The sequence below is a fragment of the Paraglaciecola polaris LMG 21857 genome (assembly GCF_000315055.1).
GTDB classification, from domain to species: Bacteria; Pseudomonadota; Gammaproteobacteria; order Enterobacterales; family Alteromonadaceae; genus Paraglaciecola; species Paraglaciecola polaris.
On record NZ_BAER01000017.1, the window covers coordinates 57,672 to 115,342 of the forward strand.

44 protein-coding genes, 1 tRNA gene and 1 pseudogene (2 of these 46 cut by a window edge) are annotated in these 57,671 nt (G+C 43.1%); 25 read left to right on the forward strand and 21 right to left on the reverse strand.

Translation table 11 applies throughout. The features are described from left to right. The 6 genes from nusA to GPLA_RS02260 form a co-directional block, all read right to left on the reverse strand. Positions 1-1,492, reverse strand: partial view of a transcription termination factor NusA gene (nusA, locus tag GPLA_RS02235; RefSeq protein ID WP_007103182.1) — the 5' portion only. It extends 2 nt beyond the left edge of the window; 1,492 of the gene's 1,494 nt are visible here — the first part of the coding sequence; it begins with the start codon at positions 1,490-1,492; its stop codon straddles the left edge of the window (only 1 of its three bases is visible, at position 1). 48 nt (positions 1,493-1,540) lie between these two features. Continuing rightward, positions 1,541-1,999: a ribosome maturation factor RimP gene (gene rimP / locus GPLA_RS02240; RefSeq protein ID WP_007103183.1), complete on the reverse strand. Its 459-nt coding sequence runs from the start codon at positions 1,997-1,999 to the stop codon at positions 1,541-1,543. A 160-nt stretch (positions 2,000-2,159) separates the two neighbouring features. Then, positions 2,160-2,236 (reverse strand) — tRNA-Met (locus tag GPLA_RS02245). A 183-nt stretch (positions 2,237-2,419) separates the two neighbouring features. After that, complete coding sequence (locus GPLA_RS02250; protein ID WP_007103184.1) at positions 2,420-2,725, reverse strand: 4a-hydroxytetrahydrobiopterin dehydratase; 306 nt, start codon at positions 2,723-2,725, stop codon at positions 2,420-2,422. Between the two features lie 156 nt (positions 2,726-2,881). After that, positions 2,882-5,566, reverse strand: coding sequence for a TonB-dependent receptor plug domain-containing protein (locus GPLA_RS02255; RefSeq protein ID WP_007103185.1), 2,685 nt, complete (start codon positions 5,564-5,566; stop codon positions 2,882-2,884). Between the two features lie 281 nt (positions 5,567-5,847). After that, complete coding sequence (locus GPLA_RS02260; protein ID WP_007103186.1) at positions 5,848-6,294, reverse strand: MaoC family dehydratase; 447 nt, start codon at positions 6,292-6,294, stop codon at positions 5,848-5,850. Between the two features lie 258 nt (positions 6,295-6,552). Between GPLA_RS02260 and GPLA_RS02265 the strand changes: the two genes are divergently transcribed. Both GPLA_RS02265 and GPLA_RS02270 read left to right on the forward strand, forming a co-directional pair. Further along, positions 6,553-7,347: a M23 family metallopeptidase gene (locus tag GPLA_RS02265; RefSeq protein WP_007103187.1), complete on the forward strand. Its 795-nt coding sequence runs from the start codon at positions 6,553-6,555 to the stop codon at positions 7,345-7,347. A 303-nt stretch (positions 7,348-7,650) separates the two neighbouring features. Continuing rightward, positions 7,651-9,906, forward strand: coding sequence for an acyl-CoA dehydrogenase (locus tag GPLA_RS02270; RefSeq protein ID WP_007103189.1), 2,256 nt, complete (start codon positions 7,651-7,653; stop codon positions 9,904-9,906). A 98-nt stretch (positions 9,907-10,004) separates the two neighbouring features. On the opposite strand, the gene GPLA_RS02275 is transcribed toward GPLA_RS02270, so the two are convergent. After that, positions 10,005-11,180, reverse strand: a complete 1,176-nt coding sequence (locus GPLA_RS02275) for a mandelate racemase/muconate lactonizing enzyme family protein (protein WP_007103190.1) — start codon at positions 11,178-11,180, stop codon at positions 10,005-10,007. Between the two features lie 54 nt (positions 11,181-11,234). After that, entirely contained in the window at positions 11,235-12,005 is a 771-nt protein-coding gene (locus tag GPLA_RS02280) for a class II aldolase/adducin family protein (protein WP_040513816.1), read from the reverse strand. A gap of 408 nt (positions 12,006-12,413) precedes the next feature. Between GPLA_RS02280 and GPLA_RS02285 the strand changes: the two genes are divergently transcribed. Further along, a complete protein-coding gene (locus GPLA_RS02285) occupies positions 12,414-12,689 on the forward strand; it encodes a peptidylprolyl isomerase (RefSeq protein WP_007103192.1) in 276 nt (91 codons plus the stop codon). A gap of 24 nt (positions 12,690-12,713) precedes the next feature. On the opposite strand, the gene GPLA_RS02290 is transcribed toward GPLA_RS02285, so the two are convergent. The 3 genes from GPLA_RS02290 to GPLA_RS23830 form a co-directional block, all read right to left on the reverse strand. Then, positions 12,714-13,541, reverse strand: coding sequence for a phytanoyl-CoA dioxygenase family protein (locus tag GPLA_RS02290; protein ID WP_007103193.1), 828 nt, complete (start codon positions 13,539-13,541; stop codon positions 12,714-12,716). 69 nt (positions 13,542-13,610) lie between these two features. Continuing rightward, a complete protein-coding gene (locus GPLA_RS23825; protein WP_226993036.1) occupies positions 13,611-14,558 on the reverse strand; it encodes a GGDEF domain-containing protein in 948 nt (315 codons plus the stop codon). 11 nt (positions 14,559-14,569) lie between these two features. Beyond that, positions 14,570-15,094 (reverse strand): hypothetical protein, encoded by a 525-nt coding sequence (locus tag GPLA_RS23830; protein WP_226993037.1) that lies wholly within the window; start codon positions 15,092-15,094, stop codon positions 14,570-14,572. A gap of 383 nt (positions 15,095-15,477) precedes the next feature. On the opposite strand from GPLA_RS23830, the gene GPLA_RS02300 reads away from it, so the two are divergent. Then, positions 15,478-16,056, forward strand: coding sequence for a DUF4097 family beta strand repeat-containing protein (locus tag GPLA_RS02300; protein WP_007103194.1), 579 nt, complete (start codon positions 15,478-15,480; stop codon positions 16,054-16,056). Between the two features lie 67 nt (positions 16,057-16,123). Here the strand turns inward: GPLA_RS02300 and GPLA_RS02305 are convergent, their stop codons facing one another. Then, on the reverse strand, positions 16,124-20,707 hold the full coding sequence (locus GPLA_RS02305; RefSeq protein ID WP_040513838.1) for an EAL domain-containing protein: 4,584 nt from the start codon (positions 20,705-20,707) through the stop codon (positions 16,124-16,126). Between the two features lie 241 nt (positions 20,708-20,948). Between GPLA_RS02305 and GPLA_RS02310 the strand changes: the two genes are divergently transcribed. From GPLA_RS02310 to GPLA_RS02325, 4 genes are all read left to right on the forward strand, one after another. After that, on the forward strand, positions 20,949-22,328 hold the full coding sequence (locus GPLA_RS02310; RefSeq protein WP_007103196.1) for a M28 family metallopeptidase: 1,380 nt from the start codon (positions 20,949-20,951) through the stop codon (positions 22,326-22,328). A 282-nt stretch (positions 22,329-22,610) separates the two neighbouring features. Then, positions 22,611-23,060 carry a DoxX family protein gene (locus GPLA_RS02315; protein WP_007103197.1) on the forward strand — a complete coding sequence of 150 codons (450 nt, stop codon included), beginning with the start codon at positions 22,611-22,613 and terminating at the stop codon, positions 23,058-23,060. 25 nt (positions 23,061-23,085) lie between these two features. Further along, on the forward strand, positions 23,086-23,781 hold the full coding sequence (locus tag GPLA_RS02320) for a pirin family protein (RefSeq protein ID WP_007103198.1): 696 nt from the start codon (positions 23,086-23,088) through the stop codon (positions 23,779-23,781). A 69-nt stretch (positions 23,782-23,850) separates the two neighbouring features. Continuing rightward, positions 23,851-24,741: a LysR family transcriptional regulator gene (locus GPLA_RS02325; RefSeq protein WP_007103199.1), complete on the forward strand. Its 891-nt coding sequence runs from the start codon at positions 23,851-23,853 to the stop codon at positions 24,739-24,741. Between the two features lie 81 nt (positions 24,742-24,822). Here GPLA_RS02325 and GPLA_RS02330 read toward each other — a convergent pair whose 3' ends face one another. Beyond that, complete coding sequence (locus tag GPLA_RS02330; protein WP_007103200.1) at positions 24,823-25,821, reverse strand: NADP-dependent oxidoreductase; 999 nt, start codon at positions 25,819-25,821, stop codon at positions 24,823-24,825. Between the two features lie 153 nt (positions 25,822-25,974). Between GPLA_RS02330 and GPLA_RS02335 the strand changes: the two genes are divergently transcribed. Then, the gene (locus GPLA_RS02335; RefSeq protein ID WP_007103201.1) at positions 25,975-26,883 is read left to right on the forward strand and encodes a LysR family transcriptional regulator; all 909 of its coding nucleotides are present in this window, start codon (positions 25,975-25,977) and stop codon (positions 26,881-26,883) included. Positions 26,884-26,899: 16 nt separating this feature from the next. Here the strand turns inward: GPLA_RS02335 and GPLA_RS02340 are convergent, their stop codons facing one another. The 3 genes from GPLA_RS02340 to ffh form a co-directional block, all read right to left on the reverse strand. Further along, positions 26,900-28,096, reverse strand: coding sequence for a GAK system CofD-like protein (locus GPLA_RS02340; RefSeq protein ID WP_007103202.1), 1,197 nt, complete (start codon positions 28,094-28,096; stop codon positions 26,900-26,902). 163 nt (positions 28,097-28,259) lie between these two features. Further along, a complete protein-coding gene (locus GPLA_RS02345; RefSeq protein ID WP_007103203.1) occupies positions 28,260-28,505 on the reverse strand; it encodes a Rho-binding antiterminator in 246 nt (81 codons plus the stop codon). 142 nt (positions 28,506-28,647) lie between these two features. Continuing rightward, complete coding sequence (gene ffh / locus GPLA_RS02350; RefSeq protein ID WP_007103204.1) at positions 28,648-30,024, reverse strand: signal recognition particle protein; 1,377 nt, start codon at positions 30,022-30,024, stop codon at positions 28,648-28,650. Positions 30,025-30,255: 231 nt separating this feature from the next. Here ffh and GPLA_RS02355 point away from each other — a divergent pair, with 231 nt between their 5' ends. Beyond that, positions 30,256-31,044, forward strand: coding sequence for a cytochrome C assembly family protein (locus GPLA_RS02355; RefSeq protein WP_007103205.1), 789 nt, complete (start codon positions 30,256-30,258; stop codon positions 31,042-31,044). Positions 31,045-31,147: 103 nt separating this feature from the next. After that, on the forward strand, positions 31,148-32,437 hold the full coding sequence (locus GPLA_RS02360; RefSeq protein ID WP_007103206.1) for an HlyC/CorC family transporter: 1,290 nt from the start codon (positions 31,148-31,150) through the stop codon (positions 32,435-32,437). A gap of 51 nt (positions 32,438-32,488) precedes the next feature. On the opposite strand, the gene GPLA_RS02365 is transcribed toward GPLA_RS02360, so the two are convergent. Together GPLA_RS02365 and sixA are read right to left on the reverse strand one after the other, a co-directional pair. Beyond that, positions 32,489-32,674 carry a hypothetical protein gene (locus GPLA_RS02365; RefSeq protein ID WP_007103207.1) on the reverse strand — a complete coding sequence of 62 codons (186 nt, stop codon included), beginning with the start codon at positions 32,672-32,674 and terminating at the stop codon, positions 32,489-32,491. A gap of 70 nt (positions 32,675-32,744) precedes the next feature. After that, complete coding sequence (gene sixA / locus GPLA_RS02370; protein WP_193362931.1) at positions 32,745-33,218, reverse strand: phosphohistidine phosphatase SixA; 474 nt, start codon at positions 33,216-33,218, stop codon at positions 32,745-32,747. A gap of 130 nt (positions 33,219-33,348) precedes the next feature. Between sixA and GPLA_RS02375 the strand changes: the two genes are divergently transcribed. The 3 genes from GPLA_RS02375 (at position 33,349) to GPLA_RS23670 (ending at position 41,320) form a co-directional block, all read left to right on the forward strand. Continuing rightward, a complete protein-coding gene (locus tag GPLA_RS02375; protein ID WP_007103209.1) occupies positions 33,349-36,108 on the forward strand; it encodes an insulinase family protein in 2,760 nt (919 codons plus the stop codon). A gap of 226 nt (positions 36,109-36,334) precedes the next feature. Next, positions 36,335-40,804 carry an EAL domain-containing protein gene (locus GPLA_RS02380; RefSeq protein WP_007103210.1) on the forward strand — a complete coding sequence of 1,490 codons (4,470 nt, stop codon included), beginning with the start codon at positions 36,335-36,337 and terminating at the stop codon, positions 40,802-40,804. A gap of 363 nt (positions 40,805-41,167) precedes the next feature. Further along, positions 41,168-41,320, forward strand: a complete 153-nt coding sequence (locus GPLA_RS23670; RefSeq protein ID WP_007103211.1) for a hypothetical protein — start codon at positions 41,168-41,170, stop codon at positions 41,318-41,320. 204 nt (positions 41,321-41,524) lie between these two features. Here GPLA_RS23670 and fadJ read toward each other — a convergent pair whose 3' ends face one another. Both fadJ and fadI read right to left on the reverse strand, forming a co-directional pair. Further along, on the reverse strand, positions 41,525-43,675 hold the full coding sequence (gene fadJ, locus GPLA_RS02385) for a fatty acid oxidation complex subunit alpha FadJ (protein ID WP_007103212.1): 2,151 nt from the start codon (positions 43,673-43,675) through the stop codon (positions 41,525-41,527). An 11-nt stretch (positions 43,676-43,686) separates the two neighbouring features. After that, on the reverse strand, positions 43,687-44,997 hold the full coding sequence (fadI, locus tag GPLA_RS02390) for an acetyl-CoA C-acyltransferase FadI (RefSeq protein ID WP_007103213.1): 1,311 nt from the start codon (positions 44,995-44,997) through the stop codon (positions 43,687-43,689). 405 nt (positions 44,998-45,402) lie between these two features. On the opposite strand from fadI, the gene GPLA_RS02395 reads away from it, so the two are divergent. The 8 genes and pseudogenes from GPLA_RS02395 (at position 45,403) to GPLA_RS02430 (ending at position 53,948) form a co-directional block, all read left to right on the forward strand. Next, complete coding sequence (locus GPLA_RS02395; RefSeq protein ID WP_007103214.1) at positions 45,403-46,359, forward strand: AAA family ATPase; 957 nt, start codon at positions 45,403-45,405, stop codon at positions 46,357-46,359. An 11-nt stretch (positions 46,360-46,370) separates the two neighbouring features. Then, the gene (locus tag GPLA_RS02400) at positions 46,371-47,330 is read left to right on the forward strand and encodes a DUF58 domain-containing protein (RefSeq protein ID WP_007103215.1); all 960 of its coding nucleotides are present in this window, start codon (positions 46,371-46,373) and stop codon (positions 47,328-47,330) included. Further along, entirely contained in the window at positions 47,327-47,830 is a 504-nt protein-coding gene (locus GPLA_RS02405; protein WP_007103216.1) for a DUF4381 domain-containing protein, read from the forward strand. Before GPLA_RS02400 ends, GPLA_RS02405 begins: the two co-directional genes overlap by 4 nt. Next, positions 47,823-48,839 (forward strand): vWA domain-containing protein, encoded by a 1,017-nt coding sequence (locus tag GPLA_RS02410; protein ID WP_007103217.1) that lies wholly within the window; start codon positions 47,823-47,825, stop codon positions 48,837-48,839. Before GPLA_RS02405 ends, GPLA_RS02410 begins: the two co-directional genes overlap by 8 nt. Continuing rightward, positions 48,839-50,795: pseudogene (locus tag GPLA_RS02415) on the forward strand (vWA domain-containing protein). Before GPLA_RS02410 ends, GPLA_RS02415 begins: the two are co-directional and overlap by 1 nt. Positions 50,796-50,800: 5 nt before the next feature. Beyond that, the gene (locus tag GPLA_RS02420; protein WP_007103218.1) at positions 50,801-52,525 is read left to right on the forward strand and encodes a BatD family protein; all 1,725 of its coding nucleotides are present in this window, start codon (positions 50,801-50,803) and stop codon (positions 52,523-52,525) included. A 165-nt stretch (positions 52,526-52,690) separates the two neighbouring features. After that, complete coding sequence (locus tag GPLA_RS02425; protein ID WP_007103219.1) at positions 52,691-53,248, forward strand: sigma-70 family RNA polymerase sigma factor; 558 nt, start codon at positions 52,691-52,693, stop codon at positions 53,246-53,248. Then, positions 53,241-53,948 (forward strand): DUF3379 domain-containing protein, encoded by a 708-nt coding sequence (locus GPLA_RS02430; protein WP_007103220.1) that lies wholly within the window; start codon positions 53,241-53,243, stop codon positions 53,946-53,948. The genes GPLA_RS02425 and GPLA_RS02430 overlap by 8 nt, the downstream gene beginning before the upstream one ends. Before the next feature lie 77 nt (positions 53,949-54,025). On the opposite strand, the gene GPLA_RS02435 is transcribed toward GPLA_RS02430, so the two are convergent. Further along, positions 54,026-54,481, reverse strand: coding sequence for a GNAT family N-acetyltransferase (locus tag GPLA_RS02435; RefSeq protein ID WP_007103221.1), 456 nt, complete (start codon positions 54,479-54,481; stop codon positions 54,026-54,028). Positions 54,482-54,586: 105 nt separating this feature from the next. Between GPLA_RS02435 and putP the strand changes: the two genes are divergently transcribed. From putP to cysD, 3 genes are all read left to right on the forward strand, one after another. Then, positions 54,587-56,122, forward strand: a complete 1,536-nt coding sequence (gene putP / locus GPLA_RS02440; RefSeq protein ID WP_007103222.1) for a sodium/proline symporter PutP — start codon at positions 54,587-54,589, stop codon at positions 56,120-56,122. 20 nt (positions 56,123-56,142) lie between these two features. Next, positions 56,143-57,363, forward strand: a complete 1,221-nt coding sequence (locus tag GPLA_RS02445) for an EAL and HDOD domain-containing protein (RefSeq protein ID WP_007103223.1) — start codon at positions 56,143-56,145, stop codon at positions 57,361-57,363. A gap of 130 nt (positions 57,364-57,493) precedes the next feature. After that, positions 57,494-57,671, forward strand: the 5' portion of a protein-coding gene (cysD, locus tag GPLA_RS02450) for a sulfate adenylyltransferase subunit CysD (RefSeq protein WP_007103224.1). 737 nt of this gene lie beyond the right edge of the window; 178 of the gene's 915 nt are visible here — the first part of the coding sequence; its start codon is at positions 57,494-57,496; its stop codon lies off the right edge, out of view.

Below are 57,671 nucleotides of genomic sequence, written 5' to 3' on the forward strand. Positions count from 1 at the left end.
ATTCTTCGTTAAACCAGACAATGTTTCGTGCAGCCATAATCAGCTGGCCAGCTTTCTCTTCATCTAGTTCTTCAATATCGCTGATCTCATCTACGCCTTGCTCCGCAAGTGCTTCAAGATCGGTAATGCCGCGACTTGCCAATGTATAGGCAAGATGGCGTTCCATACCGGCTAAACTTAATAGCTCTTCTTTTGGTTCAGAGGCTTCCAGTGTCTCTTCGTTTGCAAGCGCTTGCGTAGTTAACGCTGCGCGGGCTCTGCTACGTAGATCTTCAACGATATCTTCATCAAGTCCGTCAATTTCCAGTAGCTCATTAATAGGTACGTAAGCGATTTCTTCAAGAGTAGTAAACCCTTCATCAACCAATACCGCGGCAAATTCTTCGTCAATATCCAGTCCATTAACGAAAACCGCTAACACCTTAGAATTTTCTTCATCGTGTTTATTATTCAGGTCTTCAACGGTCATTACATTTAGTTCCCAGCCAGTAAGCTGAGCGGCTAAACGCACGTTTTGACCACTACGACCGATAGCTTGCGCTAAGTTGTCTGCTTCAACGGCCACATCCATGGTGTGATTATCTTCATCCATCACAATCGATGCGACTTCCGCTGGTGCCATTGCGTTGATGACGAACTGAGCAGGATTGTCATCCCACAACACGATATCAACCCGCTCACCGCTTAATTCGCCGCTAACAGCTTGAACACGTGAACCACGCATACCAACACAAGCACCAACAGGATCAAGACGTTTGTCATTGGTTTTTACAGCGATTTTAGCCCGTGAACCAGGATCCCGTGCTGCCGCCTTAATTTCTAAGGTTTCTTCAGCAATCTCAGGCACTTCTAATCTGAATAACTCAACCAACATATCAGGATGGGTACGGCTAATAAATAACTGTGCGCCACGCGCTTCAGGACGAATAACGTAAAGTAGGCCACGTACGCGATCACCTGGACGGAATGTTTCGCGAGGTAACATATCATCACGGTAGATAACGCCTTCAGCGTTATTACCTAAATCAATAATGATATTATCGCGATTAACTTTTTTGACCGTACCGGTCACTAGTTCGCCGACACGTTCTTCGTATTCTGCCATCACTTGCGCACGTTCAGCTTCACGTACTTTTTGTACGATAACTTGCTTAGCGGTTTGTGTGGTTATACGGTCGAATTTAATCGATTCAACTTGATCTTCAACATAGTCACCTAGTTGAATATCGGGCTCATCAATTTGAGCGGCAGAAATGGTCATTTCTGCAAATGGGTTCTCTTGCTTTTGATCATCAGCGATAACCATCCAACGACGGAACGTGTCAAAATCACCTGTTACACGGTCAATGGCGACCCGTACTTCGATTTCGCCTTCAGTCTTCTTTTTAGTTGCACTTGCAATGGCAAATTCTAACGCTTCAAATATTTTTTCTCTTGGAACTTGTTTTTCATTTGAAACGGCTTCCGCCACTAACAAAATTTCTTTATTCATGATTGCCTCACTGATTATTCTTTAGCAAAAGCCTAAATGGCCATTTACTCAATCAAACGTTGGAACAACATTGCCTTTTTCAATATTGGCAAATGCCAATACGAACTCTTGATTGTCAACTTGAACAGTTAACATGCCATCAGATTCACTCAATAACTTTCCTTTGAAGTTACGTCTGTCTCCCATGGGCATTTTCAAGCGTAACGTGACAACTTCGCCAATCGAGTCGATATAATGTTGTAACTTAAATAATGGACGCTCCATGCCCGGTGAGGACACTTCTAAGTTGTATTCTGTATTAATAGGGTCTTCTACATCAAGTACAGCACTGACTTGATGACTCACTTCTGCACAATGATCAACCGAAATACCATCTGGATGATCAATGTAAACGCGCATAGTGGAATGTACTCCAGCGCGAACAAACTCAATCCCCACCATTTCAAAGCCGAGGGCTTCAACAGGTGCGGTCAACATTTCAGTTAATTTTTGCTCTAGTTGAGACAATATGCACGCTCCAAAAACGAAAAAAGGGCCATAAGCCCAGAATAAATAAAAACAGATTAAAAAGGATAACAAAAAGCCCCGTACAAGCGGGGCTTTTTGTTTCTGGACCCTAGTCCACTATTCTTGCTGAAAATTGACTGGATGCCAAATTTTCAAAAAGTGGTTGCGGGAGCAGGATTTGAACCTACGACCTTCGGGTTATGAGCCCGACGAGCTACCAGACTGCTCCATCCCGCGCTTGAAATCTTTTTCGATATGCGTTCCGTGTACTTCGTACCGCGTCTCGAGTGGGGCGTATTATACATAGCTGATGGGATGACGCAAGCCTTGTGAAGCATAAATCACAAATTAATCGGTCGACCAAATAACGCTGTACATAATTCATACAAATCAGCCGGTTGCAAAAAATACATGACTTGATTAAGACTGCAGCAGATCCATTTTGGTGGCTAATTTGAAATCCAATTCACTTAACCCACCCGCGTCGTGTGTGGTCAGCTTAACTTCGACTTTATTGTAGACATTAAACCACTCAGGGTGGTGATTGAGCTTTTCCGCCCAGATAGCGACTTGGCTCATCCAGCCGAAAGCGCGAATGAAACTTTTGAACTTGAAGTCTTTCGCTAACTTTCCTTCAGTAATTTGCCATTGTTGCTCTGTTGGCAAATTCTGATTGAGCTCATTCAATTTTACCAAGCTTTCAGCATTCGTTAATTTATCCACCATAAAATCCTCATATTCACCGTTGGGAAGCATATAACTCTATGATGCCGTCAAACAGCAAGAATGAAAGTCAAATTACGATTTATCGACAAAAAATGCGGCTACTTTTGTTTACAAAAAAACCTGCCGAAGCAGGTTTTTTTATATAAAAGGTTAAGCTTAGAACTCGACGGCGAAGCGCGCGTAAATCTGACGACCTCTAGGGTCATGCACCTTACTGTCGAAGCCACTGTTAGTGAATAACTGAGGAGGCTCTTCATCTGTAATATTGATACCACCAACTGACAACACATAGTTGTTCTGGGTATCAAACATTGCACCTAAGTTAACATTGTACTGCACATCATAAGTTACGTGACTATCAACTTCTTTAAAGCCACCAGCAGTATCACAACCCCCCGTATTGACTGTTCCATCGGAACAGTTTTGATCATCATCATAACTGCTAATATATCGAGCAAAGATATTCGCTGAGTGCGCACCAGATGACCAATTCAAGCCAAGGTTCAAACGCAATTCAGGTGATGACGTACCAATGTTCGTAAAGTTTCTACGCCCTGCCCCATCTACCTTCCCTGCTTGTGGGTCATCTAGTTCGTACTTTGTAATGTAGGTCGCATTAATTGACGGAACAAACAAACCTGCATCCGTATCCATCTTGTAACTTGCCACAAAATCTAAACCAGAGGTTTCAAGAGAGCTGGCATTGACATAAGTATTATTAACTTGTGTTAATGGTCCTGTGAGAGGGTCGCCAGCGCGCACAACGCGATCTGGATCACTTGGGTCTAAATTCAATACCGCTTGTGGGTTTTCTTGAATGATCAAGTCTTCAAACTCGAAGTTCCAATAATCAACCTCAATGGACACATCACTAATAGGCTCAAACGACACACCAATATTGTACGCAGTTGACTCTTCTGGTTTTAAATCTTCATTACCTACTGTGCGCACTGCGGCAAAAGCGTTCGCACCGATAAGAGGATCAACCAGTTGTTGCAGTGAAGTTCCCCCACCATTTCGCAAGAATACCGTAGGTGCTCTGAATGACGTAGAGATCGAACCACGGAAAGACAACTCTTCACTGGCACGATAAGAGAAAGCCACTTTAGGGTCTATGGTATCGCCAATTGAACCGCCGTAGTCTTCATAACGAACAGCCAACTGGATATCCAAATCATTAAAAACAGGCAAGGCCATTTCAGCGAAAACAGCCCAAACATCCAACGAACCGTCAAAATCTGGGTTACCGATAACAAAGGTAAAACTATCTTGGTTGGCTAATGCATCATAATCTTGACTTAACGATTCGTCACGGTACTGCATGCCGAATGCTAAGCCTGCCGCTCCGCCGTCCATATCGAACACATCGAATGACATAAAGCCTTCATATACTTGTAAATCGGATTTGGAGTCGATGGTCTCAAGTCCGGTAAACGAATCAATGACATATTGAGAGTTAGGGGCTGTGGTATATGAAGTGGCAAACGGATTAAAGTATTCGCAATCGCCTTCACCTGCGGTTCCGGTTAACGGATTACATTGCCCACCGCCTAGACCATTTAAAGCAAGATTAAATTCTGTATCTAACACGTCAGGTACGCTGAAGAAAAAGTCATTGGTGGCATTGGTATAGCTCACTTCCCAAAAACCATGTTCTAACTCGCCTTGTAACGCAGTGTTAAAACGAAAGGTATCCGATTCAGTATGCGCAAAATCAGGTGCTTTACCGTTACCCTCTGCACGGCCAAAAAAGGTTACGGCTTGACCAAACGGATTCTCAGGATGATCAGCAGGTACAACTGGGCCGGTTAATATAGGGAAACTTGGTGCGCCCCCCCGTGAAGCTCTGTTACGCGCGAAGCTGACTTCAGTAGTCCAGCTCATAGTGTCAGATACTTCGTATTCCGCTTTAACATAAGCATTTAGGCGTGATTCGTCCGGTACATATGAGTAATCTTTACCGAAGTCAAACATACACATACCCACATCTAAACCGGGTACTGTGCCTGGAGGAGCAAGTAAATTAGCGGCCCCGCCGAATTCTTCACAACCGTACGGGTCAATAAAAGGTGTTGCCCCGATGAAATAAGAACCAGGGTTACCCAAAGCACTGCTGTCATCTTGAGGTCGACTTAAACGACGATCTTTAATAAATAGTGGTGAACGATTGGTATAACTCACTGCCGCAATGATGCTACTTTTATCATTACTGGTTCCCCATAAACCTTGCAACACATATTCTTTATTGTTGCCGTGGGCACCGTCTTGATAATCTGCGCTGAGTTTGACCCCTTCATAATTACGCTTGGTGATGAAGTTAACAACACCTGCTACTGCGTCTGAGCCATAAAGTGCAGAAGCACCATCTTTAATGATCTCCACTCTATCAATGGCAATCATAGGTACCAACGAGCTGGTATCTACAAAGTTCAAACCGGCATTGGTGGGCTGCGACGTGACAACCTGACGTTTGTTATTCAACAATACCAAAGTTGAGGCAACGCCTAAACCACGTAAGTTGATGTTTGATGTGCCCGCTGTGGCATTTTGGGTAAAAGCATCCGGATTGTTTTCCGCTCCAGTATTAATCGTCAATGTCTGCGTGATATCGGCGATGTTTTTCGCACCTAATGCATCAATAGCAACACTATCAACAACAGACAGCGGTGACGGTGATTCAAAGTTTTCGCTGCGACGAACGAAACTCCCTGTCACCATAATCATTTCGATATCTTCTTTTTTCTTTACGTCGGCTTCTTGGGCCAATACTGAAGGGGTAGCAAATAGAAATTGAGCGGAAATGGCCGCAGCTAAAGCACTGACTCGTGTTTTTATCTTCATTGTGTGTTCTCGAGGTAATTATTAGATACAAATCGAGCGTGTAAACAACGGACTTACCAACCACTCAGACCGCGCGTCAATATTGTCTAATAGTTATAATTCTTATCAGTAAGTGACTGATTCTCAGGCGCTAAACTAATGCGCCATAGTGATAGTAGGGGGGGAAAGAGGATATGTAAATGCAATGTTATTTATATGTGAACATTAACTCAAGTCATGGTCAGACCAGATGGCGTGAATTAGAGCAACCTCTTAGGTAAAAAGATTGCTCATACTAAAGTCTACCCGAGCAGCATCATTAAAAATGTACCCACCAAGGCAGGCTTATCACGGCCTTTAATATCAACTTGTGTATCGAAGCTAAAAAGCGTTCCCATTGCTTTACTTTCTTTTCTCGCCAATGTGGAAATGAAACGAATTTCGTCTTCCACCCTGACCGGCTCTAAGAAACGGATTTTATCTACACCGTAATTTAAAACGGTTTGCGTACTGGAGTCGAGTTGTACCATACCGTAGAACGCTTCCGGCATAAGGGTGACACTTAGGTAACCGTGCGCAATCGTCGTTTTAAACGGGCTTTCTTTTTGACATCGCTCTACGTCTAAGTGTATCCACTGATGATCCCCCGTCGCCTCGGCAAACAAGTTAATCCGTGCTTGATCTATCTTCATCCAATCGCTTGGTTCTAATTGCTCACCTACATCAAGTTGTAATAAATCTTTGGCCATCAGTGGCTCCTCGAATATGTAATTAATCTTTACGCTAGCACCGTCACTCTAGTGGTGACAACTCACCTGAATTTATTCAGATGTATAAATTTAAAGTGAACGACAAAATACTCACCACTATTTTCTTTGTAGCCCAAAAGGTTAAGTAATTTCATCGTAATAATTGCTTGTTCTATCTGAGACGAGAAATTAATTTATCGAATGTAGGTCTGTGTCTAATGTCTGCGAATATCGCACAACAGCTTAATGAGGAAGAAAATGCAAAAAATGTGGTTGAGCCTAGGTTTATTAAGTAGTGTGCCTTTTTTGACTCACGCCTACTGTATCGATGATTGGGCATGTTTTGACAAGATTAGTAATAAGCAAAAAGTAGAATATTGGTTACGTAATAACAAGCCTTACCCCATCACGTCTACACTTGAAGTGACGACCCGAAATCTGCACAGTACTGATAAGAAGCGCGTGCATTATAGTGAAACACGGGTTCTTGGCCCATTCGAACGGGTGAAAGTGTTGTCATTAAGTGTATTCGACCCGCTGCGCTCAACACGTATTAAGGAAAACTTTTTCTGGACACCCGGCATTCAAAACGCAGCCCACGATGACAGCTACCGCTACGCCTTACCTTATTCAGCAAATCATTCATTTCGATTAGTTCAGGGGGTGAACGGGGGGTTTAGCCATCATGGAGCTTCTCGTTACGCGTATGATTATGCGATGCCTGTCGGTACGCCCGTGCACGCAGCCCGCAATGGTCAGGTCATTGATCTTCAGCAGAAACATAACAAGGGTGGAGCAAGCCGCCGCTATTCTCGATTTGCCAACTTTGTGACGATTTTACACACCGACGGCACCACGGGTGAGTATTATCATTTGCAGCAATACGGTGTCAAAGTAACGTTAGGTGAGCATGTTACCCGAGGTCAGTTGATCGGCTACTCGGGGAATACCGGCTTTTCTTCCTTACCCCACCTACACTTCGCGGTCTATCAAGCTAAAAGTCATGGTAAATACCAATCGCTCCCAATAAATTTCGTATCGTCGCAACCTTGACCTGCATCCCTGCTTGCGAAAACATAGGCCACAAAAAAATACCTGTCGACATAAGGCCATATACCTATAAACATTAGCCATATTACGTTTTGCGAATAAGACTAACTCGCAAAATGGTGACTGGTACCGCTACTGAAAGTCGATTAGTGCCCATATATATTCAGTTTCAGCACGTCGCTGTGGTTAAAGCTTTACACACACAAGCCCTATTCTCGCCACACCTAAATTAAGAAATGTTTGATCTATTTTGAGAATTGCGTAGTATCAAACCCAACTGGTCAGATGAGCGGATGAGTAATCATTATGAGTATTAGAACAAATCTTAAAAAAGTATTACCGGCAATTTCATTAACAGAGCAAGAAGCACTAGATGCAGGTGATGTATGGATTGAATCGTCAATTTATCGTGGAAGCCCTGACATGCAAGCGTTGCGTGCAATCCCGAAAGCGACATTAAGCGTTGACGAGCAAGCTTTTCTAGACGGTCCTGTTCAGCAGTTGCTGAAAATGGTTGACGACTACGAACTGCAAAACGGTAATCACTTGCCGCAAAAGGTTTTGGACTTTTTATCGGTAAACAAATTTTTTGCTCTCATCATTCCTAAAAAATTTGGCGGATTAGAGTTTTCTCCCTATGCCAACTCCACTATTGTTGCCACTATTGCTGTTAAAAGTAGTGCCGTAGCAGTAACCGTTATGGTGCCAAATTCTTTGGGCCCAGGTGAGTTACTCATGCATTATGGTACGACTGCTCAACAAGACCATTGGCTACCTAGCTTGGCCGTTGGTAAAGACATTCCTTGTTTCGCCCTAACCAGTCCTGAAGCAGGCTCTGATGCTGGCGCGATTCCAGATACCGGCATAGTTACCAAAGGTATGCACAACGGCGAAGAAGTACTTGGTTTATCACTGACGTGGGACAAGCGTTACATTACCCTTGCGCCGATTGCCACCGTGCTTGGTTTGGCCTTTAAAGTATTTGACCCAGAAAGCTTGCTCGGCGACACCGTCGAGTTAGGTATTACCTGTGCGCTTATTCCTAAATCTCACCCAGGTGTTGAATTGGGTAACCGTCATGATCCCATGGGTATTCGTTTTTACAACGGTACCACACGGGGAAACAAGGTATTCATTCCTATGGATTTCATCATAGGTGGCGAGAAAAACATCGGTCGCGGCTGGCAAATGCTTGTGAGCTGCCTAGGTGCTGGGCGCGGTATATCCCTTCCCGCTATGGGGGTTGCATCTGCACAATCAGCGCTGAAATCAACTGCTGAGTACTCATTTGTACGTGAGCAATTTGGTGTACCTATTGGGCGTTTTGAAGGCATTCAAGAAAAACTAGCTGATATTGCAGGTAAAACCTTCGTCTTAGAAGCAATGCGTGTACTCACTACTGAAGGGTTAGGATTAGGTCTTAAACCATCCGTAGTAACAGCTATGGCTAAATACCACATGACAGAATTAGGTCGTGATGTATGCAATACCGCAATGGACATCCAAGCAGGCAAAGCAATTCAACGCGGCCCACAAAACACCTTAGCCAATAGTTATGCGGCTCAGCCCATTGCCATTACCGTCGAAGGTGCAAATATTCTGACTCGTAGCTTAATGATTTTCGGCCAAGGTGCGATGCGCTGTCATCCCCATATGAAAGAAATGGTCGACTTGATACACAGCGACGACTCATCGGCTGATAAAGAATTCAACAAGGTGCTGGGTAAAACTATTCGCTTCAGCGTTAAAAATGCATTGCGTAGTTTTAGCAAAAGTTATGTGACCTTGACTCGTGGAGCTCAGTCTAGTCTGCCTGAAGTCAAGCCGTACGAAAAACGCATCAACGCGCTTTCAGCGAAACTTGCGCCCCTTGCCGATTTATCGTTACTGGTATTAGGCGGCGATTTGAAAAAGGCAGAAATGCTTTCTGCACGTTTAGGCGATGTAATGAGCTACCTTTACGCGTCAATGGCGGTAATACGCTTTTATGAGCAACGCGTGACGAATCGTATTGAAGCAAGGCCTTACTTTGATTACGCCATACAGTGGTGTTTACAACAAGGTGAGCAAGCTCTGAACGAATTTATCAGCAACTTCCCGAATACGGCGACACGTGGTCTGATGCGTTTGTTAACCAACACCTATACCCGTTCGGTACCTGCGATATCTGACGAGTTGAAACGTCAGCTTTCGAATGCGACTATGGATCAAAGCAGTATCATGGCTGATTTAACGCATTTGGTTAAAGTTATTCCTGGTGATGCTAATCACATCAACCAAGACGCATTTATCGCAAAACATGCTGTTATGCCAATTCTTAAAGTGGTGCAAAAAGCGCTACGGAAAAATCCGGTGGTACCTTTTGTTTCCTTTGAACATGCGGTCACTACACTGCATGAAAATGGTGAACTAAGCGCAGACGATTTCGCTCGCGTGATCGATTATAACAATAAGCGACAGTTAGCCGTGCGTGTTGATGAGTACACCTTTGACATGGAATTGCTTGATGCAAATCAACAACTAGTCAAAGCTGAACCAAAGACGCAAAACAACGCAGCTTAACAGCTGGCAGGGAAAGCAAAAGGGGGATGATATATTATCATTCCCCCTTTTTTATATTGTCACACACGCCTTAGCGGCGAACGCTCAGCGAATGTATGCTACTTCACTTCCATGTGCGGTGAGCGATACACAATTTTATCGTTAAGGTCGATGCCAATTCCTGGCACTTCAGAGACTTCAAAAAAGCCATTTACCGGCTGAGGATCTTGAATACACAGTTCGCGGTTCCAATCTTTGATGGCATAAGTATGATGTTCGTGGATCAAGAAATTAGGGATTGCCGTTTCTAAGTGCAAGCTTGCAGCCGTTGCTACGGGTCCGCCACATACATGGGCTTGAATACGAACATCGTAAACATCAGCATAATCACAGACCTTTTTCGCTTCAGTAAAACCACCACACAAACCAATATCAGGCTGCAATACATCCAAACTTTGATCTTCCAGATAGGGTCTAACACCCCAACGATTATATAAACGCTCACCACCCGCAATAGGAACATTAACCCGTTTAGCTACCTTGTCATGCAGTTTAGAATTAAGATAATTCACCGGTTCTTCATAAAACAAACAGCCTATATCCTCGACCATTTCACCCAATTGGATCGCGGTGGCGACACCCAATAAGCTGTGACATTCGAAAATGATGTCCACATCATCCCCCACTGCATCTCGGATAGCCTGTAAGCGCGCTCTGAATAAACGCAGCTCAGGTTGTGTAAACAATTTGGTGCGGTCAAAATGCCCCGCTCCCGTTTTATCATAAACAATAGGGTCAACCTTCACTGCATCATAGCCTTGAGCTACGGCTTTTTCTGCAGCTCGCCCATAATCCAGTGGATCGTTTAAACGCGTAACTTCACTGTCCCAGTCAAACTGTAATTGACTGGCATAGGTACGTAATTTTTCATTGGTTTTGCCCCCAAGCAGCTGATACAAAGGCACATTTAAGGCTTTCGCTTTTATGTCCCATAACGCGGTATCTATGGCACTCATCGCCGCATAAATGATGGGCCCGCCACCTAAACCCCAGAAACTCTCACGCAACATTCGGCTCCACAGCAACTCAGTGTTGACGGGGTTAAAGCCAATTAACATCGCCTCAGCAATCTCTTTGATCATGTGCGCCGCAGCACTGTGTCCTAAATCATAGGCGAGGCCTGCCTCCCCCACTCCACTGATGCCCTCATCGGTGTGAATACGTACAAACACAGGGTTCCAGACTGGGCGTTTAGGGCATTCAATATCAAAAATTTCGACGCGGGTAATCTTCATTTAATGTATTCCTGAAAGAGTAAATTTAAATTGTGAGGCGTTCGATAAAAACGTCTATTCACAAAAAGAGGGGTCGAGTTTGTACGCTTTGCGTAACATAGCTGGCCACGCTATTTGACCGCCGGTTTCGCCGCTGTGCACCACATTAGCCTGAGCGTATATACCATCAACAATTGGCTGAGGTATCTCGATAACCGATTGATTAGCTTGCAATAAATCCATTTGAATTTCACATGCTCTTTGTAAATCATAAAAACGCATAAACGCATCGCCGACTGTGGGCCCTAACGTTAGGCCTCCGTGGTTATGCAATAACATATGGTTGTTACTAGCTAAGTCGTCTTGTAAACGTTTCTTTTCATCTCTGTTTACTGCCAAGCCTTCGTAAGCGTGGTAGCTCATAGATGAAAGTGAAAACATGGCGTACTGACTCCAAGGTTGCAGTCCGCCTTTTAAACTCGCGACGCTGATTGTAGCCTTAGTGTGCAAATGAATAATACATTGCGCGTCATGTCGAACTTCATGAATGGCACTGTGAATGGTAAAACCAGCTGGGTTGATTGAGTACGATGAACCATCAAGTATATTACCAACGAGGTCAACTTTGACTAAATTTGACGCGGTTACTTCGTCAAATGTCAGCCCAAATGGATTGATAAGATATTCATCAGTATGCGGAATGCGCGCTGAAATATGGGTGTAAATTAAATCCCCCCAACGACTATCAGCCACCAGTCGATAACAGGCAGCTAAATCGACGCGAGCCTGCCATTCAACAGCCGAAACCTGACCTTTTAAACTTCTATCCGTTAACGCAAACACCATGGCTCCTTAACTTTTATGACACGTAAATAATCAATACAAAATATCAGGCATGGGCTAAACCAATTAAACCTGACGATAACGTAATACACTTATTCGTTGTGTACTTGCCCTCAGTTGAATGCCGAGCACTTAGATGATGCAGACAATACTAACTGAGTTGCAAATAATATCCGATACCGATGGGCTTTACCTTATGGGTTTTACATCTATCGCACTGGGTTTACCCTGAATGATTAACAATTTCCTGTCTCTGGCATCTGTTGATATGCGCCTATTCAGCTTAATCAGGTATTAATTACTTTTGTCTCGCGCGCTGTGGCCGTGGCACAATAGGCCAATAATCGTAAACGCTTTATGCACTATTGCTTAGCGGATACCTCTCATCTTAACGACTCAAGGCAATACATTATGAAAGCAGGTGCATGCCACATATTGGTAAAAACTGAAAAAGAAGCCCAACAACTGAAAGCACAGTTAGACAAGGGCGCTAACTTTTCACAACTGGCTAAAAAGCACTCCCAATGTCCGTCAGGAAAAAAAGGCGGCGACTTAGGTGAATTTAGCCCAGGCACCATGGTTAAAGCGTTTGATAACGTGGTATTTAAAAAAGAAATATTAACCGTTCATGGTCCAGTAAAAACCCAATTTGGTTATCACTTGATAAAAACCCTCTACCGAAATTAATAGAGGCCGTCTATCGCATTAAATCTATAGCGGACTTGGCGTCGCTTGCAACCAATTGAGCGAGTCATATGCCGTTGTCCCACACGTCACGTGCAAGGTATACGCATGACGAGATTTAGACGATCGATTTGGCGCACTAAAATGCGGTAAAAGACCATCAAATACCACCAACGAACCTTTTTTTACTTCCAGCGGCTTGGCATTTTCGTCTTTTGGCCAGGGTGTTCCATCAAGCACCTTAAGCTCAGTGCTATCATCCGCAAAACGAATAAACTGTTCACGTAATGGAGTATCACTGCCATCAGCTTTAATTTGTAAACAACCATTTTCGATGGTGGCATCTTCCACCGCAAACCAAAAGGTAATCACTGACAGTGGTGCACTTAGAAAGTAAGTTGCGTCTTGATGCCAGCGAATAACACCGCCTATCTTTGGTTGCTTAAAAATATACATTGATTGGTGAATTTGCGGTTTAATTAAACCCACATCTCGTGCTACCTGACTGATACGTGGATCATGGCTGAACGCTTTAAACACGGGATTTAACGTATGAAGGGCATGACCAACTTTGTTGATACTGACCGCTTTGGCTTGCTTTAATTGCCCTTTTTCATCAAACGCTTCCTCTTCAAAGAAACAGCGAACTTTATCACCTGATTGCAAAAAGTAGTCATCTCGGGTCTTGCTGTGATCTTGGGTAGAGAAAATTGAACGAGTTGACCTTGGATCAAACTGCTCCACAATGTTTTGAGCTTCGTTTTTAAGTGCCACCATTTCAGATCCGCTAAAAATTTCATTTAAAACGAGATAGCCAGTAGATTTAAAACGTTGCTGTTCTTCACTGGTTAGCATGATTTTCTTCCTAGGTTAAATGTTAATAAATTTTACTTAAAACAAGATATTGCCATAAATTGAGCCGTTCTAGATAGGGTTTTTATGATGCGCTTGTTTGACCTTGTACATGGCTTGGTCGGCTTGTTTGAGCATATCACTGACGCTCCTTTGCACCTCACTAAACACCACGCAACCAACGCTAGCAGTTACGTTAATTTGGCCACTATCGGTATGAATATTAATATTTGTCAGACGACCCGTAAGCCGCTCTTCGAGAGCCCGTGATTGCGCCTCTCCGTCAAATTTTGCCAAGCCTACAAATTCGTCTCCCCCTAGACGACCCACCGCATCTTGATCACGCATTTGCTTTCGAATAATTTTAGCCAATATACGTAACACATCATCCCCCACCTGATGGCCATAACAGTCATTTATCTGTTTGAAATTATCCAAGTCGATATACAACAAACACAATATGCCACCGTTATCTTGATGCGCTTTAAGCATCTTATTTGCTGAATTTTCCCATCCTCTACGATTAAGTAGTTCACATAAGGGATCGGTCATCGCTTGAGCCTGGGCTAAAATTTTATCTTGGTTGATGCCCTTTATCCGTTCAGAGGTTGCGATGGCCAGTAAAAAAGTTTCAACGGCAAATGAAAAAATCAGTCCGTAACGCTGTAAAAAAGGGCTCACATCCCCCAGCCATATACGAAAAATCATGGCGCTCAGAACTATACAAGAGGCAAGTAGAACAAGGCGTGCGGTATGTACTCTAACGTAAACCGCACAACTTATTAAACCAAACGTAAATGCCATTAACCCAAAGGTCAAACGAGCCATAATGGTAGCGAGCCAAGCGAACCACTCCCCTCTTGGCATAAATAGGAGGGCGATAGAAATACCTAAAACGAGTCCTGCAGGGTACAAAACCGTTATGCGCGTTATTAAAGGCCAGCGGCCTTGCAAGTCTAATAACGAAACAACAAAAAAAGTGCCGGAAAATACCGTCAGCCCAGCAAATAATAGCTTCACCTGTCGAGTACTTAGTATTGTCGCGTCAAAAAATAAGTGTAAGTTGCCTTCTTGTAATAAAAAAACATTCCAGCGCAGAGAATATAATAGCAGTAGTGGCGGAAGCGCTTGTCCTTGAGGCTTCGGCCCATAAAATAAAGATAAAAAACTAATGTAATGCATAAACCAAAAAATAGGCCTAGTAATAAATTATGCCGTTGCCCCTTCAAAGCATAATCTGGCCATTTCTGTAAGGTCACACTAGAGAGGTAGTCTTGCTCAACATTTAGTTGAATTTCGGCAACAAAACGACCCGATGGTAAAGAAAATGTCAGTTGGTTAGCTGCTAAAGCGCCAACGTCTGATCCCTCAATACGCATGCTGCCGTGGTGGAGTAAGCGGTCATTTACCACCAGAACACCCGCTTGATTAATATCACAACGTAATATTAACGAGTTTGCAAATTGTAACAGAGGGACTTCAATGCTCTCGTTTAGCGGTACGTCTTGCTCGAAGTCATTGATCGAGACACTGCACAGATTATGCTCTTGGGCCAAAAGGGAGCTGCTAAATAAGCATAACCAACAGAGTAAAACAGGGAAAAGTAGCGAATAAGCCCTAGCGCGATAAGGGTAGAAAAAAACGAAGCTTATTAGCCTCAAACAAGACATCAATAATAACGACATGTAAACAACACAAAAATACAGCATAGATAATGTATATACGTTATTTGAGGATTTGCCCGTTTGAAAGCGGATATTAGGCTAAAGTTTGATTTCGACTAAGTATTGGTTAATTTCACTTAGTATCGCGTTATTTCTAGTTTAGTAATCCCCTCCATATTAAATTATTAAATTAAAACAACTACTTACACACATGGCACAACATCTGCGTAAGCGGTAAGTATAGTTAAAAAATAATTTATCATTAACGAGGGATCATGCCATATCTACTTGCCATTTTGAGTCTATCAACATTGCTATGCAATGCAGAATTAATAGCTTCAGACAAGAACCTCACCACTACAGACACGATTAACCAAAACATTTTAGTACCCGCCTATAGTCAAATCGATTCACTACATACCATCAACGGCAATATTACCCTGCGGTCAGGGGTAAAGGTTAAGCAAATCAACTCCGTTAATGGTCAGATTGAAGGCGATACTGAGCTTAAGGTTACCGCCAATATACGCTCAGTGAATGGTAATATCCGCTTAGCGCAAGGGAGTGTCGTTCAAGGGTCGATTAGTAGTATAAGCGGGAGTATTGTACTGAATAATGCGTTGGTGACGGGAAATGTCACCACTTACCACGGCGATATTAGACTTAGCGGAGAAACCATTATCAAAGGCGATATCATCATTGGCGCTGCTAATGCGCCATCGAATACCAGCTTAGTAGATTATTCTATGCCAACAATATGGATCTCTGACGAGGTTCAGATATTGGGTAGCCTGGTTCTGCTTCAACCCGCTGAATTACATATCACCAATGCAAGCATTGCCACCGATATTTAATATTTCACCGCTCGTGCCCACAACTCCTTTTAAGCGAACTAAAGACTCGGCAACCTAAACGCCATCGTTATGACTCATTCGTTAGCCACTTTTTATCGATAAGCGCAAACGTATCTCCCATTGCGACTGGCCTAGAAAAGTAATAGCCCTGCAAGAAGTGACATTCATGTTGCTTGAAAAATTCGACTTGTTCGAGTGTTTCAATTCCCTCAGCGACACAATACATATCTAAACTTTGTGCCATGCGTAATATGGTTTCAATTAACGCCTCATTATTGCTATTTATACCTATATCATCCACAAAGCTCTTATCTACTTTAATCACGCTAAGGGGGAATTCCTTGAGGTATTTTAAAGACGAATAACCCGTGCCAAAATCGTCCAACGCAATACAAAAACCAACTTCTTTCAAACGTTGCATGTATACAATGGCTTTTTGATAATCCTTCATCAGCGCACTTTCGGTTATCTCAAAGCGCACAGCATTTACCGGTAATTGGTTAGTGGCTAAAAAAGCAATAATATCGTTAATTGATTGTAATGATTCAAAATGACGAGCAGAAAGATTGATTGATAAATAGCCTTTAAAATTGACCTCTTGCCAATATTTAAACATAGGAAGCGCCCGCTCCATCGCTTGTAACGTCATGCTTTCGATCAAGCCCAATTCTTCTGCCACCGGAATAAAGCGCCCAGGGGAAACTTTACCGGTGTCTGTAAACCAGCGCATTAGCAATTCAAAACCAACAATTTCATTCCGGCTTATATCAACTATGGGCTGATAATGATTTTCAAATTTTTGCTGGCTATGGGCAGATTTAAGATCGCTTTCTAAAGCTAATCGCTGTTGCGCTAATACGTTCATTTTTGCCGTGAAAAATTGGAAATTGCTCCGGCCGTTTTCTTTAGCGTGATACATGGCAATATCTGCGTTTTGCAGCAATTCTTCTGCATTCAGTGCATCCTCTGGATATAACGCGATACCAATACTCGATGACACGCTCACCATGTGGTTATCAAGCTGCACAGGGGTGTCGATAATGTTAATAATTTGACTGGCTAAATGAGTAAGGCCTTCGATGCTTTGCACATGCTCGATAAGTACCACAAATTCGTCGCCTCCAAGGCGGGCAATGGTATCTTCTTTACGTAAAAGGTTAAGTAATCGGGCCGATATCTCTTGCAGCAGAGTGTCTCCCGCGCTATGCCCCAAGCTATCATTGACCTGTTTAAACTTATCTAAATCAATAAAAAACAATCCAAGAGTATGGGTGCCTCTTTGTGCTTGATCGATGGCATGATTTACCCGATCAAGTAACAGCGTTCTGTTAGGTAACCCAGTCAATGAATCGAAATTGGCGAGCTTCATCAACGCCTGCTGAGCTTTTTTATGCTCACTGATGTCACTCAAAATGATCAAGTATGAATCTATGTCTGTTACATCATTGATGCTAGCCACCGCTTTAATGTAAACCAGCACATCTCTAACTTCGTGGTTGTGTAAAATAATCTGGTCTTCACCGCGCCAATCATCCCCTGCCTTGAGCTCTTTTAACGTAGACCAAAATTGTAACAACTCGGTTTCATTACCCCGATAAACATGACGTAGTTGACGGGCGATATCGTTTTGATCGTCAATGCCAAACGTATCACAAAATGCCTGATTTGCCGCCAGAGGCTCAGTATGTCGGTTACACACCAACACCCAATCTCGCGTATGCTTATATGCTTCACCGAATAAACGTAAGTCTTCCTGTTCGGTGATGCTTTCGGTAACATTGGTATAGGTGCCAACCACTTTTTGATTACCCTCATTCGCTGATCCGCCTGTGACATTCCCCACATCTCGATACCACAAGCAATGACCTTGCTGAGTGATCATTCGATAAGTGACATCTAACACCTTGTCCTTGCTACGAATAAACGCGCCCCACTGGCTTAAATAGTGCTCACGATCGCGGTTATGAATAAGCGCAATATGTTCCTCTCTCGGTACATATTCTAGTTTATCTCGGTAGCCTAGCTCACCAGTGATACGCGATGCGAGCACTTGGTCAGTCCATTCATCCCATTCCCATACACCGCTATTGCTGGCACGTAAAGCAAGTGATAATCGCGCTTTGCTTTGCAATGCTTCTCTGTGGGCACTGCGCAAACGTTGCGCTTGAAAACGGCGTCGCTTCCAGACTACGTATAGCACTAGCATAATCAACAAGGCATAACTCAAAAATGCCAAGGGCGATTTCCAAGGCGAATAATCCACCTTGATAAAAATGGACGCGCTTGGGCTTATTTCCCCCCCTGACATACCGATAGCCGTCACGCTAAATTCATATGAGCCTGGCTCTAGTTTAGGAAAATAAACATGAGACTCGTCGGTCAATGGGTAAACGATGTCTCGGGCTCCTGTTAAGCGATATTGATATCGCGTACTGTGGATACTATCGAATTCCAAGGTTGAAAAGCTAATTCTCAAGCCCAAATCGTCATGCTGCAAATGAACCGTGCTGCCAGATAAGTCGGATAATGCAGAGGAATACTGCACAGAGGAAACACTAATATCCGTTATTTTAGGTGTCATCGTCGATGACGGGTTACTTGGCAATTGTGCCGGGTCAAACACCACCAAACCTTTTGGTGAACCAAATATCAGCTGGCCGTTAATGAGTTGCAAATTTGCACCTTGATTAAATTCTTCGTTTATTAAACCGTGACTGTGCCCATAACGCTGCAGCGTGTGGGACCTAGGGTTAAATTTAAGCAGTCCATTGTGGGAACTAATCCAAATACTCCCATTAGCATCTTGCTGCAAACTATAGATATTATTGGAGGGCAGCAGGTTACTTTTATCGAACAAATAGCGCTGTTCAAAGGTATCTCCGTCTAAACCAACTAGTCCGTAACCTGGGTAGCTGATCCACAATATATTTTGTGCATCTAACACCCAGCTATCGGCCGCGATATTTGCATGTAAGGTGTGATCCAATTGATGAATAGGCATCAGCTTGAGCTTAACTGGATCCCATTGATACAGACCCCCTAGCGCACTCAGCACCAGGTTGTTAGGAGCACTGGGTAACGAGGGTAAAATACTGTAAAGCAACTTGGTGATAGGCTGAGCATTTAATTCCGTTAGCGCAGTGACCTTATGAGTCACTGTGCTGTAGTGGTAAACACCTTGCTCGTAAATAAAAAATAAATCGCCATTTCGATTAACATTTCCCGCAAAAATGTATTCACCAAGAATATTGGGCACTGGCTCACTATCAACCTTAATTACCTCTAACATTTCGGTATTTATATTAAAACGACGTAAACCATCCCCTGTTAATAGCCACAAATATCCCGTATCAGCGGCTAAGATCTGATGAATACTAGAAGCGGAATACTGAGGCATGTCTTCATCAGACACCATAAATTGGCGAGTGGTAGCCGTTTCGGTATTATAGAAATTTAAGCCGTTATCGGTCCCGACCCAATATCCACTTGCATCTGACTGCCATAAACTCCACACGTTGTTGTCGCTAAGGGTCTTGTCAACGCGGCCTCCCGCACGATTAAACACGTTGTGAAAAACTTGCGAGGTACGCATCCAATGCAGGGCGCCATCCGAGCGAGTCCCCAGCCATAGGTTTTGTTTACCATCGAAGCCTACGTCATATATCACATCTTTAGACAAGAGCAGCCGACTGTCGGTAGGTCGTAATAAATGACTTATTTGCTGTGATTGTGCATCGTACGTGTAGATACCCTGATCGGTTGGCAGATAAAACAGGCTATTGTCGGTGCTGCGAATTCGCCAAATATTGCGGCTCTCAATGAGTGTACTAAGTGGTTCAGGCTGAGTGCCTTGGGTAACAAACTGTTCAATCTGTGCCAACGAAAGGGTATACAATCCCTTGACTGTGCCTATCATCAAGCGGTCACGGCTGGCGTCCACATACAGTGTCTTTACATTTTTTTGGTCGTCATTAGCAAAACCTGCAAACAGAAAGCCCAAATCAACGGTTTTTTGTTGTGAGCGCGAATACACCAATAACCCTTCACTGGTGCCTATATACAATAAATCCCCTGACCACATTAGCGTGCGAATGAAATACCCTTTTTCGATCCGCGCCTGAGACATAGAGAAAACCGTGTTTAGGGCATTAGTTGGCCCGTCGTATGTCAATACGTCCTCATCAAACGCAATCCAAATGTTACCCGTTTCGTCCTCAGCGAAAGCATTTGCCCCTTGCTGCCAGTCGGGAATAACCTGTGACTTACGGGCGTCGACTCGTGTGGCTTTGCCAGTGGTTAAATCAAGCTTGAACACGCCGGCACTAAAGGTCGCGATCCATAAATTTTCATGGCTGTCTTGCCATAAATCATTAATCGTTTTTGCACCAAGTGCTGTGCCCTCTGGCTCAATGGCCTCAACTCTATAGCCATCGTAACGATTCAAGCCGGTATCGGTTCCCAACCATAAAAACCCCTGATTATCGACGTGCAAAACATTAATCGTGTCTTGGCTCAGCCCATTTTCAGTTGTTAATTGTGAAAAAACCGGCGTTTTCAATTCTGGCTTAGATAAATCAACAATCGCTACCGCAAAAGCAGAATGGAATAACATCCCTATCCAGCTTACCAAACAACAATACTTACCTAACATGCGACTCCGTTTTACAACCTGCTTGTTACCATCGCCATTGTAACGTGATGTTACATAAATACAAAAAAGCATTAACAAAAAATAGAGAAAATAATGCCACGCTTTATGCTTCGAATAAGCAATAAGGTAGCCATTCACCTTTAATAGTGGCGCACTTAACGCATTATCGACGCGAGATACGTGAAATATGGATAACATGGCATTGAATCATCAACGGTTAACATAATAAGAAGAGGTATGAATGAAACGTCTCCCCCTTACCAGCATGACTTTGGCGTTATGCTTTTTAAGTATGCACAGCCAAGCCCAAGTGACCCCTGCCTATCAAGATCAAGCGCAACTACATGCTATCGCCAAGGCTGTCTCCCCCCAGCGTATTGAACAGGATATCCGTTCACTCGTGGGATTTGGAACGCGTCACACCTTGTCTGAAACACAATCTGACACTCAAGGTATTGGTGCAGCACGGCGCTGGATAAAAAGCGAGTTTGAGGATATTTCAAAGGCTTGTGGTGATTGTTTAGAAGTCTATTATTTATCTAAAAATATAAGTGCAGAAAAACGCATACCAGATACCACGGAAGTCGTCAGTGTTATCGCAATACAACGAGGAAGTCATGATCCTAACCGTTATGTGATGATGTCAGGGGATATTGATTCACGGGTATCAGATGTCATGGATGCCACGTCGATTTCCCCCGGCGCGAACGATAATGCATCAGGCATTGCCGGTACACTAGAGGCGGCTCGTGTACTGAGCAAATATTCATTCTCTGGAAGCATTATTTATGCAGCCCTTTCAGGGGAAGAGCAAGGTTTGTTTGGTGGCAAAATATTAGCCGAACAAGCACAAAAAGACGGCTGGCGAATTAAAGCTGTGCTCAATAACGACATGATTGGTAATATTGAAGGTATAAACGGGGTGATCAACAACACGACGGCTCGCATATTTGCTGAGGGCACGCGTCAAACTGAAACCGCAGAAGAAGCACGCAGCAGACGCTTTACCGGCGGAGAAGTGGACTCACCCAGTCGTAACTTGGCGCGCTATATTGATTGGATGGCCGACCGCTATATTCCTAATCTAGACACCATGGTCATTTATCGTTTAGACCGATTTGGGCGAGGTGGTCATCATCGCCCATTTAACGACCTCGGTTATCCAGGCGTACGTATCATGGAAACCAATGAAAATTACCATCGACAACATCAAGATTTACGTACCGAAAATGGCATTGAATATGGAGACACGATAAAGGGTGTAAATTTTGCGTATGCAGCAAAGCTAACTGCACTTAATGCAGTATCTTTAGCGGGTATGGCGTGGGCCCCTTCCCCTCCAGTCAATGTACAAATTAAGGGTGCGGTCCAGCCAAGCACTACATTAAGTTGGGATACTTTGAACACCAAGCAAAATCCACAACTAAAAGGATATAAAATCTATTGGCGTTACACCGATGCCCCCCAATGGCAATTTAGCCGTTATGTCGGCAATGTCGATAAGTTCACCTTGGAGAACGTTGTGATTGATAACTACTTCTTTGGGGTAGCCAGCATCAGTAATGACGGTGCGGAAAGTCCAATTGTATTCCCAGGGGCCGCAGGCGCATTTGGCGAATAACCCTCGCTTAATAAAGACTCAGGGTAACCCTGTGTCTTTTTCCCTCATTCCAACCTAGCGTTTATATCGCTACTGATTCAATACATAAGCAGGTTTTCATGCCTGCAAATGTGTTGGTTTTTTTTCCAACATTATATTGTTCAATTTTTTTGAACTTAAATATCAAAACATTCTAATTTTCTATTCGGCTATAAAGACCTACATTTACCTCAACGGCGAAACGCTGATAAATAACAAAGCGAAATTCGCTTTACTACAATCAAATAAATTGAGGATAAAATCATGAAAAATACCTTTATAGCAAAATTAATGTCTTCACGTGCTGGAATGGCCGCACTGGCGTTACGTATCCCTGTTGGCATTATATTTATCGCTCACGGGGCCCAAAAATTGTTTGGAGCGTTTGGCGGCTACGGATTAGAAGGTACTGGGCAATGGATGGCTTCCATTGGCTTAGAGCCGGGTTACACACTTGCATTAATGGCGGGTAGTGCTGAGTTTTTCGGTGGAATTGCCTTGTTACTAGGCTTGTTAACCCGTCCTGCGGCGGCCATTTTAGCCGTTACCATGATAGTGGCAATTTTTAGCGTACACATTAGTAACGGTTTGTTCATGGCTAATAATGGTTACGAATACGCCTTAGCATTGCTTGCGGTGAGTGCTTCACTGATGTTTTCAGGTGCAGGTGCGCTATCTGTTGACTCACATTTAGCCACACGTTTTTCTAAATAAGCGGAATTTGATTAGGAGAAAGCGCATGATTGATCTTCGTTTAGCCCATGAACGTGGCCAGGCAAACTTTGGCTGGCTCGATAGCAAACACACTTTTTCGTTCGGCTCATACCATGATGCCAAACACATGGGGTATTCAGCATTAAGAGTCATCAATGACGATAAAGTGGAACCCGGTGCTGGGTTTGGTACCCACGGCCACAAGGACATGGAAATTCTAAGTTATGTTACGCAAGGTGTTATTGCCCATAAAGATAGCATGGGAAACGTGAAACACTTACCAGTCGGAGAGTTTCAGCTCATGTCGGCTGGAAGCGGCATAACACACAGTGAATACAATGCCTCTGATACTGATGATTTAACCTTTTTGCAGATTTGGATCGTGCCGGATAGTCAGGGAGGTAAACCCGGTTACCAACAAAAAGACTTTGGACAAGCCCAAGGACTAACAAAGATCATGACGCAAACAGGCCAAGATGGCACACTAAAAGTTAAGCAAGACGCATCACTGAGCCAACTAATACTTGCTCCTGGGACAAGTTTGACACTGGCTATAGACAGCGAGCGCAATACCTATATTCACCAAGTAGTTGGCGAAATAAACATTAACCAGCGGTGCTTGAAGCAAGGGGATGGTGCTAAAATCAATCAATTAACGACTTTGTTTCTGAGTAACCAAGGTGCACAAAGTGCTAGTGCGTTAGTATTTGATTTGCCTTAGTTGCCTAGCTTCTGCATACAACCGCACTGAAGGTACTTCAGTGCGGTTTTTTTTCTTAGGGATCATTTTATGCGTCATGCAGTCACACTAGATGCACTTCGAGTATTAGAAGCAATAAATGCCAAAGGCAGCTTTGCCGCTGCAGCGGACGCACTATTTAAAGTCCCATCAGCGTTAACATACACCATCAGTAAACTTGAAACGGATTTGGGTGTGGCACTTTTCGACCGCAAAGGCCAAAGGGCAACCCTCACTCCTGCAGGAAAATTAGTGCTCGCAGAAGGCGTTGAGCTCCTTCAAGCAGCCAATTCGTTAGAAGAGCGCGTTCAACAATTAGAATCTGGCTGGGAAGCAAAGCTGATCATTGCTAAAGACACCGTCATCCCAGATGAGCCTTTGCTTGCGCTTATCGCCCAGTTTTGCCAATTGGACAAACACGTGGAGATAACTGTTATTGAAGAAGCATTAGGAGGGGGTTGGGATGCCTTACAATCAAAACGGGCTGATATAGCACTTGGCGTAACAGGCGAGCTACCTAAAGGGCAATATCACGTATCCCAGTTAGGTGAATTAGAATTTGTGTTTGTCGTCAGCGCTTCTCACCCTTTAGCCAATTTTATTGGCTTAATTGAAGGTCACCATATCCGCCAATTCCCCTACGTGGTCGTTGCAGATAGTTCTCGTAATTTACCCGGTCGTTCAAGCGGACTATTCGATAACAAACAGTTAATTCGCGTTAGCAGCATGCTCAGTAAAGCGAAAGCCCAAGTGGCCGGAGTAGGTGTTGGTTTTCTCCCTTTACATATCGCCAAACCATATTTAGATAATGGCACATTAATCGCTAAAGCTACGTCGTTACCCAGGCCACCTATTCCTTTATATTTCGCTAAAGAAAAATCAAAAACAGGTAAGGCTACCCAGTGGTTTTGGCAAAAAATCAGTCAACAACAGTGGTTGTAGTATCGTCGGAAATATTTAAATCTGAGATTCAATAACAAAGATGAATAAAGCAGGGAGCTGATGCTCCCTGCTCGTAACGTTTTAAAGCTTAACCATTAACTTACCCTTGTTACCTCCGGTCAACAGCATGTTTAAGCCGTCAACCGCTGATGGCAAACCATCAAGAACGTGGGCCCGGTATTTGATTTGGCCTTTCATCACGTAAGGGGTTAACTTTGCAAGTAACTCAGGCACTTGAGCATAATGATCAGGCATAGTGAAGCCTTGGATCATTAAACGCTTTTTAATAATTGGGATCCAGTTCGGCCCAGCGCTAGGCTCTGACGACGCGTAATCTGAAATCATACCGCACACCGCGACACGACCATGTGCATTCATATGTTCAAAAATATGCTGTTGTATTGTTCCGCCAGTATTTTCAAAGAATATATCTACACCGTTTACAGCAAGCTCAGTGAGTTTGGCATTCACATCATCAGTTTTATAATTAATTGCCCCATCAAAGCCCAGTTCGTTTACCAGCCATTGACACTTATCATCGGAACCAGCCACACCGATAACGGTTAAACCATCTGCTTTTGCCAATTGCCCGACGATAGAACCTACTGAGCCTGCCGCACCACTGACGACTATGGTTTCGCCAGATTTAGGTTTTGCAACACCGTACAACCCTTGTGTTGCGGTCAACCCAGGTAACGCAAAAACAGACAATGCTTGTTCCTCATCCACACCGGCAGGTAATTTATTTAGCCCCTGACCACTGCTAACAAAATACTCGGTCCAGCCCGTCATACCCATAACGCGATCACCTACCGCAAAATCTGGATGGTTGCTGTCGACGACTTCGCCTGTGCCTGAAGAACGCATTACATCTCCTAAGGCAACTGGCGGGATGTAGCTCTTGGTATCTGAACTCATCCAACCAATCATCGCAGGATCGAGGGACATATACGTTTGCTTAACAACAATTTCGCCTGGACCAGCACTCGGCAGTGCTTTTTGTACGACTTCGAAAGTTGATGCTGGTATTGGCCCTGGCTCAGGACGCTGTTTTAAATTAATTGCGGTGTAGGTTGTCATTGGCTATCTCCATTTGGTGTTAAATATTAAGCGTACTTTCACTGATTTTTCAGTGCTAATTATAATATTAAGGCTATTTTTGCTAAGATAACCCCCCAACAAAGCCAATCTTTATTGTCTTTTAGACAATAATAAAACACTTATTGAAGATAAATGGACCAACTACGCGCTATCCGATATTTTTGTAAAGTTGTGGAGACAGGCAGTTTTACTCAAGCTGCGCTGTCATTCCATGTTCCACCATCTTCGTTATCACGGCGGGTCGCGGACTTAGAGCGAAGCCTTGGCGCAACCTTATTAAAGCGTTCGACCCGTGCGGTAAAGCTAACGGAAATTGGTCGCACTTATTACGCACAAGTAAACGATATATTACGTCAGCTCGAATTAAGTAATGATACGGTACGCAGCTATCAAACCGTACCCACTGGGAAATTGCGTATCAGCGCCATGGTTGAATTTGGCGAGCCTATGCTATTTCCATTGCTAGAAGAATTTAGCGAACGCTATCCACAGATTATTCTTGATGTGAGACTCAGTGATGAGTTAACGGCATTTTCACGGGATGATGTAGATATTGCAATACGCGGTGGATATGCCCCAAATGAAAGAGTTGTAGCGATTAAACTAATGGGCAATCAATTTGTTAATGTTGCGACCCAAGAATATCTTGCACGCTATGGAGTACCAAATTCACCGTTAGAATTAGCGAATCATTACGGGTTGTATTATCGTACACCTAATGGGCCGCTGCGTTGGGTAAGCGAAATAAACGGACAATGGCAAGATGTGTCTGCCCCACAAGTCGCCATTTCTAACAACGGCAAATGGTTATTAAGTAAAGTTTTAGCGGGGCAAGGTATGATGATGGCTCCAAGATGGCTGCTAAAAGATTACTTATTATCAGGTGAATTGAAGGAGCTCGTGTTCAACCCTGCTATAAATATTACCTCGAGCGACGATTTAGGCATCTATCTTTTGTACCAAAAGCAGCGCTACCTGGTCCCTAAAGTCAAAGCCGCAGTGGACTTTTTGGTAGCCCGGATAAAAAGTGCCCATCCTTAACACTGACATAAATGTGCTACTGGGCAATCTCCAACAAGCTTTTGAGTAATAAATCATCATTATAAAAAGGAGCACTGCGCATCGTCACTAAGTCTCGCTGAACAACATTTATTCCTAGCTCCCTAAGACGATCAAATGGGATCCCACCTTGATAATATTTGCTGTTTACATCGAGTAAGATAGTGCTGATATATTGTGACGCCGCGAGCGGCTGTGGTGTATTTTTTCGCATATAACTTAACAAGGTCAAAACACAATCTTCTAGGCTCATACCAATTTGCTCAGGGTCGTTTCCTAAGTTGGGAATGTACACCTTGGGTTGAGGATTTCGACTAATCGCTTCTCCAACCCCTACCGGCAATAAATTGGCGATAATGCTAGTAAAAAAACTACCGGGTGGGTAACAAATTAAGTCCGCTTGCTCAATGTATCTGCGATTTTCAGGCTGCAAAAAACAATCTACGGCTTTAGGAGCGTTAGGATTGTCACATAAATACAGCTTAGTAATAGCACTGCGCAACGCCGGTGTTTCCTTTGCCGTTAGTCGATGTTGACCAACAATAGATTCACCGCTTTGCAAATACGCCGCGATATGCAGACTATCATTGACAATCGGCCTAACGACCCCTCGAATATCTAGCATTTGATTAAAAAAATCGATGCCGCGCTGCAATGAATTTTCACGTGAGTATTCAGTATCAATGAACAACAAATTACCAATGCTTGCCCCCTTTAAATCAAACTCACGGGGTAAACACCCTAGGACCAACGCTATTTTTCGACAGAAAATTCGCCTATGAGTATCACTTAATACCGCCACAAGAGGATCCTGCCCATCTGCCATTGACTGGAGGTGTTCCCGAAGCGCCTGCGGGGATGCTATTGAACAAAGCCTATAGCTCAATAAACGTGCAATCACATCTTGTTCATGGGTTTTATTATGGCTAAGTGCCAGCAAGCGATTGCGTAAATCTCCCATTGCGGGCATCGAAAATTGCTCACGGATTTTGGCCGAGCTTCCGCCTGAATCAAATGGTGTAACAAGATGAATGGAATTATGTGTCGCCTGTACAAGCGGCTGACAAAAACTACGTAATGCACTACCGCCACTAAAAAACAGTAGTTTCTTACCTAATTGTGGGGCGAACTTCGTCGCATCTAACGCCTTAATTTTAGGCTGAAAATGTGATTGCGGATAAGGTTTAACACGCATGGATCTGCACACTCATATGGCTAATACAGCCCTAGAAATATAGTTTTTATTATGGGCAATAGATTACACCTTCAGCCGAAAAAACCAAGTAACAAGTTGTATCTCACTATCGAGTGCGTTTTTTTGCGCCTTTATAGCAACATATTTGCTCTTGGCAATATGGTCAACTGGAAAAGGTAAGCAAGGTAAAATGTGGATTCGTCTCGAGTGCTCGCATAGCTATAATCGTATCCAGTGGCACAGATTCTAGCCGCTCAATGGTCTCGATAACTATACATTCTTGTTTGTGTGCATTGTATTTGGTATCACGCGCTACCCCTTCAATTCGGCTATCGTTTTTTGTCAGCAACTCGACGCGCAACTTATAAAGGCAGGCAATTTCGATGTAATCTTGCTCAGCACATTTCATATCATTCTCCATTACGAGTTGAAAAACATTTAACGCTATGTGATATTTTTGTGAATTTAGCTAGATAACAAAAAAATGACCTATCTAGGTAGGCCATTTCTATATTCATATTTTTGTGTTTAGCTTTTCACAAAACGACACATTAACGAGGGGGAAACATACCGCCTGGGCCACCAGGAGGCATCATACCTTTCATATTGCGCATCATTTTTTTCATGCCGCCACCTGACATTTTCTTCATCATTTTTTGCATCTGAGTAAACTGTTTCAATAAGCGGTTAACATCTTGAATTTGGGTACCCGAGCCCATGGCGATTCGACGTTTGCGAGACCCTTTAATCGTATCGGGTTTGCTGCGCTCAAGTGGTGTCATCGAATTGATAATGGCTTCCATTTGATTAAACGATTTATCATTGGCTTTGTCTTTAACCTGAGCGGTCATATTACCCATGCCCGGCAACTTATCCATCATAGACATCATGCCGCCCATGTTACGCATCTGCTCCAATTGCTCTTTGAAGTCTTGCAGATCAAACCCTTTACCTTTTTGTACTTTTTTAGCAAGGCGCTGTGCCTTGTCTTTATCAACTTTACGCTCGACTTCTTCGATTAGACTTAAAACGTCACCCATTCCAAGGATACGAGACGCCACGCGCTCAGGATGAAACGGCTCTAAGGCATCAACTTTTTCACCCATTCCCAAGAATTTAATCGGCTTACCGGTAATATGACGCACAGACAATGCCGCACCACCACGGGCGTCACCGTCAGTTTTTGTTAGAATAACACCGGTCAATGGCAACGCTTCGTTAAACGCTTTTGCCGTATTCGCAGCATCTTGTCCTGTCATGGCATCAACCACAAACAAGGTTTCAACCGGCTTGACCGCTTGGTGAAGAGCTTGTATTTCGCCCATCATTTCCGCGTCAATATGCAAACGACCAGCGGTATCAACTAACAAGACATCAAAAAATTGTTTACGAGCGTAATCGACCGCACTATTCACTATATCAATAGGCTTTTGTTCAATCGTCGATGGGAAGCATTCAACACCCACTTCTGTCGCCAACGTTTCAAGCTGTTTTATCGCGGCGGGACGATAAACATCAGCACTAACGACCAATACTTTCTTTTTCTCACGCTGAGTTAAATATAGCGCTAACTTGCCGACACTGGTGGTTTTACCCGCACCTTGTAAGCCCGCCATGAGTACAACAGCTGGCGGCTGAGCAGCTAAGTCTAAGCCTTCATTGGCCTGTCCCATGACAGATTCTAATTCAGCCTGGACTATTTTAATAAATACCTGGCCCGGATTAAGGCTTTTAGATACTTCTGTTCCGACGGCACGGTCTTTCACCTGGGTGATAAAACTTTTTACTACAGGCAACGCAACGTCAGCCTCGAGAAGTGCCATCCGTACTTCACGTAACGTGTCTTTTATATTGTCTTCAGAGAGCCGGCCTCGCCCACTGATATCTTTGAGAGTTTTGCCTAAGCGTTCCGTTAAATTTTCAAACATAGCAAATCGATACGATATTAATTTTAGATAACCTAATGATACCTAAAATCTGCGCAGATAAGAACCAAAGCAACACAACAAATAAAGTTAATGAGAATTATTGTTAAACACTAGGTATGGTAGGTCATTATAGTTATACTCAGTCGTCTTAGAGCGAGAGTCATCCGTGTGTTTTGCCCTTCGGCTCCGATCGTGAATTCGCCCAATATAGTTGGAAATCGAGGTTAGATAATGTTGTTAGGCTTAGTCTGTTTTTGCCTATATGCTGGCGCCGCCAGTGTAATTTTGTTGAAGTTTTTTGACCATAAAGGTCCTAATCTTAAATTATCTTATTTGCTCGCGGTTATCGCATTAGCGTTACACGCATGGCTGTTGAACAGTGATATTTTTGTCAGTATGGGTGAAAATTTAAGTATGCTTAATGTGGCATCGCTGGTGGCCTGGTTAATTAGTTTAACCATGTTGTTAGCGGCATTTACCATGCCGAATACAATTTTGCTACCCGTAGTGTATTCATTTTCGGGTGTCATTATACTCCTTGACCTGTTTATTCCTGACGCACACATTATGCACATAGGCGTGCAACCTAAATTGATGATCCATATTGGTTTAGCCTTATTTGCTTATGCTTGTTTAGGCATAGCCTTGCTATACGCGTTACAACTGGCGTATATCAATATGCGATTGAAAGAAAAAAAGGCCTCGCTGCTTCATTCGTCATTACCACCGTTAATGATGGTTGAAGGGATACTTTTTAAATTGCTAACGGTCGGCACAATACTATTAACCCTGTCCTTAATCAGTGGCTTTATGTTCTTAGAAAACATGTTTGCTCAAGGACAAGCACACAAAACGATACTATCTATTCTCGCATGGTTGGTGTTCAGCGTTGAGCTTTTCGGTCATTTCAAATTCGGCTGGCGCGGAAAACCCATTATTTTCGCCACCATTCTAGGTTCGGTCTTGCTCAGTTTAGCCTATTTCGGTAGCCGATTTGTCAAAGAAATAATTCTAAGCTGATCCTGCATTTATGCTCTACATATAGTAAAATAAGCCAACTTTGCTTGAAACAAGGGAAAATTACCCTTAAAGTTTCGCTTTAACAACCTTTAGGGATCCCTAGTTGGACGATATATCAACAAGTAGTCTATTTGTTCTACTTGGTATTTTAGTATTACTTTCCGCTTATTTTTCTAGCTCCGAAACCAGCATGATGTCGATTAATCGATATCGCCTAAAACATTTAGGAAATGAGGGGAATAAGGGTGCACTGCGAGTCCAAAAACTGCTTGAGCGACCCGACCGATTAATTGGACTCATTTTAATTGGCAATAATCTGGTCAATATTGCGGCATCTGCGGTTGCTACTGTTTTAGGCTTGCGCTTATACGGTGATATGGGTATTGCCATAGCAACGGTCGTACTGACCTTGGTCATACTGATTTTTTCTGAAGTCACCCCCAAAACAGTCGCGGCTCTTTATCCTGAGAAAGTCTCATTTCCAGCCTCATTTTTACTTTTACCTATGCTCAAGGTGCTCTATCCCCTAGTATTTTTGGTCAATGGGATCACTAACTTCATTCTTAAGCTATTACGCATTAGTACTGACGATAGCGGTAGCAGTAGCCTAAGTCGAGAAGAACTCCGAACAGTGGTACATGAAGCGGGCGCTATGATCCCGAAAAAACACCAAGACATGTTGGTCGGTATTTTAGATTTAGAAAAGGTTACCGCAGAAGACATTATGGTACCGCGCAGCGAAATTGTTGCGATAGATATCACTCGTGAATGGAAAGATATCCAAAAACAACTGATTAATTCTCAACACACCCGAGTATTATTATACCGTGACAGCATTGATGATGCCGTGGGTTTTGTGCACGTGCGTGACGCATTACGTTTATTATCAAAAGATGAATTTACTAAAGCCAGTTTACTGCGCGCCGTGCGAGAAATTTACTTTACGCCTGAATCGACCCCCCTGCATACGTTGATGTACAAGTTTCAAGCGGTAAAAGAACGTATTGGTTTAGTGGTGGATGAATATGGTGATATACAAGGCTTGGTTACGTTAGAAGATATTCTAGAAGAAATCATTGGTGACTTTACCACCAGCATGGTACCAGATCACAGTAAAGAGGCCGATACACAGCAAGACGGCAGTGTACTGGTAGACGGCAGTGCAAACGTACGTGAACTAAATAAAGAAATGGATTGGCAATTCCCCACTGAGGGGCCCAAAACCCTCAACGGTATTATTCTTGAGTATTTAGAAGATATTCCTGAAGCAAACATCAGTTTACGTTTAGCTGGTTATCCTGTTGAGATTATTGAGATGAAAGACAATGTAGTAAAAACTGTGCGTATTATGCCCCAGTTCTATTCTGCTCAAATAACAAACAATTCGGATTAAGCGCTGCTTATCAGTTACGCCTTGAAACATACAGCTAGTGATACACAGGTACTAAGAGGATGGGCCTTTTGCTAAGCGGTTTTCGCGGATTTTTGCTTTAGCCAATTCGACTTTAGCATTCAGTTTTGTCAGGCGCTCAAAAATGCCCTGAAGCTCAGCGTCGTGAGTCAGTTGTGCATTTGAAACATGATGTTCTAACACCTGCTGTAAATATGCAGGTAAACTTTTGCCTGACATGAATATAACCTCTCTTACGAGTTATCGGTTCTTATACTCAAATCTAAAGTGAAAGTTTAGCCTTTATCCGTTATAAAGGGTGATAAACCTCCAACACCTTCCCTGAGTGTGTGTCTGGTTGATAATCGACTATTACCATACTGGATGTATCAAAAAACAGTGAGTGTTGTACCCCAGTTAATTCATCTAAAAAATAGCTAACAAAAGGCATATGACTAACAATCAACAGTGATGTCGTCAGTTTATGCTCTTCTAATAAGTAGTCAATATAATCATGGGTAAGCCAAATATTCCCTTCAGGCGTAACATCATTTGACACATCTTGTTGCAATACGTCAATTTTTTGACTAACTGTTTCCATTGTTTGCCGAGCTCTAACGTAGGGGCTAGCCAACCCCATTTCGATGTTTTGCCCTAGATAATGCTTACTTAACCATAACCCAGCAGCTAAGGCTTGTTGTTGTCCAAACTTCGTTAACTCACGAGAACTGTCGTCGTATTGAAGTGGCTCTGCATCACCGTGACGCATGATAATAATATGCATAAATTACTGCTGAATAGTTAACAAACTTTGTTACGCTTAATATAGCAAATAAATGTTTAAAAATCCGCGAGTTGAGTGATTTTTACGTTATGCTATTTAAGCGCGTTATATGACAATAGGATCTATTATTTTGCTTACTCATAACCTCGACCATCGACGTTATCAGTTCTCTCAACTCGAAAATGGCTTGAGAGTGTTAGTGATCGAGGATCCTAGCTGTGACGTCAGCTCTGTTGCTGCAACGGTTGCCAATGGCCATTTTAGTGATCCTGTAGATTGTTTAGGGCTTAGCCATTTATTAGAACATATGCTGTTTCAAGGAAATAAAAAACATCCTCAGGTTGATGAGTTTAGTGCCTTTCTATCCTTACACGGCGGCTATGTTAACGCGGCAACAGGCTCAGAATACAGTCATTATTATTTTTCCGTAAATGACGAATATTTATCTACAGGACTCGATCACTTTGCGTATTTGCTCACCCAACCTCTTTTTAAACTCGATTCGATTAAAAAAGAAATAAAGGCCATAGATGCTGAGTTTTCTTTAAAAATACATGATGACTTACGCCGCTTATACGAAGTACATAAGGAAACGGCTAATCCTGAACATCCCTTTAGCAAATTTTCCGTCGGTAATGCAAACACCTTAAATCAGCTTAGCCATCAAGAAGTGCAACGACTTTTGCAGATATTACATCAACAAAAGTATGTGACTCACAATATGACACTGTGCGTCATCAGCCCACTTAGCACCGAATCAAGCGTTAAACTCGTTCACCAACACTTTGCTCACTTGAGTGCGACAAAAGCACCTAACTCACAGACTCTTCCCCCATTATATTTACCCAAGCAATTAGGCGTAAGAATAGATATTGCACCGTTAAAAGCAGCCAAACGTCTTATCGTTACTTTTGCTTTGCCCAGCGTGCAAAAATACTATCGAACAAAACCCTTAAGTATTATCAGTGAATTATTAGCCGACGAAGGCCCAAATGGGCTACTTGGGTATTTTAAAACGCGCGGATTGGCCACAAATATTAGCGTGGGAGGGGGCATTGAAGGCAGCACGTTTAGAGATTTTAACGTGAATTTACAGCTAACTGAGCTAGGCATAGGGCAGATAGATTCAATGCTGCAAACATTATTTCAATATATTCAGCTTATTAAGCAGCACGCTAAAATGCGTTTCTTTAATGAAAAAGAAGCGCTACTACTGCAAGTTTGGCAGTTCGCCGATGCGATAAAAGCAACGGACGAAGCTATTGGTCTGGCGAGTGCCATATTTTACTATCCACCTGAGCATCTCGTTGCATCAGAATACATATTAGATAAACCCGACCCGGCCATTGTCGATCACATCCTAAGCTTCTTTGTCCCCAGTAATATGCGGGTGAAAGTGGTGTCGCCCGGTGCCAAGACGACGCGAGTCAGCCGTTGGTATAAAACGGCTTATTCATTTTCGCCCATCAATCCAGCTCTACTCAAAAAATTACAACGAATTGAAAGTAACGAGATTTTGAGTTTACCTGACGATAATCCGTTTATAAGTGAATCCCACACCCTTGTAGAACAAAAAGACGCATTTTCAATCCCGCAAAAAGTTGCCGCCGCTGACGGGTTTAATCTATGGTTTGGCCAAGATCATCAATTTGGGCTGCCCAGAGGGGATTGCTACGTTTCATTCGACTGTAGAGCCGCCATCGATGGGACTGAAATCGCGACGATAAAAAGATTATGGATTGCGATATTAAATAGCCATTTTCAACAAAAATACTATCAAGCCAATGTCGCAGGATTAAACTATCATCTGTATTCACATCAATGTGGGTTTTCCCTGCATACTAGCGGCTTCAGTGCGAAGCAGTTAAGCTTTAACCAAGCACTGCTTGAGCAGATCCATTCATTTGATGACTTTTCTAAACATTTTGAACAAGTTAAACATCAACAATCACAAAGTTTACACAACAACTTATTAAATAAACCGATAAATAGGCTGTTTACCCGCCTTTCGGCGCTTATGCAACAGAACACTCACACACCATTAAGCATGGTGAGCTTCATGGAGAAAGCAACAGTTGAGCAGGTCCATGAGACTAAAAACAGCTTGCTCGGTGAACGATATATGGAAAGCTTAGTTTATGGGAATTGGTGTGAGGGGGAAGTAGAGCAGTTTTCTAAAAATTTGCAGCAACAACATGCTTTTTACACTGGGCACAAAAAGCTTTCTCGCAGTGTATTTAACTTATGCAAGCAAGACTTGTTGCTACATGCTCTGCCCTGTGAACATCCAGATGCTGCCGTTGTTATATATTATCAATCACCCAAGGCTCAACGCCGAGATACCTTATTGACCATATTATTAGAACAACTAGTATCGCCAGTATTTTTTAACTTTGCTCGCCAAGAAGCGCAATTGGGTTATTTAGTCGGCAGTGGTTACGTGCCATACAACCAACATCCGGGGATGGCTTTTTACGTACAATCCCCCCAATATTCGGCTCAATACCTGATTACCATTATTCGCGACTTCTTGCAGAAACTCACCGTGAATCTATTGCCCTACCAAAAAAAGTGGCCAGATATCAAACGTGGAGTAATGAAACAGCTTTGTGGCAAGGACGCTAACTTAGGGATGAAAAGTCAGCGTTTATGGTCCGCATTAAGCAATCAAGATTACCTATTTACACAAAGCCAAGACATTATGAATGAGTTATCAAACCTTGAATTTTCAGACCTGATGTCATTTGTTAATGGTTTAGCATTAGGCCAAAATATCGGCGAATTAATACTCTATAGCGACCCCAACCAGCACATCACTCCAAGTGACTTAGGCGCCGTATCATTGGATGACATTTCAGCGTTCAAAAAACATACACCTTTAGTAGAATAATCTAGCGACATTTATTGAATGAACAGAGGAAAGCGCTAGTTGTTAATGAATCTGGCAAATAGCACTAAAAAGTAACGATAAAAACTTGTTAACCCCCCGTTAATTAGGCATATTTAGATCGATGGGCACTATGGATTGGTACCTAAAAATTTAATAATTACAAAGCAGAAAAACTGCTGACGGGTGTTAATTGCATATTTTAAAGATTCAATCCTTTTTTTGCCGTATGTGGCTCGTGACTGCCACTTTAGGCTTTTCATATTTGGCCCATGGCCAATCTTTCTCATTTGATAATTCAACCAAAGCCGATGGTCTAGCGCAAAATACCATCACTGATATTATTGAAGATAAACGCGGTTTCATGTGGTTCGCCACAGCCAATGGATTAAGTCGCTTCGATGGCTACGAGTTTATCAATTATCAGCATAATACAAACGATATAAATTCACTACCTCACGATTTTATTAGAAACTTACTTATTGATAATAAAGGTAATTTATGGGTAGGGACACAAAATGGCTTGGCGAGGTATAATACTTTAACCGACAATTTTATTCGCTATAACCAACAAAATAGCAATTTAGATAATAACATTATTAATGCCCTCAGCCTTTCTCATTCCGGCGATGTGCTCGTGGCAAACGAAGCTAATTTGTACACCTATTCACCTAAAACCAATGACTTCACTCCGTTAGAAATTACAGCGTCCCATACCCCACCTGAAATCAAATCGATGCTTGCAGAGGAAGAATTAACTTGGATAGGCACCTATGGACATGGCATTTATGTTTTAGATAATAATACGCGAATGCTTCACAATCTCAGCAATAAAAATCCTTTCAATATTTTAATTGAAGCCGAATATCTCTTTGATATCAAACACTATGGTGATAATTATTGGTTTGCAACTGAGTTAGGCGCGTACGTTTGGAACAAAAAAAGCAATTTATTTCGCCATTTTAACACTGACTCTGTTCCAAATCTGCTTGGGAACGAAGTACGCAGTATCCAGTTAGGCAACGACGGAAACATATGGTTAGCGACCTCAGTGGGATTAACTATAGTAAATAGTGATTTTAGCGTTACTAAACACGTATCGCTTGACAATGGAGCAAGCAATAACGTCCAGCGAAGTGACACGGGTATATTTTTACTAAACTTATACCGTGATAGTAATAATACATTATGGCTAGGTTCTCATACCGCTGGCATTTATAGACACAATCAAGACTCCGCACTTTTCCGTCATTATGTGGCTGAGCCATCGACTGAAAATACTCTTTCAGGCAATGTTGTATGGGCAATAAAACAAGATAGTAACGGTATTATTTGGCTCGCGACACAATCAGCAGGAGTTTCAGAGTTCAATATGAAAACAGAGCATTTTACCTCTTGGTTAAATGGCTTTGATTACAGCATATGGGATATAACTATAGATAAACAAGATCGCCTCTGGTTTGCTACTAGTGGAGGTATATACGTCTATGGTAAAAGCAACGACGGAGAGTTAAACCTAATCCGCAGCATATCAAAGGGTAGCTTTTTTGATAGAGTGCTATTTCATGACGATCGTGTGTGGGTAAAATCTTCGGACAACGTTTTACGTTGGATAAATACCAACGACTTTTCTGAACATGAGATAAAAGTACCAGACAACAGCATTAAAACTCTTGAGCCCATATTCATCGATAGTAAACAGAAGCTTTGGCTAAGAGCTAATAATGGATTAGTTCACTTCGATTTGAAAACACAAAAAATGACTCGACCTTCTTCCGATGCAATGGTTAACGGTAATAATTTCAGCTCGATATTAGAAACTGAAAAAGGATTTTGGCTTGCCTCCATTGAATTTGGCTTAATTGAGTTAGACAAGCAAAATTATCAAGTCATTCAAAGAATAAATGTTGATACTGGTTTGTATGATAATCAGATAACAAAAGCACTGCAGGTAGGTGACAGTATTTGGCTCACTACTATGGCTGGTGGTATAGAAGAAGTGTCAATATTGTCAGGCGAAGTGTTACAAAAAATATCCCCTGAACGCCTTGATTTCAATGACTTTAATGAAGGTTCCGGCTTAGTTACATCTGACCAATATGTGTTGTTTGGTGGGGCTAAGGGATTTCATTTATTTGAGCATAATCAAGTAACTCTTAACAATAAACCACAGTTACCTGAAAATATAAATACTCCTCCAATTATTACACATCTACGACTGTTTAATCGTGAAGTAACCGTCCACACAATTGGTAGTCCTCTCGATAATCCAATTTATTTATCCGATATACTCACGTTACCTAATAACTCAAATCATGTGGGCTTAACGTTCAGCCAACTAAACCCCTTGGACGCAGCAGGCTACACCTACAGGTATAGATTAGGTGGTTACTCCAACAAGTGGCTAGATGCTGACATACGTACACGAGAGGCGACATTTACCAACCTAGATTTCGGTCAGTATCAATTCGAAGTACAAAGCCGTCATAACATGAACCCTTGGTCAGATTCTGCAAAGTTAACCCTTAATATAGAGCCTCCGTTATGGTTACACCGCAATGCATTGGTATTGTATTGTATTTTAATCTTATTTATTGGGCTGACTGTGGTGAAGCAGTACCGATCTAAACGTCTTGCACGTCTGGCTATTACTGAAAGTGAAGAGCGCCTAAAATTAACGCTGTGGAGCAGCGGTGACGAGTTGTGGGATTGGGATATATATCAAGGCCAAGTATTTCGCTCAAACACATGGGGCATTATGGACTTTCCCCAAGACGATATTCGGGTCAATAGCGCCTATCAAGCAAACATACACCAAAACGATCTTAAGCGCGTCCAAGATGCTATGAACGAGCACTTGCAAGATAAAACCGAACATTTCGAAGTCACCTACCGTGCCAGTACATTTAAAGGCGAATGGTTATGGGTGCTTGACCGCGGTAAAGTCGTTAGTCGTGACAGTAACAATCAACCTTTGCGAATGACGGGCACATTTAAAAATATCAGTCATTTAAAGATTGCTGAAGAACAATTAAAGTTATTCAAACGTTCCATAGAAACAATTTCTGACGGAGTGTTCATTGCCGATACCAGTTTTAGATATATCTCAGTGAACAAAGCTTATTGTAAATATACAGGGGAAACCCGAGACCAAGCTCTGGCCAGTTATCTCACCTTCCATCAGTATCCGGGAGCCTTTACCGAAGAAGTCAAAAAATCACTGCGCCAAAAAGGTAATTGGAACGGCGAAGTAGAGTCACGTCGCATCAATGGCCAGAGATATGAGATGGAATTAAATATCGACGCCATCAATGATGAAGATGGTCGCATCAGCCATTACGTTGGGGTCTTCTCAGATATTACTTCTCGTAAGAGCACGGAAAAAGAGCTACTCAAACTGGCGAATACCGACCCGTTGACTGACTTGCCTAATCGTTCATTTTTTCAAGCTAGCCATAACAATATTGTACGCCGCGGCACGCAGCATGCGCTTATCTGTTTAGACATGGATAACTTCAAAAAAATCAACGACTCATTGGGCCATCAAACGGGCGATATGCTAATCAAACAAATCGCTAAGCGTCTGCAAAAATTAGCCGGCAAAAGTGCTACCTGTTATCGCCTTGGTGGAGATGAATTCAGCATATTGCTTGATAAAGACACGGATGTGCACAGTGTGACTCATTTCACTCAATCTATCTTAGATGATATGGCCAGACCCTTTTTGATCAATCATCAAGAGTTTGTACTCGGCGCTAGTGTGGGTATTGCCTTTTATCCTGAAGATGGAAGTTCTCCCCAAGAGCTATTAAAAAATGCCGATACTGCCATGTATTTTGCCAAAAATGCCGGGGGCAATAAGTATCAGTTTTTTAGTGGTGAAATGAATCAAAATGCGGTTCGCCAACTGCAAATTGAAAATTTGATACGCCATGGCTTAAAAGAAGATCTGTTCAATGTCTATTACCAGCCTAAGATAGATATTGCCACAGGTAAGCTGGTGAGTATGGAAGCCCTAGTGCGTTTTGAACATCCGGAAAAAGGGATTGTCAGCCCGGCACAGTTTATTCCTTTGGCTGAGCAAACAGGTCAAGTAATCGATATAGGCGAAGTGGTACTCAGAAAAGCCTGTGAGGATACTAAGCGCTGGGTGAGTGCTGGTATATTCACCGGCCGAGTGGCAGTCAATATCTCAGCTCGTCAATTTGAGTTGCCCGATCTTGATGAAATAATCGGCAGTATTTTACAAAAAGCAGACCTTTCCCCTTTGCATTTAGAATGCGAAATTACTGAAGGCACCTTGATGCAAGATCCTGACAATGCGCTTCGTATGATGACGCGTTTACGAGAACGTGGTATTCATTTAGCTTTGGATGATTTTGGTACGGGCTATTCTTCACTCGCTTATTTGAAGCGCTTTCCCCTTAATACCCTCAAAATTGATAAAGCTTTTATCGATGATATTGCCACCAGCAGTGTGGATCGGCATATGACTGCCGCTATTATTGACATAGCGCACAATCTTGGCCTTAAAGTCGTTGCCGAGGGTGTTGAGCATGAAGAGCAGATGTCAATTTTACGTCGTTATGAATGTGAGATGCTGCAAGGTTATCTTTATAGCAAGCCGCTTAGCTCTGCCCGTTTTGAACGATTACTAAAAGAAAATCACCAACTTAATCGTCTGTTGCAAGGAAGTTAAGACGGTACTTTTCCCTTTTTGCAACACTTACATACACGATGTTTTTGCTCGTATTAAAAATGCCACCCATGGGTTAACAGCCCCATACTACAAGTGCTAGCAGCCAACGTCCCGATTAAATAGCCGCATTTTTAAGCGTTAGTTCATTAAGGTTGGCATGAGTAAAAATCTATAACCTTATGTCGGCACTCGGCTTATTTTTTCATTTCACAAAACTCGGTAAATTAAAGAAAAAGCCTTCTTACTTAGGGTGTCATTCCGACCTAAAAAATATTGGCACACTATAAGCATTAGTACTTATGACTGACAAATAATAGTCAGCGAAACGTCAATAATAAAATAAATTATAAAGAGGAATATCCAATGTTAAAAGCTTATGCCATCGCCCTAGCCCTTACTACTGCTGCTCCTGTTGTTACTCAATCAGTTGAAAGTGCTCAAGCACCTGAAGCAAATAAAACAGTTACAACGACTGTACAAACTAAAGCACTTAAAATCGGATCTATTCGATTCTAAAGATGATTTACATGCTAACTGAATGGATTTCATTCGGTCAAAAAAGAGAGAGGAACTCTCTTTTTTTATGTCTAAAATTCAACCATGCTTCACCGTTATAAAATGGATATCAGCTGATCGTCGTACGTCTATAACGATGCCATACTGGGGGGATAAAAAAACCGAGCAACATAGCTCGGTTTTTTAATGTGGTTCTTTGAACACTTAGCTATAAAACGTTTTATTGTCCTCAGCCATATCAGTTAAACATGTCGCCGGGCTAAACTTGTCACCCAGTTGCTGTTGATAATAAGTCAATCGCTCTACTATATGTTTAATACCTAAAGTATCCATATAACGGAAAGGACCGCCTAAAAACGGCGGAAAGCCAATCCCAAAAATAGCGCCTATATCACCGTCTCTGGCGCAACGTACTACGCCCTCATCAAGACACATAGCCGCTTCGTTAAGCATTAGTAAAACACAACGTTCAGCGATAGTATTATCACTCAAGCGGCTGTTTGGCGTGACTCCTAGTAAATCATAGACACTTTCATCGACATCTTTGCCTGGCTTTTTGCCCTCATAGTTGTAAAAGCCGCGTTTGTTCTTTTTACCCTTACGATCATCCGCCAATAATTTGTCGAATCCGGGTGCTGAGTTAAAACGTTCACCAAACTGTGCAACCAAGATAGGACTTATTTTAGTGCCTACGTCTATACCCACTTCATCTAACAACTTAATCGGACCAACTGGAAAGCCAAATTTGACCAAGGCTTTATCAATTTGATCAATGGGTTCGCCCGATAATAAAATTTCCGCAGATTCATTCATGTAGGGTGCAAGTATTCGATTTACATAAAAACCGGCCCCATCCTTCACCACAATAGGGGTTTTACCTTGCTTTTTAGCCAGTTCCACCGTGGTCGATATGGTCTCATCTGACGTCCCTTCATGGGCAATGACTTCAGCTAATGGCATTTTATCAACCGGCGAAAAATAATGAAGACCAATAACATTTTCAGGACGCTGTGCATTTGCGGCAATTTGCGCAATCGGAATAGATGACGTATTCGAGGCGAATATAGTGTGCTGTGCACAGTGCTCTTCGACGTCAGCAACCATATTTTGCTTTAAGCCTAAATCTTCGAATACCGCTTCGATCACTACATCTGTGTTGTCAAAGCCGACGTAGTCAATAGCACCCGTCAAACGTGATAGCTGTTTTTGCATATCAGAATGCAACATGAAGCGTCGCTTCACTTTTTTATTTAAAATATCATATGAATACTGCATTGCGTGGGCTATGCCATCACTGCGAATGTCTTTAATACGCGCAGGTAAATTCGCTTTAGTTGCCGTCACGAAAGCGATGCCACCGCCCATCAAGCCCCCACCAAGGACACCGATTTTTTTGAGTTTTTTGGGTGCAACACCTTCGATTCCATGCTCTTTTTTCATTTCAGTCGTAGCAAAAAATAGACTGCGTAACGCAGCTGACTCGGGTGTCATGACTAAGTGCCCAAAATGTTTAGCCTCTAATGCCATCCCCTGCTGGATACCTTTTTCTAATCCGGTCTCGATACAATCAATAATGCGTTCAGGTGAAGGGTAGTTCCCCAAGGTTTTTGCTTGGGTTTGCTTACGCGCTTGCTTAAACATCAATTTTCGCCCCATAGGGGTACGTTCAAGAAATGTTCCCATAACATCAAGTTTTACTGGCTTACGTGTCGGTTTGGGTTTTTTCGCCATCTCAATTGCCACATCCAGTAAAATAGAGCGCGGCACCATATCGTCAACAATTCCATACTTTTTAGCTTGTTTGGCACGAACCGACACTCCCGTCAGCATCATTTTCATCGCCTGTTGTACACTTATTAGACGTGGCAACCTTTGTGTGCCACCACTACCCGGTAACAAACCAAGTTGCACCTCAGGTAAGCCCAACTGCGTTTTATTGTCATCGCTACACACCCGAGCATGACAGGCTAATGCGAGCTCTAACCCGCCACCTAATGCAGGGCCATGAATAGCAGCGACAAACGGAATAGACATGTCTTCGATACGCTGAAAAACGGCTTGGCCTCCTTTGCCAATCGCTTCTGCATCAACCGCACTTTGGCAACTTGCCAGCATACTGATATCAGCACCGGCCACAAATGAGTTATCTTTACCACTGATAATCACGACGCCTTTAATGTCATTGTCGCTTTGAATTTGGTCAAGCATGTCGTTCACCTGATCGCCAAACTCAACTTTTAGTGTGTTCATGGTTTCCCCAGGAACATCCATACTTAAGATAGCAATGCCGTCCTCGCGCTTCGTTAATGTGAATGCACTCTGAGCAGGTTGTTGTGTGGTATTTTCGTTAGTCATAGTCTTTGCCCTTATTCAGTTTCAACGATCATTGCAGCGGCCAATCCACCAGCAGCGCACGCAGTTAATAAGCCGGTGCCACCACCACGGCGATTCAACTCATTCAGCATTTGAGTGATCATACGCGTACCGGTCGCGGCAAAGGGATGACCATAAGCTAATGAACTGCCCATCACATTGAATTTATTCATATCAATTTCACCTGTCGCTTTACTGCGGCCTAGTTTATTTTGAGCAAACTTGTCACTGGCGAACATCTTAATATTGGCTAATGTTTGTGCGGCAAAGGCTTCATGCATTTCAATTAACGTTAAATCATTTAAAGTCATACCTGCTCTATCAAGCGCCATTGGTGTCGCATATGACGGTCCCATTAACATGTCTTCCCACACGTCAATGGCCGCAAAGGCATAACTTTTAATGTAGCCTAAAGGTTTGTAGCCGAGTGCTTTAGCGCGACTTTCAGTCATCATTAACACCGCCGAAGCACCGTCAGTTAACGGGGTAGCATTCGCCGCGGTTACCGTACCGTGCTTCTTATCAAACACAGGACGTAACTTTGCATATCCCTCTAGAGTCGAATCAAAACGGACGTTATTGTCTTTTTCGAAGGCACCTTTGTAAGGCGCAGGGTAAGCAGTCATCACTTCATTAGCCAATTTCCCTTCATTCCAACTTTGGGCGGCTAGTGAGTGAGAACGATGAGCAAGCTTATCTTGATCTGCACGGCTGATGTTGTGACTCTTAGCCATTTGCTCAGCAGTTTGCCCCATGGACAATCCCGTTGAGTATTCAGCAACTGCAGGTGGTACGGGCAATAAATCCTTTAAACCTAGTTTTTTTAATACTGACCATTTTTGGCCCAGAGTTTTGGTTTTCTGTAAATCCGTTAAGGCTCGTGCCAAATTCTTTGACACACCAATCGGCGACACAGAAGTAGAATCCGCACCACCTGCGATACCAACACTAATATTGCCCAGCATCATTGACTCAGCAATATTGACCGTAGATTGAAAACTCGTAGCACAAGCTCTCGAAACACTATACGCATCTGTGTGTACGCTCATGCCCGTACCCAGTACAATTTCACGGGCAATGTTCGGGGCTTCTGGCATTTGTACAACCTGTCCGTAAACCAATTGCTCAATTAACAACGGGTCGACATTGTGCTTAACAAGCATTTCATTGACGACCATTTTGCCTAAATCTACAGCCGGGACGCCGTGAAAATTAGTCGCCATTTTAGCGAATGGTGTTCTCAAACCCGCTACGATGGCGATACGTTCGCCGCCTCGAGTAGTAACTGTTTGCTTTGCCGTCATGATTTACCCTTATTGTTGAGTCACAACCAAGTGGTCTGACCTGTATTTAAGTTGGATTGTACAGGGAGAATTATAAATTTGAAAGTGCAGATAACATTGCGTCAATTGAATACGTTTACAATAGCAGCTTAGCCACCAAATGCAGCAAAGGTGTAGGTCAATTTCACTACTATTAGTTCCCCCCCACGACAGTAAAGCCTATATAAACTGACTGTCGCACGTCCGGTTCTACTCCACATGCAATCAGTTTAATTATCCAGCGGATCATCTTTTTAAATATAAAGGGGGTTATTTGTAACATTGTTTTTCATCGATGGAACCCTATATAGGTAGCATTGTCTGTTTACACAGTTTATTTTCCCGTACACCTTTGTACGCAATTCAACGTAGGAATAATAAAAGCACATGCCTTCAACTCAATTCTCCCAGTTACAAACGTATTTGGACTCGCAAATTATTGGTCAACCTACCTTGACCCAAAACCTACTTGTCGCATTACTTGCTGACGGCCACTTACTTGTTGAAGGCCCTCCAGGGTTAGCAAAAACGCGAGCGGTTAATTCATTAGCCAACGGCGTAGAAGGTGATTTTCATCGCGTTCAGTTTACCCCTGACTTACTACCAGCAGATCTCACAGGCACTGACATTTATCGACCGGAGACCGGGCAGTTTGATTTTCAAAAGGGGCCTCTTTTTCATAACCTGGTCTTAGCCGATGAAATAAATCGCGCTCCGGCTAAAGTGCAGTCTGCGTTGCTCGAAGCGATGGCTGAACGGCAAATTACCGTGGGCAATAAAACCTATCCACTACCTGAGCTGTTTTTAGTTATGGCCACTCAAAACCCTATCGAGCAGGAAGGGACATACCCTTTACCCGAAGCACAACTCGATCGTTTTCTCATGCACTTAGAAATTGATTACCCTGGCGCTGAAACCGAACTGGCGGTTCTTAAGTTAACCAGAAACGAAGCATTAAACACTGCGCCGGTTAACGCGCCAAGTTTATCTCAGCACGATATATTTAGTGCCCGAAAAGCGTTGTTGGAAATTCACCTAGATGAAAATCTTGAACAATATTTAGTCGAGCTGGTTATTGCGACACGTCAGCCACAAAAATACAGTAAGCAACTCGCCAGTTGGATCGAATTTGGTGCGAGCCCTCGCGCAACCATCGCATTGGATAAGTGTGCCCGTGCACACGCTTGGCTGATGGGCAGGGATTTTGTTGGCCCAGATAACATTCAAGCCGTTTTTCATAACGTTTTACGTCATCGATTACTGCTTAGTTATGAAGCTGAAGCTGAGGGTGTAACGAGAAATCAAGTGCTCGATAGCATATTACAACTCGTTCCTGTGCCATAGGGCGATTATTCATGCACGTAACACAAAATGTTAGCCAATGGTTAGACAACCACCATAGTGATGGGGTAAATCTGCAGATCAAAGAACTGCTGTATTACCGCACTAAAGCCAGCTTACTGAATTTAAGTCTGCGTCGTCCTGCCCAAGCCAACCTCTCCGGGGGATATTTGGCTAAAACCAAAGGTCGTGGCATGGAGTTTGATGAAGCCCGACACTATCAACCTGGCGATGATATACGTGCAATAGATTGGCGCGTGACTGCACGTACAGGTAAAACTCATACGAAAATTTATCGAGAAGAGAAAGAACGTCCGGTTTTTGTATTGGCTGATTTGTCTAGCTCAATGCATTTTGGCACCCAGCTTTTATTCAAGTCCGTGCAGGTAGCACATTTAACGGCACTTATCGCATGGGCTGCGCATAAGCGAGGGGATCGTATCGGTGGATTAGTATTCAATCAAACTGAACACAAAGAATTTAAGCCCTTTTCCCGGCAAAAAGCCGTATTGTCGTTACTTAATGGACTCACAAAGTTGCATACCCCTCACGACGTCCGGCCCAATCAAGTGCCCTTTTCTGACGCATGTGCTCGCCTTAGACGCCTTGCACACCCGGGAAGTTTGGTTTTCATTATCAGTGACTTTGCTAATTTAAATGACGCTGCTCAGCAGCATCTAGCCCACTTGAGCCGCCATTGTGAGGTGACTGCCTATCCCATTAGTGATCCCTTTGAGCATGCGCTGCCCCAGAGTCATTATCAGCAGATGCTGAGCCTGACAGACGGGCAAAACGAGCAACAAATTATAATTGGCGAAAAGCGTATCGCTAGCCAATATCAAATCGAGCATGAGCAACGCTTCAATACGATCAATGAGCAATTAAAACATTGCCGTGCCAATGTCGTCCCCATTAGCTGTGCTATCTCATTAGAGCAACAATTAGCTAAACGCAGTAGTGAAAAAGCCGTATGAATCCGCTAGATCAATTGAAAGATATTTACATACCTCCAGAAGTGGATGCCTGGCCACCTGCATATGGCTGGTGGCTTATTGCCATATTAACTACCCTAGCGATTATTATCTTCGCGCTCTTTTTTTATCGGCGCTATAAATATAACTTCGCTCGCCGAGAAGCGCTTAATTCACTTGTGTCAATCCACGCTCAACAGCCGGACTGGCCCATGCATAGCAACATACTGTTAAAACGAGTTTGTCTACATTATTTCCCTTCAGCGAATATCGCCAATTTACATGGGCAACTCTGGTGTGAATTTTTAGTGAATCAATTACCTAAAGCACGGCGTAACCGATTTACTGAGGCGTACAGTGAACTACAGACGTTACTTTATCGCTCTACCGTTTCTGATGATGCTAACTTTGACACTATTCACCAGCAAATTACCCTGTGGTTAAAACACGCGAGTTTTACCGCCAAAAGTAACGGTAAACAGCTAGGAGAAAAGCATGTTTGAGTTCGCCTGGTGGTGGATGTGGTTTACCCTTCCCTTACCTTTATTAGTCTATTTCCTCCCTGCAAAAGCGCCTGTACAGTCTGCAGCATTAAGGGTTCCCCACTTACCCCAAGGTTTACAAAGTGTGAACAAGCCACCGTCAAGCAAACGCATATTTTTGACAATAGCAACTATCGGCTGGCTCGCGCTCATTGCGGCCAGCGCACGTCCCCAATGGTTAGGTGATCCAGTTAGCATACCCGCCGAAGGGCGAGACCTGATGATTGCAGTCGATTTATCGGGCAGTATGAAAATAGATGACATGCAAGTAAATGGTCGGCAAGTTGATCGCCTACAGATGATCAAGTCGGTGTTGAGTGACTTTATACAGCGCCGTGTGGGCGATCGTTTAGGTTTGATATTTTTTGCAGATACCGCTTATTTACAAGCCCCATTGACCTACGATAGAGATACCGTTGCACAACTGCTTGACGAATCCTTAATAGGCTTAGTCGGCGAACAAACCGCCATTGGTGATGCGATAGGTTTAGCCATCAAGCGCTTTCAAAGTAAAAAAGAATCAAACAAGGTGTTAGTGCTTCTAACCGATGGCCAAAATACCGCAGGCAATATCACCCCTGAACAAGCTAATGAATTAGCGATCGCCAATGGGGTAACACTTTACACCATTGGAGTAGGTGCGGATCAAATGGTGGTGCAGAGTATTTTTGGACGCCGCCAAGTCAACCCTTCCCAAGAACTAGATGAGGGTATGTTGACCAAGCTCGCAGAGTCTACAGGTGGTCGCTATTTTCGCGCCAGAGACGCGCAAAGTTTACAAGAAATATATAGCAAACTGGATGAACTAGAACCCATCGCCCGTGAAAGCAGACAAATGCGACCATTACAGGCTTTGTATTTCTACCCACTCGCACTCGCATTATTCATTACCTTGTTGCTTGCGCTTAACCCCCTGATGTCAGGTTTAATAAACAAGCGGAGAAATATCACTCAAGGAGGAGAAATTTGATGCCTGATTTCAATATCACCGACTTTCATTTTTTGCGTCCGTTATGGCTTTTAGCGCTTATTCCTCTGCTTCTATTGGTGGTGTTTCTGCGCCGTATGAATCACCAACATTCTGGTTGGCAATCAGTGTTGCCCAATCACCTTTATCAACATCTGGTGGCGCATAACGGGATTAAATCCTCAAAACCTCCTCTGTATCTATTGACCATCGCCTGGGTTTTAGCCTCACTGGCATTAGCCGGTCCAACATGGCAGCGGCTGCCACAACCTGTATATCAACTCAATAGCGGAAAAGTAGTAGTATTGGATATGTCACTCTCTATGCGTGCCACAGACATTAAACCTAATCGTTTAACCCGTGCCAAATACAAAGCCATTGATTTAGTAAAAGCTATTGCCGAAGGAGAAACGGGACTAGTTGCTTACGCTGGAGATGCATTTACTATCAGCCCTTTAAGTTCCGATGGGCAAAATCTCACAACCCTCATTCCCAGTTTATCCCCAGAGATCATGCCGGTGGCGGGTAGCGAACCGTTTCTTGGTTTGCAGTCAGCAATCGAGTTATTGGGTAACGCTGGGTATCAGCAAGGTGAAATCTTTTGGATAACGGATGGTATTGAAAACAGCCAAGTCGCCGAAGTCAGTAAACTGCTTGCTGATTCGCCCTATCGCTTATCAGTATTGGCGGTGGGCACGCAAGATGGTGCTCCAATTCAATTGTTAAACGGTGACTTTTTAAAAGATAGCAGTGGTGCAGTTGTTGTCCCTCGACTGCGCGCCAGTAACTTACAAACCTTAGCTCGAAAAGGAGGCGGTCGTTATATCACAATGCGCTCCGACGATAGTGATATAACCTACTTAAAAAATCAGCGGGTTTTACAATCTGAGCAAGAAAAAGAAGGCCAAGCAGATGAAAAGTTTGGTGATAAATGGCAGGAAATGGGCCCCTACTTACTATTGCTGCTCGTGCCGCTTGCTGCCTATGGCTTTCGCCGTGGTCTCATTGGTATTTTTTTGCTGTTCGTGTTGTTTCCAGGCTATGCACCTGATGCAAGCGCCAATTGGTGGGACGATATGTGGCAGACAAAAGATCAGCAAGGCCAATTAGCGTTCAACCAGAATAATTTCAACGCCGCAACTGAGCATTTCAACGATCCTATGTGGCGCGGTACGGCAGCATATAAAGCCAAGGACTATGCCACTGCATTGGATGCATTTCAACACGCCACTGGCGCTCAAGCGCGTTATAATGAAGGTAATGCCTTAGCCCAATTAGGTGAAATTGAAGACGCCATAAAAGCCTATGAGGAAGCACTTGCCATTGACCCTAATTATCAAGATGCGCTGACCAATAAAACATTACTTGAAAAGCAAGAGCAAGAAAATCAGAACAGCGGCGATCAGCAAGATAAGTCCCAGCAGTCAGAAGACCAAGACAAGTCCGAGCAAGATAACGAGCAAAATCAGTCTCAAGATCAACAAGGTGACTCTCAGCAGCAAGAAAATCAGGAGCCAGAGCAGAATCAATCAACAAAAAAATGACAGTCAACAAAGCACTGAAAATAGTCAGTCAGGGCCTAACGACACATCTGCTGATGCTCAGGATAAGCAACAGCAAGATAAACAAGGTAACCAGCCACCACAGTCACCAGATGAACAACAAAACAACGAAGATCAATCTCAATCATCTGCTCAACAAGAAAAAGAGCAACAGGCGCAATCAGCCCAAACCGCTGGGGATCCCCAGGAGACAAAATCTGAGGATCAACAGCAAGCACAAGGATCCCAAGCTCCCCAAGAACTGACTGATGAACAGAAAGAGAATATGCAGCGTATGCAAACCCTACTAAATCGCGTTCCCGACGATCCGGCATTTTTACTTAAACGTAAAATGCAGATCGAAAATCAACAACGCAGACAACAACGTACACCGACTCAACGACAAAGGAATTGGTAACAGCAATGATGTTATTTACCCGCTATTTATTTCGTTCATTCCTGCTCTTTTGTGCACTGTCATCGTTGACATACGCACAAGTAAGCGAGTTATCCGCCACTGTCGATAAAAACCCGGTATTGGCCGATGAATCAATTACCTTAAGTGTGGTGGCTTCCGGCGATACGTCCAGAGACGCATTTGACCCTACTGCGTTAAATGCTGATTTCATCGTGGGCAGAACGTCTGTGAGCTCGCAAACACAAATGATTAATTTTGACACCACACGCACAACCGTTTGGACCACAACGCTTATTCCTCGTAAACCGGGGCGCTTTATTATTCCTGCCTTTACCGTTGAAGGTAAAAGTTCGGTGCCCATTAATATGATGGTGTTGCCGGTATCGGCGCGGCAAGGAACCGAGGGACGAGATGTATATGTGACCACGTCAGTGGATACCAAGGAAACCTATTTACAACAACAAATACGCTATACCGTGAAATTATTCCTAGCCAGAGATTTACAACGTGGCAGCCTCTCTGCTCCAACGCTAATAGACGGCGAAATTCGTCAAATCGGAAAAGACGCTGAATACAACGATATCGTAGACGGAAAACGCTATCGTATTATCGAGCGCACGTTTGCTGTTATTCCACAAAAAAGCGGTACCTTTACCATTCAAGGCCCTGTATTTGAGGGGGAAGTTGTTCAGGATAGGCAGCAAAGCTTCGGCTTCTTCAATCGCAGTAAAGCCATTAGCCGCGTTGGCCCACCACAAGAAGTGACGGTTAAACCCATCCCACAGAATTATTCAGGTACCTGGTTACCCAGTGACTATGTTGAACTCCATGAAGAATGGCAACCAGACGCTAAGCAATTTAAAGTAGGTGAGCCGATCACCCGTACCTTAACATTGACCGCAGTGGGTGTTGACGAGGCTCAACTTCCTAACATCAACAGCCAATATCCTGATAGCGTAAAGGTATATCCAAATCAGGCCAATACAACGACCATAGAAAAAGACAAAACGCTTATTGCCCAGCGTACCGAGACCATTGCAATTATCCCCAGCCAAGCGGGTGAAATCACCTTTGCAGAAGTGAAAGTTCCTTGGTTTAATATTGTCAGTGGACAAGTTGAGTACGCCACACTTGCTAAACGCACAGTGACTATTATGCCCAGTTTGGGTGATTCGATTACGCCTAATCCCCCTCCAACCCAAACTTCCGAGCAAGCCACAAACCCGTCAACGCCTTTAGCGATAACAGAGCCAAATGCAACGGCGACAGTACAGGTTGCCTCGGGTACACAATGGTGGTCTTGGAGCAGTTGGGTATTACTGTTTTTATGGATAGTAACGGTCATAGGCTGGGTAGTGCATGTCAACTTGTCTTCGCGATCGGTACGGCAATCGAGTCCAGTGACAGGCGCTGCTCTGCCGGAAATAAAGGCATGGAAAGCACTGCAATCTTCGGTTGGCACGCAAGACTGTAACATGATTATGTCTGCGTTAACGGTATGGCTAAACGCTCTTACAGGCCAAACAGGGCAAGCCCTGCCTCAGCTGCAACGACGATTGCAAAATGAGCAACTCAATCATGAGATAAACCAGCTGTACGCAGTAAAGTTTCGCGTAGGCGATAACCAATGGCAAAATGATAACTTTATGACTGTGATGACACTAATTCGACAACAAAAAAAGGCCAGCCAAAAAAGTAACGAGAAGCTTGCCCCGCTCTATCAGTCGTAATCACCATGCCTAGTGTGCAAATCTGGATGTGATCCACAGGTTTGCACTATTTTGCCCCTTGTATTTTTATTCCTTCATCCCTGTTGTGCTGGTGATAACGCTAGTTTGCACTCTGGTCTGCATTAACGAATAATAGGAATAAATAATACAGGCGGAAATTTAATAATGAATTTGCGAAAGCATTTTAAAAAAGCCTCGGTCTCTAGTGACATGCTAGATAAACAAAAACGATATGAAACCCTTGTCTATGCCTTACATGGCGATATATTTCGCTATGCGTATTGGCTGGTTAAGGATAAAGCGGTTGCTGAAGACATAGTTCAAGAGACCTTCTTGCGCGCTTGGAAGTCCCTGGATTCACTAAAGGATGAAAAGGCTGCTAAGTCTTGGTTGATTACCATCTTACGCCGTGAAAACGCACGGCGGTTTGAACGTAAGCAATTTGATTTAGTGGATATCGATGATGTAGCTATCTCTGACGACCAGTTAACTCACGAGGTCGAAATTGAGCATCGAGAGTTACGTAAAATAATGGCTTCGTTGAGCGAAGAGTATCGCGAGCCATTAATGTTACAGATTATGTTTGGATTCAGCGGCGAAGAAATTGCCGCGCAATTGGATTTAAACAAAAACACCGTCATGACCCGTTTATTTCGGGCACGAAGCCAAATTAAAGAGGCACTAGAGAAATCAGATGACAATCGAGAACGGAAAAATGGATGATTTAGAGTTTCGCAGAACCATTTATGCTGATCCCAATTGCGATGACATACGAGTCAAAGAAGCGGCAGCACAGGATCCTGCAAAGCAAGAATTTTGGTCTGAACAAAAGAAAATTGACGCGAGCTTAAAAGCGGCAACAAAAGTGAAGGTGCCAGAAGATTTGGCTCACAAACTGATTTTACGTCAAACCATGCAAACTCATCAGCACGACAAGAAACGTGCACGGGTTCACCTAGCGTTAGCAGCATCACTAGCGTTCGTGGTTGGCGTGAGTTTTACCGTATGGCAGCAACAAAATTACATTGATGTGTCCCAGCAATCACTGGCGCACGTTTACCATGAAGGACCGCATGCTCTTGATGCCAATGAAGATTTTTCATTGCAACAGGTCAACGCTAAATTGGCTCAGTATGGCGGCCATATAAATGAAGACGTTGGCCAGATTTACTACGCCAATCATTGTGACTTTAAAGGTGTTAAAAGCCTGCATTTAGTGATGCAAGGGGAAAATGGTAAAGTCACTGTTTTTGTCGTTCCCCACAAAGACGGTTACAAAGCGAAAGAAAAAGTGAGTGATGGATATTTAACGGCAGAGGCAGTTGAACTGCAGCACACTAGCTTAGTCATCGTCGGTGAAAATGTGCATGATGTTGAGCAAACTAGAAACAAACTCGCTAAGCGAATGACGTTTTCCGCATAGAACACGCCCTAAGTGTACTCAAATAAGATAAAAAGGAGCTTTAGCTCCTTTTATTTGCCTCAAATTCAGCATTCTCTTTATAAAGTAGAAAGATACATATCTATGTGCTCTATTCCCCCATCATCATAAACTAGGCCGTGTTTTTCAAAGCCAAATTTACGGTAAAACGCAATCGCATTGGTTTGTGCTGATAACATGATATTTTTCACGGCATAGTGTTGCTCAATGATTGAAATACACTGCTTGATTAATTCCTTGCCCAAACCAGTTCTTCTATGAGAAGCAGCGCAAACTACCCTTTCAATTTTAGCCATTTGGCCGTTGTCGGTTTCTCTAGCACGAGCATATCCCACTAATTCGTCACCTTGATAGATACACACATGCCAGCTTAATTGATCATGGTTATCTATATCCTCGTAAATACTTTGTTGTTCAAGCATGAAAATTTGTTGTCGCAAACGCAAAACAGCGTACAAATTAGCCAATTTCAGTTGTGCAAAGGGCATTGCGTGGGTTTTATATAGTTGCGGCACTAGTGTATTCCTATGTTGCTTGTTAGCATGAGGGGAAAAGAGACGCGATTTTGCTACAGCGTATTTTTTAACCTTATTCACTCCCCATAATAAATGAAGGACACGATGGAAGCAGCCACTTTTTTATCCTTAGGATTGTATTTTCTTGCCATGTTAGGAATTGGCGTATATTCATTTAAACAGGCCAATACAGACGTCGAGGGTTATATGCTCGGTGGCCGTAATTTGAGTCCAAAAGTCACTGCGCTTTCCGCTGGAGCATCCGACATGAGCGGTTGGATGCTCATGGGGTTACCAGGTGCAATGTATCTATCCGGTCTTTCAAGTGCATGGATAGCCATAGGGTTAGTCATAGGCGCTTATCTTAACTATATATTAGTGGCTCCGCGATTACGGGTTTACACGGAAGTCGCAAATAATGCGATTACTATCCCAGATTACTTCGAGAACCGTTTTAACGACAAAAGCCATATCTTACGTATTGTATCTTCAATCGTAATTGTATTATTTTTCACCCTTTACACGTCATCCGGCGTTGTCGCTGGCGGAAAATTATTCGAAACCTCTTTCGGTTTAAATTATGAGTTAGGACTCTATATAACGGCGGGAGTGGTTGTGGCTTACACCCTCTTTGGCGGGTTTATGGCCGTGAGCATTACCGACTTTGTTCAGGGCTGCATCATGTTCATTGCTTTAGTTTTAGTGCCTGTCGTGGTGCTTATTGACCTAGGTGGTTGGCAAGGCGTCACTCAGTCCTTAGGCACACTAGATGGCCAATACCTAAATATGTTTAGGGATGCATCAAATGGTCAAGCCGTATCGACAATCGCCATTATTTCTATGCTTTCTTGGGGCTGTGGATATTTTGGTCAGCCACATATTATCGTGCGTTTTATGGCAATTCGCAGTGTGAACGACATCAAAACTGCACAAACCATAGGTATCTCCTGGATGGTTGTTGCGATCACGGGCGCCTTAGCCACAGGTTTGCTGGGTTTAGCCTATGTTACCCAACACGGTTCGCAGATGAGCGATCCGGAGACCATATTTATTTACTTATCCCAGTTACTTTTTCACCCCCTGATTGGTGGCTTTTTATTAGCGGCTATTTTAGCGGCCATAATGAGCACCATATCCTCTCAACTTCTTGTGACCTCAAGCTCATTAACCAGTGACTTCTACCAAGCATTTTTTCGACGTGATGCCAGTCAACACGAACTGATTATTGTCGGCCGGATATCGGTTGTATTAGTGGCACTTGTGGCGATTTATTTAGCTTACGATCGGGACAGCAGCATTTTATCTTTAGTCAGTAACGCCTGGGCTGGATTTGGTGCGGCATTTGGCCCATTAATTCTATTTAGTCTATTTTGGAAACGCATGACACTCATCTCAGCCATAAGTGGAATGTTAGTGGGTGCGGCAACCGTGTTATTGTGGATTTACTTGCCGGTGACGATCAATGGTCAAACCCTAAGTGCTTGGTTGTATGAAATTGTGCCGGGCTTTATTTTATCCAGCTTGACGATTGTAGTACTGACCTTATTGTCCGAACAACGAGACAATTCAGTAATAAAAACGTTTGAGAAAGTACAGACCACATTGAATGATTCAATTAATAGAGTTGAAAAAAATTCTTGATGTCTAAATAGGGAATGTAAATGAATTTTTATGCCGCTAGACAGCCAATTTTACATGCAGATAAATCGCTATTTGCCTACGAATTGTTGTTTCGGGATAGTTTGGAAAATACGTTTCCAAATATAAATGAAGATGAAGCCACCGCTAAAATGGTGGCTGGCTTACAGTTTAATTTGGGTTTAGAAAATTTGCTACCCAATACCTTGGCCTTTATCAATTTTACCCACAACTCTTTACTCGACGGTTACCCTTTGATGCTGCCCAAAGAACAGATTGTGGTAGAAATTTTAGAGACCGTCAAACCGGGTAAAAAGCTGTTAACTTCTTGTATCGAATTAAAGAAAAAAGGCTACATTATAGCGTTGGATGATTACATTCATCAGGCTGTTTGGGTGCATTTTTATCCTTATATCGATATTATCAAAATTGATTTTCAGGAAACCACTGACCATCAAATTTTACAAATAATTGACGCTATTAAGCCTTTCCCAAAAATCAAACTACTGGCGGAAAAAATTGAAACACATCAGGAATACTTACAAGCATTAGAGTATGGCTGCTGCTACTTTCAAGGTTACTTTTTCAGCAAACCAGAATTGATTAAAAATACCGCCCTCACCCCTTCGCAAATGTCCATTGCAAAACTAATGGGGGAAATGGCAAAAGACGAACCCAATATTAAACTTATCAGCCAAGCATTTGAGTCAGACGTAAGTCTTTCGTTTAAATTACTGCGCTATGCTCAATCGCCTATTTTTAAGCGCACTAAACAAATCGAAACCATCAAACAAGCGATAGTGGTGTTGGGGCAAAATGAGCTTAGGCGTTTCGTATCGCTGTTGTTTACCGCACAATTTAGTGAAGGCAAACCAGCAGAACTCACGGTCATGTCGTTATCAAGAGCAAGGTACTGTGAATTACTCACCGAATATTCCAGTCAACGAGACGGCAGTGCGTCTGCATTTTTAGTCGGCTTGTTATCGTTACTCGATGCCATGCTGGATGCAGACATTGCTGAACTGATGGGAAAACTGCCTATTTCACAAGCGATCAAAGACAGTATTGTTCTGCGCCAAGGCCAACAAGCGCAATACTTAATGTTGAGTGAGTTTTTTGAAAGCGGTCAATGGAGCGACGTCAATCGCTTATGCGAGCGTCTTGAAGTGAATTTCGATGATGCCTTCGCCATGTTCCAGCAATCTCAATTATGGGCAAAGGAACGTTTACAGGCGTTAAATTAAAGCTAAAGCAAATTAGTGTCACTTTGTCATGATATATTTTTAAAAGATATATCATGACCGCTCTTTTTCATGATATCGTTCTATGCATATAATATTTTAGTATATCCATTAACTTAGCATGAGAAACTCTATGACTTCCTCGATTTCAACCGTTACACATCTGAAACAGCTAGAAGCGGAAAGTATTCACATTTTTCGTGAAGTGGCTGCCGAGTTTGACAACCCTGTCATGCTTTACTCTGTGGGTAAAGATTCCTCTGTATTACTGCATTTAGCACGCAAAGCATTTGCTCCGGGTAAAATACCTT

Excerpts from the sequence above, each read along its gene's own strand:
- GPLA_RS02260 (WP_007103186.1), bottom strand. The coding sequence starts at position 6,294 with ATGGCCAAAGATTTATTACAACTTGATGTAGGTGAGCAATTAGAACCA.
- GPLA_RS02420 (WP_007103218.1), top strand. The coding sequence starts at position 50,801 with ATGATGTTATTTACCCGCTATTTATTTCGTTCATTCCTGCTCTTTTGT.
- sixA (WP_193362931.1), bottom strand. The coding sequence starts at position 33,218 with ATGCATATTATTATCATGCGTCACGGTGATGCAGAGCCACTTCAATAC.
- GPLA_RS23670 (WP_007103211.1), top strand. The coding sequence starts at position 41,168 with ATGTTAAAAGCTTATGCCATCGCCCTAGCCCTTACTACTGCTGCTCCT.
- GPLA_RS02290 (WP_007103193.1), bottom strand. The coding sequence starts at position 13,541 with ATGCTAACCAGTGAAGAACAGCAACGTTTTAAATCTACTGGCTATCTC.
- GPLA_RS02400 (WP_007103215.1), top strand. The coding sequence starts at position 46,371 with ATGCACGTAACACAAAATGTTAGCCAATGGTTAGACAACCACCATAGT.
- ffh (WP_007103204.1), bottom strand. The coding sequence starts at position 30,024 with ATGTTTGAAAATTTAACGGAACGCTTAGGCAAAACTCTCAAAGATATC.
- GPLA_RS02285 (WP_007103192.1), top strand. The coding sequence starts at position 12,414 with ATGAAAGCAGGTGCATGCCACATATTGGTAAAAACTGAAAAAGAAGCC.
- GPLA_RS02345 (WP_007103203.1), bottom strand. The coding sequence starts at position 28,505 with ATGAAATGTGCTGAGCAAGATTACATCGAAATTGCCTGCCTTTATAAG.
- GPLA_RS02445 (WP_007103223.1), top strand. The coding sequence starts at position 56,143 with ATGAATTTTTATGCCGCTAGACAGCCAATTTTACATGCAGATAAATCG.
- GPLA_RS02365 (WP_007103207.1), bottom strand. The coding sequence starts at position 32,674 with ATGTCAGGCAAAAGTTTACCTGCATATTTACAGCAGGTGTTAGAACAT.
- GPLA_RS02255 (WP_007103185.1), bottom strand. The coding sequence starts at position 5,566 with ATGAAGATAAAAACACGAGTCAGTGCTTTAGCTGCGGCCATTTCCGCT.
- GPLA_RS02275 (WP_007103190.1), bottom strand. The coding sequence starts at position 11,180 with ATGAAGATTACCCGCGTCGAAATTTTTGATATTGAATGCCCTAAACGC.
- GPLA_RS02325 (WP_007103199.1), top strand. The coding sequence starts at position 23,851 with ATGCGTCATGCAGTCACACTAGATGCACTTCGAGTATTAGAAGCAATA.
- GPLA_RS02425 (WP_007103219.1), top strand. The coding sequence starts at position 52,691 with ATGAATTTGCGAAAGCATTTTAAAAAAGCCTCGGTCTCTAGTGACATG.
- GPLA_RS02305 (WP_040513838.1), bottom strand. The coding sequence starts at position 20,707 with ATGTTAGGTAAGTATTGTTGTTTGGTAAGCTGGATAGGGATGTTATTC.
- GPLA_RS02335 (WP_007103201.1), top strand. The coding sequence starts at position 25,975 with ATGGACCAACTACGCGCTATCCGATATTTTTGTAAAGTTGTGGAGACA.
- GPLA_RS02270 (WP_007103189.1), top strand. The coding sequence starts at position 7,651 with ATGAGTATTAGAACAAATCTTAAAAAAGTATTACCGGCAATTTCATTA.
- GPLA_RS02340 (WP_007103202.1), bottom strand. The coding sequence starts at position 28,096 with ATGCGTGTTAAACCTTATCCGCAATCACATTTTCAGCCTAAAATTAAG.
- GPLA_RS02265 (WP_007103187.1), top strand. The coding sequence starts at position 6,553 with ATGCAAAAAATGTGGTTGAGCCTAGGTTTATTAAGTAGTGTGCCTTTT.
- GPLA_RS02315 (WP_007103197.1), top strand. The coding sequence starts at position 22,611 with ATGAAAAATACCTTTATAGCAAAATTAATGTCTTCACGTGCTGGAATG.
- fadI (WP_007103213.1), bottom strand. The coding sequence starts at position 44,997 with ATGACGGCAAAGCAAACAGTTACTACTCGAGGCGGCGAACGTATCGCC.
- GPLA_RS02310 (WP_007103196.1), top strand. The coding sequence starts at position 20,949 with ATGAAACGTCTCCCCCTTACCAGCATGACTTTGGCGTTATGCTTTTTA.
- GPLA_RS02395 (WP_007103214.1), top strand. The coding sequence starts at position 45,403 with ATGCCTTCAACTCAATTCTCCCAGTTACAAACGTATTTGGACTCGCAA.
- GPLA_RS02405 (WP_007103216.1), top strand. The coding sequence starts at position 47,327 with ATGAATCCGCTAGATCAATTGAAAGATATTTACATACCTCCAGAAGTG.
- GPLA_RS02380 (WP_007103210.1), top strand. The coding sequence starts at position 36,335 with ATGTGGCTCGTGACTGCCACTTTAGGCTTTTCATATTTGGCCCATGGC.
- GPLA_RS02330 (WP_007103200.1), bottom strand. The coding sequence starts at position 25,821 with ATGACAACCTACACCGCAATTAATTTAAAACAGCGTCCTGAGCCAGGG.
- putP (WP_007103222.1), top strand. The coding sequence starts at position 54,587 with ATGGAAGCAGCCACTTTTTTATCCTTAGGATTGTATTTTCTTGCCATG.
- GPLA_RS02430 (WP_007103220.1), top strand. The coding sequence starts at position 53,241 with ATGGATGATTTAGAGTTTCGCAGAACCATTTATGCTGATCCCAATTGC.
- GPLA_RS02410 (WP_007103217.1), top strand. The coding sequence starts at position 47,823 with ATGTTTGAGTTCGCCTGGTGGTGGATGTGGTTTACCCTTCCCTTACCT.
- GPLA_RS02320 (WP_007103198.1), top strand. The coding sequence starts at position 23,086 with ATGATTGATCTTCGTTTAGCCCATGAACGTGGCCAGGCAAACTTTGGC.
- GPLA_RS02300 (WP_007103194.1), top strand. The coding sequence starts at position 15,478 with ATGCCATATCTACTTGCCATTTTGAGTCTATCAACATTGCTATGCAAT.
- GPLA_RS02250 (WP_007103184.1), bottom strand. The coding sequence starts at position 2,725 with ATGGTGGATAAATTAACGAATGCTGAAAGCTTGGTAAAATTGAATGAG.
- GPLA_RS02355 (WP_007103205.1), top strand. The coding sequence starts at position 30,256 with ATGTTGTTAGGCTTAGTCTGTTTTTGCCTATATGCTGGCGCCGCCAGT.
- GPLA_RS02280 (WP_040513816.1), bottom strand. The coding sequence starts at position 12,005 with ATGGTGTTTGCGTTAACGGATAGAAGTTTAAAAGGTCAGGTTTCGGCT.
- fadJ (WP_007103212.1), bottom strand. The coding sequence starts at position 43,675 with ATGACTAACGAAAATACCACACAACAACCTGCTCAGAGTGCATTCACA.